The sequence below is a fragment of the Methylobacterium hispanicum genome, from assembly GCF_022179285.1.
Classification (GTDB): domain Bacteria; phylum Pseudomonadota; class Alphaproteobacteria; order Rhizobiales; family Beijerinckiaceae; genus Methylobacterium; species Methylobacterium hispanicum.
Map to the genome: position 1 here is coordinate 111,740 of NZ_BPQO01000001.1, position 55,376 is coordinate 167,115.

Annotated in this window: 52 protein-coding genes and 1 pseudogene (2 of these 53 running past the window's edge); 24 read left to right on the forward strand and 29 right to left on the reverse strand. The window is 72.4% G+C overall.

The features are described 5' to 3' along the window. Positions 1-974, forward strand: the 3' portion of a protein-coding gene (locus MFF56_RS00515; protein ID WP_238229301.1) for a gamma-glutamyltransferase family protein. The gene continues 625 nt to the left of window position 1, outside the view; the window shows 974 of its 1,599 coding nt (coding positions 626-1,599); the start codon falls outside the window, past its left edge; it ends in the stop codon at positions 972-974. Between the two features lie 310 nt (positions 975-1,284). Here the strand turns inward: MFF56_RS00515 and MFF56_RS00520 are convergent, their stop codons facing one another. Next, positions 1,285-1,941, reverse strand: a complete 657-nt coding sequence (locus MFF56_RS00520) for a pyridoxine/pyridoxamine 5'-phosphate oxidase (RefSeq protein WP_156453690.1) — start codon at positions 1,939-1,941, stop codon at positions 1,285-1,287. A gap of 328 nt (positions 1,942-2,269) precedes the next feature. On the opposite strand from MFF56_RS00520, the gene adh reads away from it, so the two are divergent. After that, entirely contained in the window at positions 2,270-3,793 is a 1,524-nt protein-coding gene (adh, locus tag MFF56_RS00525; RefSeq protein WP_066922012.1) for an aldehyde dehydrogenase, read from the forward strand. A gap of 394 nt (positions 3,794-4,187) precedes the next feature. Here adh and MFF56_RS00530 read toward each other — a convergent pair whose 3' ends face one another. Continuing rightward, positions 4,188-4,451, reverse strand: a complete 264-nt coding sequence (locus tag MFF56_RS00530) for a hypothetical protein (protein WP_156453708.1) — start codon at positions 4,449-4,451, stop codon at positions 4,188-4,190. Between the two features lie 120 nt (positions 4,452-4,571). Between MFF56_RS00530 and MFF56_RS00535 the strand changes: the two genes are divergently transcribed. Continuing rightward, a complete protein-coding gene (locus MFF56_RS00535; RefSeq protein ID WP_066922217.1) occupies positions 4,572-4,997 on the forward strand; it encodes a DUF779 domain-containing protein in 426 nt (141 codons plus the stop codon). A gap of 5 nt (positions 4,998-5,002) precedes the next feature. Here the strand turns inward: MFF56_RS00535 and MFF56_RS00540 are convergent, their stop codons facing one another. From MFF56_RS00540 to gap, 6 genes are all read right to left on the reverse strand, one after another. Next, entirely contained in the window at positions 5,003-6,037 is a 1,035-nt protein-coding gene (locus tag MFF56_RS00540; RefSeq protein ID WP_066922215.1) for a tetratricopeptide repeat protein, read from the reverse strand. Beyond that, positions 6,034-6,672 carry a thiamine phosphate synthase gene (locus MFF56_RS00545; RefSeq protein ID WP_066922212.1) on the reverse strand — a complete coding sequence of 213 codons (639 nt, stop codon included), beginning with the start codon at positions 6,670-6,672 and terminating at the stop codon, positions 6,034-6,036. Before MFF56_RS00545 ends, MFF56_RS00540 begins: the two co-directional genes overlap by 4 nt. Positions 6,673-6,677: 5 nt before the next feature. Then, positions 6,678-7,751 (reverse strand): class II fructose-bisphosphate aldolase, encoded by a 1,074-nt coding sequence (gene fba, locus MFF56_RS00550; protein ID WP_238229302.1) that lies wholly within the window; start codon positions 7,749-7,751, stop codon positions 6,678-6,680. A 342-nt stretch (positions 7,752-8,093) separates the two neighbouring features. Beyond that, entirely contained in the window at positions 8,094-9,296 is a 1,203-nt protein-coding gene (locus MFF56_RS00555; RefSeq protein WP_238229303.1) for a phosphoglycerate kinase, read from the reverse strand. Between the two features lie 25 nt (positions 9,297-9,321). Further along, the gene (locus MFF56_RS00560) at positions 9,322-9,828 is read right to left on the reverse strand and encodes a hypothetical protein (protein WP_238229304.1); all 507 of its coding nucleotides are present in this window, start codon (positions 9,826-9,828) and stop codon (positions 9,322-9,324) included. A gap of 116 nt (positions 9,829-9,944) precedes the next feature. Next, positions 9,945-10,952 (reverse strand): type I glyceraldehyde-3-phosphate dehydrogenase, encoded by a 1,008-nt coding sequence (gene gap / locus MFF56_RS00565; RefSeq protein ID WP_066918686.1) that lies wholly within the window; start codon positions 10,950-10,952, stop codon positions 9,945-9,947. Between the two features lie 517 nt (positions 10,953-11,469). Here gap and MFF56_RS00570 point away from each other — a divergent pair. From MFF56_RS00570 to MFF56_RS00580, 3 genes are all read left to right on the forward strand, one after another. Next, the gene (locus tag MFF56_RS00570; protein WP_308445256.1) at positions 11,470-11,847 is read left to right on the forward strand and encodes a DUF4164 family protein; all 378 of its coding nucleotides are present in this window, start codon (positions 11,470-11,472) and stop codon (positions 11,845-11,847) included. Then, entirely contained in the window at positions 11,847-12,221 is a 375-nt protein-coding gene (locus tag MFF56_RS00575) for a cell division protein ZapA (protein ID WP_066925034.1), read from the forward strand. Before MFF56_RS00570 ends, MFF56_RS00575 begins: the two co-directional genes overlap by 1 nt. A 576-nt stretch (positions 12,222-12,797) precedes the next feature. Continuing rightward, a complete protein-coding gene (locus MFF56_RS00580; RefSeq protein WP_238229357.1) occupies positions 12,798-14,033 on the forward strand; it encodes an MFS transporter in 1,236 nt (411 codons plus the stop codon). Between the two features lie 9 nt (positions 14,034-14,042). Here the strand turns inward: MFF56_RS00580 and MFF56_RS00585 are convergent, their stop codons facing one another. Together MFF56_RS00585 and MFF56_RS00590 are read right to left on the reverse strand one after the other, a co-directional pair. Further along, the gene (locus MFF56_RS00585; RefSeq protein ID WP_238229305.1) at positions 14,043-15,422 is read right to left on the reverse strand and encodes a sensor histidine kinase; all 1,380 of its coding nucleotides are present in this window, start codon (positions 15,420-15,422) and stop codon (positions 14,043-14,045) included. Next, positions 15,419-16,087, reverse strand: a complete 669-nt coding sequence (locus tag MFF56_RS00590) for a response regulator transcription factor (RefSeq protein ID WP_066924863.1) — start codon at positions 16,085-16,087, stop codon at positions 15,419-15,421. Before MFF56_RS00590 ends, MFF56_RS00585 begins: the two co-directional genes overlap by 4 nt. A gap of 145 nt (positions 16,088-16,232) precedes the next feature. Between MFF56_RS00590 and MFF56_RS00595 the strand changes: the two genes are divergently transcribed. The 4 genes from MFF56_RS00595 (at position 16,233) to MFF56_RS00610 (ending at position 20,702) form a co-directional block, all read left to right on the forward strand. Further along, a complete protein-coding gene (locus MFF56_RS00595) occupies positions 16,233-16,898 on the forward strand; it encodes a DNA-binding protein (protein WP_156453881.1) in 666 nt (221 codons plus the stop codon). Positions 16,899-17,278: 380 nt separating this feature from the next. Further along, complete coding sequence (locus tag MFF56_RS00600; protein WP_066924865.1) at positions 17,279-18,394, forward strand: metallophosphoesterase; 1,116 nt, start codon at positions 17,279-17,281, stop codon at positions 18,392-18,394. A 66-nt stretch (positions 18,395-18,460) separates the two neighbouring features. Further along, positions 18,461-19,729, forward strand: a complete 1,269-nt coding sequence (locus MFF56_RS00605) for an arsenic transporter (protein WP_066924867.1) — start codon at positions 18,461-18,463, stop codon at positions 19,727-19,729. A 34-nt stretch (positions 19,730-19,763) separates the two neighbouring features. After that, positions 19,764-20,702 carry a DMT family transporter gene (locus MFF56_RS00610; protein ID WP_066924868.1) on the forward strand — a complete coding sequence of 313 codons (939 nt, stop codon included), beginning with the start codon at positions 19,764-19,766 and terminating at the stop codon, positions 20,700-20,702. An 11-nt stretch (positions 20,703-20,713) separates the two neighbouring features. Here the strand turns inward: MFF56_RS00610 and MFF56_RS00615 are convergent, their stop codons facing one another. The 11 genes from MFF56_RS00615 to MFF56_RS00665 form a co-directional block, all read right to left on the reverse strand. Next, complete coding sequence (locus MFF56_RS00615; protein WP_197430679.1) at positions 20,714-21,022, reverse strand: Rieske (2Fe-2S) protein; 309 nt, start codon at positions 21,020-21,022, stop codon at positions 20,714-20,716. A gap of 1 nt (position 21,023) precedes the next feature. After that, positions 21,024-21,728 carry an ABC transporter ATP-binding protein gene (locus tag MFF56_RS00620; protein WP_066924870.1) on the reverse strand — a complete coding sequence of 235 codons (705 nt, stop codon included), beginning with the start codon at positions 21,726-21,728 and terminating at the stop codon, positions 21,024-21,026. Then, positions 21,721-22,563: an ABC transporter ATP-binding protein gene (locus MFF56_RS00625; RefSeq protein ID WP_066924872.1), complete on the reverse strand. Its 843-nt coding sequence runs from the start codon at positions 22,561-22,563 to the stop codon at positions 21,721-21,723. Before MFF56_RS00625 ends, MFF56_RS00620 begins: the two co-directional genes overlap by 8 nt. Beyond that, entirely contained in the window at positions 22,560-23,594 is a 1,035-nt protein-coding gene (locus MFF56_RS00630) for a branched-chain amino acid ABC transporter permease (protein ID WP_066924874.1), read from the reverse strand. The genes MFF56_RS00625 and MFF56_RS00630 overlap by 4 nt, the downstream gene beginning before the upstream one ends. Next, the gene (locus tag MFF56_RS00635) at positions 23,591-24,463 is read right to left on the reverse strand and encodes a branched-chain amino acid ABC transporter permease (RefSeq protein ID WP_066924876.1); all 873 of its coding nucleotides are present in this window, start codon (positions 24,461-24,463) and stop codon (positions 23,591-23,593) included. The genes MFF56_RS00630 and MFF56_RS00635 overlap by 4 nt, the downstream gene beginning before the upstream one ends. Positions 24,464-24,532: 69 nt before the next feature. Then, entirely contained in the window at positions 24,533-25,681 is a 1,149-nt protein-coding gene (locus MFF56_RS00640; protein WP_066924878.1) for an ABC transporter substrate-binding protein, read from the reverse strand. Positions 25,682-25,715: 34 nt separating this feature from the next. After that, on the reverse strand, positions 25,716-26,933 hold the full coding sequence (locus MFF56_RS00645) for a xanthine dehydrogenase family Fe-S subunit (RefSeq protein ID WP_066924880.1): 1,218 nt from the start codon (positions 26,931-26,933) through the stop codon (positions 25,716-25,718). After that, positions 26,930-27,796 (reverse strand): FAD binding domain-containing protein, encoded by an 867-nt coding sequence (locus MFF56_RS00650; protein WP_066924882.1) that lies wholly within the window; start codon positions 27,794-27,796, stop codon positions 26,930-26,932. Before MFF56_RS00650 ends, MFF56_RS00645 begins: the two co-directional genes overlap by 4 nt. Next, positions 27,793-30,153, reverse strand: coding sequence for a xanthine dehydrogenase family protein molybdopterin-binding subunit (locus MFF56_RS00655; RefSeq protein ID WP_238229306.1), 2,361 nt, complete (start codon positions 30,151-30,153; stop codon positions 27,793-27,795). The genes MFF56_RS00650 and MFF56_RS00655 overlap by 4 nt, the downstream gene beginning before the upstream one ends. Then, a complete protein-coding gene (locus tag MFF56_RS00660; protein ID WP_082773379.1) occupies positions 30,150-31,016 on the reverse strand; it encodes an alpha/beta hydrolase in 867 nt (288 codons plus the stop codon). The genes MFF56_RS00655 and MFF56_RS00660 overlap by 4 nt, the downstream gene beginning before the upstream one ends. A 22-nt stretch (positions 31,017-31,038) precedes the next feature. Next, positions 31,039-32,349, reverse strand: a complete 1,311-nt coding sequence (locus MFF56_RS00665; protein WP_238229307.1) for an amidohydrolase/deacetylase family metallohydrolase — start codon at positions 32,347-32,349, stop codon at positions 31,039-31,041. 119 nt (positions 32,350-32,468) lie between these two features. Here MFF56_RS00665 and MFF56_RS00670 point away from each other — a divergent pair, with 119 nt between their 5' ends. Continuing rightward, entirely contained in the window at positions 32,469-32,987 is a 519-nt protein-coding gene (locus MFF56_RS00670; protein WP_373324011.1) for a MarR family winged helix-turn-helix transcriptional regulator, read from the forward strand. 43 nt (positions 32,988-33,030) lie between these two features. Here the strand turns inward: MFF56_RS00670 and MFF56_RS00675 are convergent, their stop codons facing one another. Beyond that, entirely contained in the window at positions 33,031-36,900 is a 3,870-nt protein-coding gene (locus MFF56_RS00675) for a PAS domain S-box protein (RefSeq protein WP_238229308.1), read from the reverse strand. Positions 36,901-37,199: 299 nt separating this feature from the next. Here MFF56_RS00675 and MFF56_RS00680 point away from each other — a divergent pair, with 299 nt between their 5' ends. From MFF56_RS00680 to MFF56_RS00715, 8 genes are all read left to right on the forward strand, one after another. Beyond that, on the forward strand, positions 37,200-37,925 hold the full coding sequence (locus MFF56_RS00680) for a LuxR C-terminal-related transcriptional regulator (RefSeq protein WP_082772866.1): 726 nt from the start codon (positions 37,200-37,202) through the stop codon (positions 37,923-37,925). Between the two features lie 87 nt (positions 37,926-38,012). Further along, the gene (locus tag MFF56_RS00685) at positions 38,013-38,369 is read left to right on the forward strand and encodes a hypothetical protein (RefSeq protein ID WP_156453514.1); all 357 of its coding nucleotides are present in this window, start codon (positions 38,013-38,015) and stop codon (positions 38,367-38,369) included. 325 nt (positions 38,370-38,694) lie between these two features. Further along, positions 38,695-39,699: a Crp/Fnr family transcriptional regulator gene (locus tag MFF56_RS00690; protein WP_066919103.1), complete on the forward strand. Its 1,005-nt coding sequence runs from the start codon at positions 38,695-38,697 to the stop codon at positions 39,697-39,699. A gap of 12 nt (positions 39,700-39,711) precedes the next feature. Continuing rightward, the gene (locus tag MFF56_RS00695; protein WP_066919101.1) at positions 39,712-39,936 is read left to right on the forward strand and encodes a hypothetical protein; all 225 of its coding nucleotides are present in this window, start codon (positions 39,712-39,714) and stop codon (positions 39,934-39,936) included. Between the two features lie 366 nt (positions 39,937-40,302). Beyond that, positions 40,303-40,971, forward strand: a complete 669-nt coding sequence (locus MFF56_RS00700; protein ID WP_156453513.1) for a TadE/TadG family type IV pilus assembly protein — start codon at positions 40,303-40,305, stop codon at positions 40,969-40,971. Position 40,972: 1 nt separating this feature from the next. Further along, on the forward strand, positions 40,973-41,590 hold the full coding sequence (locus MFF56_RS00705; RefSeq protein WP_066919099.1) for a TadE/TadG family type IV pilus assembly protein: 618 nt from the start codon (positions 40,973-40,975) through the stop codon (positions 41,588-41,590). Then, positions 41,575-42,894, forward strand: coding sequence for a TadE/TadG family type IV pilus assembly protein (locus MFF56_RS00710; protein ID WP_082772865.1), 1,320 nt, complete (start codon positions 41,575-41,577; stop codon positions 42,892-42,894). The genes MFF56_RS00705 and MFF56_RS00710 overlap by 16 nt, the downstream gene beginning before the upstream one ends. Positions 42,895-43,346: 452 nt before the next feature. Next, entirely contained in the window at positions 43,347-43,532 is a 186-nt protein-coding gene (locus MFF56_RS00715) for a hypothetical protein (protein ID WP_066919097.1), read from the forward strand. Positions 43,533-43,562: 30 nt separating this feature from the next. Here the strand turns inward: MFF56_RS00715 and MFF56_RS00720 are convergent. Both MFF56_RS00720 and MFF56_RS00725 read right to left on the reverse strand, forming a co-directional pair. After that, positions 43,563-44,293, reverse strand: a pseudogene (locus MFF56_RS00720) (VWA domain-containing protein). Continuing rightward, entirely contained in the window at positions 44,290-44,658 is a 369-nt protein-coding gene (locus tag MFF56_RS00725; protein WP_066919095.1) for a DUF5682 family protein, read from the reverse strand. The pseudogene MFF56_RS00720 and the gene MFF56_RS00725 overlap by 4 nt, the downstream one beginning before the upstream one ends. A 1,530-nt stretch (positions 44,659-46,188) precedes the next feature. Between MFF56_RS00725 and oxc the strand changes: the two genes are divergently transcribed. From oxc to MFF56_RS00740, 3 genes are all read left to right on the forward strand, one after another. Next, positions 46,189-47,997, forward strand: a complete 1,809-nt coding sequence (gene oxc / locus MFF56_RS00730) for an oxalyl-CoA decarboxylase (protein ID WP_082772864.1) — start codon at positions 46,189-46,191, stop codon at positions 47,995-47,997. 86 nt (positions 47,998-48,083) lie between these two features. Further along, positions 48,084-48,791 (forward strand): alpha/beta hydrolase, encoded by a 708-nt coding sequence (locus MFF56_RS00735; RefSeq protein ID WP_066919093.1) that lies wholly within the window; start codon positions 48,084-48,086, stop codon positions 48,789-48,791. A gap of 146 nt (positions 48,792-48,937) precedes the next feature. Further along, positions 48,938-49,399, forward strand: a complete 462-nt coding sequence (locus tag MFF56_RS00740) for a hypothetical protein (RefSeq protein ID WP_066919109.1) — start codon at positions 48,938-48,940, stop codon at positions 49,397-49,399. A 346-nt stretch (positions 49,400-49,745) separates the two neighbouring features. Here the strand turns inward: MFF56_RS00740 and frc are convergent, their stop codons facing one another. Together frc and MFF56_RS00750 are read right to left on the reverse strand one after the other, a co-directional pair. After that, a complete protein-coding gene (frc, locus tag MFF56_RS00745; RefSeq protein WP_238229309.1) occupies positions 49,746-50,996 on the reverse strand; it encodes a formyl-CoA transferase in 1,251 nt (416 codons plus the stop codon). 132 nt (positions 50,997-51,128) lie between these two features. Next, positions 51,129-51,557 (reverse strand): PAS domain-containing protein, encoded by a 429-nt coding sequence (locus MFF56_RS00750; protein ID WP_066921001.1) that lies wholly within the window; start codon positions 51,555-51,557, stop codon positions 51,129-51,131. A 409-nt stretch (positions 51,558-51,966) separates the two neighbouring features. Between MFF56_RS00750 and MFF56_RS00755 the strand changes: the two genes are divergently transcribed. Together MFF56_RS00755 and MFF56_RS00760 are read left to right on the forward strand one after the other, a co-directional pair. Then, a complete protein-coding gene (locus MFF56_RS00755; protein ID WP_066921003.1) occupies positions 51,967-52,440 on the forward strand; it encodes an OsmC family protein in 474 nt (157 codons plus the stop codon). A gap of 13 nt (positions 52,441-52,453) precedes the next feature. Continuing rightward, positions 52,454-52,819 carry a YybH family protein gene (locus MFF56_RS00760; RefSeq protein WP_066921005.1) on the forward strand — a complete coding sequence of 122 codons (366 nt, stop codon included), beginning with the start codon at positions 52,454-52,456 and terminating at the stop codon, positions 52,817-52,819. An 85-nt stretch (positions 52,820-52,904) separates the two neighbouring features. Here the strand turns inward: MFF56_RS00760 and MFF56_RS00765 are convergent, their stop codons facing one another. The 3 genes in view from MFF56_RS00765 to MFF56_RS00775 are tightly spaced (at most 38 nt apart) and all read right to left on the reverse strand, a layout consistent with a single transcriptional unit that may run on beyond the window. Then, a complete protein-coding gene (locus MFF56_RS00765) occupies positions 52,905-53,732 on the reverse strand; it encodes an alpha/beta hydrolase (RefSeq protein ID WP_066921007.1) in 828 nt (275 codons plus the stop codon). 38 nt (positions 53,733-53,770) lie between these two features. After that, complete coding sequence (locus MFF56_RS00770; protein WP_238229310.1) at positions 53,771-54,706, reverse strand: acyltransferase domain-containing protein; 936 nt, start codon at positions 54,704-54,706, stop codon at positions 53,771-53,773. Then, positions 54,703-55,376, reverse strand: the 3' portion of a protein-coding gene (locus MFF56_RS00775) for a triphosphoribosyl-dephospho-CoA synthase (protein ID WP_238229358.1). Its footprint extends 127 nt past the window's final position; the window shows 674 of its 801 coding nt (coding positions 128-801); the start codon falls outside the window, past its right edge; it ends in the stop codon at positions 54,703-54,705. The genes MFF56_RS00770 and MFF56_RS00775 overlap by 4 nt, the downstream gene beginning before the upstream one ends.

Sequence of the window (55,376 nt, forward strand, 5' to 3'; positions counted from 1 at the left end):
TCGGCCGCGAGATCGCCGCCGACCTCGCGCGGCTCGGCGCGCCGGTCACGCGGGCGGACCTCGAGGGCTTCGCGGCCGTCGAGCGCGCGCCGCTCGCGCTCCGGCGGCGGGACGCCACGCTCTACAACGTCCCGCCCCCCGCCCAGGGGCTCGCCGCGCTGATGATCCTCGGCATCCTCGACCGGCTGGACATCCGCGGGGCGCAGGGCCCGGCGCACCATCACGGGCTGATCGAGGCCACGAAGCGGGCCTTCGCGGTGCGCGACCGGGTGGTCACGGACGTCGCGCACCTGCGCCACGACCCGGCCGCCTTCCTCACGCCCGAGCGCCTCGCCCAAGAGGCCGCGCGGATCGACATGCGGCGCGCGGCCTCCGTGCCGCTGCCCGCGTCCGGTGAGGGCGACACGGTCTGGATGGGGGCGATCGACGGGGAGGGCCTCGCCGTCTCCTACACCCAGTCGGTCCACGGGGCGTACGGCTCCGGCACGGTGCTGCCCGCAACCGGCCTCTGCTGGCAGAACCGCGGCACGGCGTTCTCCCTCGACGCGGGCGCGGTGAACCCTCTGGAGCCCGGCCGGCGCCCGTTCCACACCCTGATCCCGGCGCTGGCCGCCTTCGACGACGGCCGGGTGATGAGCTACGGCAGCACGGGCGACGACGGGCAGCCGCAGGTCCAGGCCCAGATTTTTTCACGATACGCCGATGACGGGATGTCGGTGGCGGACGCCGTCGATGCGCCGCGCCTCCTCTACGGCCGCACCTGGGGGGCGCCCGCGCCCAGCGTGAGGGTGGAGGACCGCCTCGACCCGGGCTGCATCGCGGCGCTGCGCCGCCTCGGCCACGCGGTCAAGGAGCTGGGCTTCCCCGACACCGACGCGCTGGGCCATGCCGGCATGCTGGTGCGCCACCCCCGCGACGGGCGCATCGCGGCCGCGCACGATCCGCGCTCGGACGGAGGGGCGCTGGGGCTGTAGCGGGAGCAGCACTTCCCGGGCATACGTCTCAGGCGGCCCCCTCAGCGTCCTCCCTCCCCCCTCTGCGGAGGAGGGAGAGCGGCGCGGTAGGATCGGGAGCGGCGCGAAGACACCACCCCTTGCGGCCCCGCGTGATCGGGCTGGGGATCGTCCCCCTCCGATCCCGGATGGAAACTCCCGATGGCCGACGGCATCACCCAGGCCGCCTACTGGAACGGCGAGGTCGGCCAACTGGCTGGTCGCGGCCGGTTGAGCCTCCCGCGTCAGATGCCGCGCGCAGCCGACTCAAGGCCGCAGGGAGGCTCTCGGATCACGGCCATAGCCGCTCGCGTTGCCAAGCCTGACTGTCCATCGCTCTACGGTAGCGCAACCGCGTATGCCGACGATCCCCGTCAGCCTGCCAGAACTCGACTTCGGTTGGCTGGACCGCGTAGACAGTCCAGCCGGTCGATACGATGAATGGGTCTCCCTCGATCAGATGGCGTTGCTCGGCCAGGGCGATATCCAACGCCTCATCACCTTCGAGGACGTCGCTCTGACGAGCGAGTAGCGCGCTCGCTCGCGATCCAATCGGACGTGCCAGGAAATCAGCTTCGCAGATCTCGCGGCTCAGTTCGCTGACCTGTCCACGGAGCCGAACCTGGCGGCCGAGTGGCTGCCAGTAGAAGATGAGTGCGGCCTGCGGGCAGAGGGCGATCTGACGGCCCTTGGGGCTGAGCTTCGTACTCGCGAAGTGCCATCCATCGGCATCCACGTTCTTGAGGATCAGGACGCGCGCATCGGGGCAGCCTTCCGCGTCCACGGTGGAGAGCGTCATGGCGTGCGCCTCCGGTATCCCATGGGTGATCGCATCCTGCAGCCACACCCCGAACAGGCTGGCCGGCTCGTCCGGAGCAGCACCAGTATCGAAATCGCGATAGGGGCCTGCGAGGGACTTCAAACCTCGAAGCTGCTCCTTGAGTGACATGGACCTGCTCCGCGTCGGCGCCCTCGACTGATCTCGCATGGCAACGCCACGCACCGCAATTGCGCGCTGCCGGGAGATCGAACGATCCTTCCGGGCGACTCTGCCGGCCGGACAGGCTCGCCGGCTTATGCCTCGCCACCCACTCGGATCCGCGCTAGCATCTACCCCGACGCACCGAGCCGCCGCGCCCCGCCCTGGGGCGCCCTGGCCAAAAGTCCAACTTGATTCGCGAGCCCCGCTGCCGTTGGCTGCGGGTGCGCAGCCGAGCAGAAGCCGACGCGCCACAGGCCACCAAAAGGCCGGGCCGCCGCACGGAGGAGACCCCACCATGAACAAGCCGGAATTCCTGGCCGACGCCAAGACCAAGGCGCCCTTCTCGGCGCGCTACGACAACTTCATCGGCGGGCAGTGGGTCGCGCCCGCGGCCGGCCGCTACTTCGAGAACACCTCGCCGATCACCGGCAAGGTCGTGTGCGAGGTCGCCCGCTCGGACGCGCAGGACATCGAGCGCGCGCTCGACGCCGCCCACGCCGCCAAGGAAGCCTGGGGCCGCACCGCGCCGGCCGAGCGCGCCCGCATCCTCCTCAAGATCGCCGACCGGATGGAGGAGAACCTCGACCTGATCGCGCTCGCCGAGACCTGGGACAATGGCAAGCCGATCCGCGAGACGACGCACGCCGACATCCCGCTCGCCATCGACCACTGGCGCTACTTCGCCGGCTGCGTGCGGGCGCAGGAGGGCTCGATCTCCGAGATCGACCACGACACGGTGGCCTACCACTTCCACGAGCCGCTCGGCGTCGTCGGCCAGATCATCCCGTGGAATTTTCCGATCCTGATGGCCGTGTGGAAGCTGGCCCCGGCGCTGGCTGCCGGCAACTGCGTCGTCATCAAGCCCGCCGAGCAGACCCCCGCCTCGCTGCTGGTGCTGATGGAGGTGATCGGCGACCTGCTGCCGCCGGGCGTGGTGAACGTGGTCAACGGCTTCGGCCTCGAGGCCGGCAAGCCGCTCGCCTCGAGCCCGCGGATCGCCAAGATCGCCTTCACGGGTGAGACGACCACCGGCCGTCTCATCATGCAGTACGCCTCGCAGAACCTGATCCCGGTGACGCTGGAGCTCGGCGGCAAGTCGCCGAACATCTTCTTCGGCGACGTCGCCAACGAGGACGACGACTTCCTCGACAAGGCGCTCGAAGGCTTCACCATGTTCGCCCTCAACCAGGGCGAGGTCTGCACCTGCCCGAGCCGCGCGCTGGTGCACGAGTCGATCTACGACCGCTTCATGGAGCGCGCGATCAAGCGCGTCGAGGCGATCACGCAGGGCTCGCCCCTCGACCCCGCCACCATGATCGGCGCCCAGGCCTCCTCGGAGCAGCTCGAGAAGATCCTCAGCTACGTCGATATCGGCAAGCAGGAAGGCGCCCAGTGCCTCACGGGCGGCGAGCGCAACGTGAAGGAGGGCGAGTTCGCGGGCGGCTACTACATGAAGCCGACCGTGTTCCGCGGCCACAACAAGATGCGCATCTTCCAGGAGGAGATCTTCGGGCCCGTCCTCTCGGTCACGACCTTCAAGGACGACGCCGAGGCGCTCTCCATCGCCAACGACACGCTCTACGGCCTCGGCGCCGGCGTCTGGACCCGCGACGGGACCCGCGCCTACCGCTTCGGCCGGGCGATCCAGGCCGGCCGCGTCTGGACGAACTGCTACCACGCCTACCCGGCCCACGCGGCCTTCGGCGGCTACAAGCAGTCCGGCATCGGCCGCGAGACCCACAAGATGATGCTCGACCACTACCAGCAGACCAAGAACATGCTGGTCAGCTACTCGGCGAAGAAGCTCGGCTTCTTCTGAGACGCGCTCCTCTCGAGAGGAACCTTGCCCCGGCCGCGAGGCCGGGGTTTTTTCGTATCGGGCGGGCAGCCCCGTGCTCTCCCTCCCCCCTCTGCGAGGGAGAGAGAGCGCGGAGGGTGTCATACCGTTTCCGGTTGAAGAGCTCGGTCTGAGGCATCGTCTCAGGACGAAGCGCGGGTCCCCTCTCCCAGAGGGAGAGGGACAGGGTGAGGGGTATGAGGTGGCAGGGATGAGCACGCGATCGACGCGCGTTCGGCACCGCGCCTTCTCCGGCAGCCTCATACCCCTCACCCCAACCCTCTCCCTATGGGAGAGGGGGCGCGGCGCGGTCCACCTCACACGGCCGAACCATTCAACCGGAAACGGTGTCAGTCGGCTTCGTGAATCCGCCCCCTCAGCGCGGGGAGGCCGGGCTGCCGGCGGGCAGGCCGGTGTTGGCGGGCGGCGCCCCCGGCGGGAGCGCGCCGGGACCGCCGGTGGTGTTGACCCCGCCGCCGGGCGGCCCATCGAAGCCGACGACGCCGGAGGGCGTGCCGGGCGCCGGGCCGGCGCCGACGCTGCCCGCGCCGGCCCCCGGATCGACGCCGGGCGGCGGGGCGGCCGCGGCGGGCAGCGCCAGACCGATGAGCAGGGCGGCGAGGAGGGAGCGGGCGGGCATGACGGTCCTGAGGCTGGCGGCGGAATAGCGCCGGGCCAACGCACCGACATCCGAAAGGTCCCGCTGTGGCCGGACGATTCGCGCCCCAGATAGCCACCATACCGAACGGGAGGACGACCCATGAGCGAGGCGACAGGCATCGAGACCACCACCGCCGAACAGGCCGACGCGGCCGGCACGCCGCTCCGGGTGACCGCGACGCCCGCGGCGCTCGCGCTGATCGAGGAACTCAGGGCCGACCACGGCCCGGTGATGTTCCACCAGTCGGGCGGCTGCTGCGACGGATCCTCGCCGATGTGCTATCCGGTCGGCGACTTCATGATCGGCGACGGCGACGTGCATCTCGGGCAGGTCGGCGGCGCGGACTTCTACATCTCCCGCACGCAGTTCGCGGTCTGGAAGCACACCCACATCATCCTCGACGTGGTGCCGGGGCGCGGCGGCATGTTCTCGCTGGAGAACGGCCGCGAGAAGCGCTTCCACATCCGCTCGCGCCTGTTCACGGAAGCCGAGAACCGGGCGCTCGACGGAGCGTGCAAGCTGTAGGCGGCTCAGCGCGCCTCGTTGCGCGCGCTCGCCTGGGCCTCGGCGCGCCGCTTCTCGTCGGTCGTGAGGCCAGACAGCGTCTGGTCGAGCCAGGCATCCGACAGCCCCTGCTGGGCCGCCAGCAGGTTCCAGGTCGCGGCTTCCAGCAGGTTCTTCTGCAGGCCGCGGCCGACCGCGTAGAGCCGGGCGACGCGGTTCTGCGCGATGGCGTTGCCGCGCTGGGCCGCGTGCAGGAAGTAGCGGGCGGCGCGCGCCTCGTCCTTCGGCACGCCGTTGCCGTTGAACAGCAGGATCGCGAACTCGACCTCGCCGGCCAGGTCCCCGTTGTCGGCCGCGCGGCGGAACCACTCGGCGGCCTGGGAGGGATCCTTCGGCACGCCGCGGCCCTGCAGGTAGAGCACGCCGAGCCCGTGCTGGGCCGGGCCGATCTCGTTCTCGGCGGCCTTGCGCAGCAGGGTCGCGGCGCGGGCCTCGTCCTCGGGCTTGGCCGCCCCGATCAGGATCAGCGCGAGGTTGTAGGCGGCCGTCGGCGAGCCCTTCTCGGCGGCGCTCTCCAGCCAGCGCCGGCCGGCCTTGAGGTCCTTCTGGACGCCGCGCCCGTCCATCGACATCAGCCCGAGCGAGGACATCGCGGCGGAATCGTTCAGGGCGGCGGCGAGCCGATACCACTCGGCCGCCTTCACGGGGTCCTGGCGGACGCCGAGGCCCTGGTTGTAGAGCTCGCCCAGCAGCGTCATCGCGGCGGCGTCCCGACGGTCGGCCTCGATGCGCTTCGTCGCCTCCCGGAAGGCGGTGACGTACTGGCCCTTCTGGTAGGCGCCGTAGGCGAAATCGGGCTGGCCGCCCCCGCGCGGCAGGGCGCCGCCCGTGTAGTTCGGCGTGTAGGGGCTCGGCAACTCGCGCATCGGCGGCTTCCCCGCCTGGTCCTTGGCCGGCTGCTCCGTGGCCTTCGGCGTCAGGGCCGGGCTCGGAGCGGGCGTCTGCGCCGCCAGGGCGGCGCCCGGGACGAGCGCGGCGAGAACGAGCGCGAGCCGCCTCATGCCGCGCCTCCCAGCGCCTCCTGCGCACGGGCGACCGCCGCCGGGTCGGCGAGCCAGAGCGCGCTCTCCAGGCCGACGAACTCGGCCCCCGTGGCGGCGGCGTCCGCGATCTCCGCCTCCGTGCAGGCGACGGCGATGCAGGGCGTCTCGAAGATCTCGGCCCACCACGCGGCGCGCTCGCGCACGCCCTCGGGGTCGGGCGCCGCCCCGTCCGGGTAGAGGCCGCCGAACATCAGGTAGTCGGCCCCGCCCTCGCCCGCATCCATCGCGGCGTGGCGCGTCTCGAAGCCGCCGGTGCCGAGGATGCGGCCCTCGCGCAGGCGCTCGCGCAGGTCCTTGAGGCCCGCCGGCTTGTCGACGTGGACGCCGTCCGCGCCGCCGCGGGTGGCGACGCTGACGAGATCGCCCGCGAAGCCGGGGCAGGCGACGACGAGCGCGGCCTCGTGCGCCTGCACCGCGGGCGCCGCGCGCTTGACGAGCGCGGTCAGCGCCCGCTCGTCGGCGGGCGCCAGCCGCAGGATCACCGCGGCGACGTCGCCGGCCGCGCAGGCCGCCTCGATGGCGGGCAGGAGCCCGTCGAGGTCGCTGGCCGCGGTTCCGTGCGGGGTGAGCAGGGCGAGGCGTTGCTGGCTCATGCGGGTCAGGCAGCCGCCTCGATCTTCGGGTCGAGCGAGCCGCTGGCGTAGCGCTTGGCCATCTCGGCGACCGAGATCGGGCGGATCTTCGAGCCCTGGCCGGCGGTGTTGAACTCCTCGAAGCGCTGGCGGCAGAGCTTCGTCATCGCCTCCATGGCGGGCTTCAGGTACTTGCGCGGGTCGAACTCGGCCGGGTTCTCGGTGAGGATCTTCCGGATCTGGCCGGTCATCGCCATGCGGTTGTCGGTGTCGATGTTGATTTTGCGCACGCCGTGCTTGATGCCGCGCTGGATCTCCTCGACCGGCACGCCCCAGGTCGGCTTCATCTGGCCGCCGTACTGGTTGATGATGTCCTGCAGGTCCTGCGGCACGGAAGAAGAGCCGTGCATGACGAGGTGGGTCGTCGGCAGGCGGCGGTGGATCTCCTCGATCACGTTCATGGCGAGCACGTCGCCGTCGGGCTGGCGGGTGAACTTGTAGGCGCCGTGGCTGGTGCCCATGGCGACCGCGAGCGCGTCGACCTTGGTGGCGGCCACGAACTTCACCGCCTCGTCCGGGTCGGTCAGGAGCTGGTCGTGGGACAGCACGCCCTCGGCGCCGTGGCCGTCCTCGGCCTCGCCCTCGCCGCTCTCCAGCGAGCCCAGCACGCCGAGCTCGCCCTCGACCGAGACGCCGGCCCAGTGGGCCATCTTGGTGACGTTGCGGGTGATCTCGACGTTGTAATTGTAGTCGGCCGGGGTCTTGCCGTCGGCTTTCAGCGACCCGTCCATCATCACCGAGGTGAAGCCGTACTGGATCGCGGTGGCGCAGGTGGCTTCGTTGTTGCCGTGGTCGAGATGCATGCAGACGGGGATGTGCGGGTAGATCTCGACGAGGCCGTCGATGAGTTTCGCCAGCACCACGTCGTTGGCGTAGGCGCGCGCGCCCCGGCTCGCCTGGAGGATGACGGGGGAGTCGGTGGCGTCGGCCGCCGCCATGATGGCGAGCCCCTGCTCCATGTTGTTCAGGTTGAACGCGGGCACGCCGTAGCCGTACTCGGCGGCGTGGTCGAGGAGCTGCCGGAGGGTGATGCGTGCCATGGTTCGATCCTCGTCCGATGCGGCCTTGAGCCGGTCTGTCCCGTGCGGGCCTATATAGGTGCCGCCGCGCCGCGAGCCCGCGCGCAGCTGTGAAAAACTTGGGCGTATCTGCAAGCGATCGCTCGCTCACACCGTCTTGGCGGCCGCCGAACAGATGTCCCGCCCGAACCACCACGCGCCCCCTCTCCCGTGCGGGAGAGGGTTGGGGTGAGGGATGAGAACTGTCCGGAGAGGGCTGGCCATGGCCGCGGAAACAGAACGCCTCTTCAGGCACGCTCCGGGCCCCTCACCCTGTCCCTCTCCCGCACGGGAGAGGGGACCCGCGCCCGATCCGGAGATGTCTCAGCCCTTGGCCCGCAGCGCCTCGACACCCGGCAGTTCCTTGCCCTCCAGCCATTCGAGGAAGGCGCCGCCCGCCGTCGAGACGTAGGAGAAGGCCTCGCCCGCCCCCGCATGGTTGAGGGCCGCGACCGTGTCGCCGCCGCCCGCCACCGAGACGAGCTGCCCGGCCTTCGTGCGCTCGGCCGCGTGGCGGGCCGCCGCGACGGTGGCGGCGTCGAAGGGGGTCAGCTCGAAGGCGCCGAGCGGGCCGTTCCAGACGAGCGTCGCCGCCTCGTCGATCGCCGCGTCGATCTCGGCGACCGAGGCCGGGCCGGCGTCGAGGATCATCGCGTCCTCGGGCACCGCGTCGACCGACACCGTCTCGCTGGCGGCGTTGGCCTTGAACTCCCGCGCGATCACCGCGTCGACCGGCAGGATCACCCGGCAGTCGGCGGCCTCCGCCGCCCCGAGGATCCGGGTCGCGGTCTCGGCCAGATCCCGCTCGCAGAGCGACGTGCCGACGGCCTTTCCTTGCGCGTGCAGGAAGGTGTTGGCCATGCCGCCGCCGATCACCAGCATGTCGACCTTGGCGACGAGGTTCTGCAAGAGGTCGATCTTCGAGGAGACCTTGGCGCCGCCCACAATCGCGATGACCGGGCGCTTCGGCGCCTCCAGGCCCTTGGTGAGCGCGTCGAGTTCGGCCTGCATCAGCCGGCCGGCGAAGGCCGGGAGCTTATGGGCGAGCCCCTCCGTCGAGGCGTGCGCCCGGTGGGCCGCCGAGAAGGCCTCGTTGACGTAGACGTCGCCGTTCTCGGCGAGCGCCGCCACGAAGGCCGGGTCGTTCTTCTCCTCGCCCGCGTGGTAGCGGGTGTTCTCGAGGAGCAGCACGTCGCCGTCCTTCAGGGCCGCGACCGCCGCCGCCGCCGCCTCGCCCACGCAGTCGTCCGCGAAGGCGACCGGGCGGCCGAGCGCCTCGGCGATCGCCGGCACCACCGGCTCCAGCGAATCCTTGGGCTCGCGCTTGCCCTTCGGCCGGCCGAAATGGGCGAGCAGGATCACCCGCCCGCCCCCGTCGGCGATCTCCCGGATGGTCGGCACCACGCGCTCGATGCGGGTCGCGTCGGTGACGCGCCCGCTCTCCATCGGCACGTTCACGTCGACGCGCAGGAGGACGCGCTTGCCCTTGAGGGATCCGGCGTCGTCGAGGGTGCGGAAGGCGGTCATGCGGGCTCGCGTCTGGAAGGTGAGATTACTGCGCGGTAGTCGGGGCGGCGCGCGGCGGCAGCAGGGAATCGAGGTTGAGGCGCTGCACCGCGACCATCAGCACCACGGTGAGCACCGCGGTGATGATGGCGGTGAGCACGAGTGCGCCGGTGCCCGGCAGGCGCCGGGTGCGGTCGGTGAGGCCGCGGACCTCGTTGCGGAGCGCCGCGAGGTCGGACTGGCGCGCGGCCTCGTTCATCCGGGTCGCGGCGTTCTCCATCTTGTCCTCGACGCGCGACAGCAGCGCCTCGGAGCGGGCGTACTTGTCCTCGATGCGCGCGCACTTGTCCTCGATCCGGGCGAGCTGGTCGTAGACCTGACCCGTCACCTGACCCGTCACTTGGCCCGTGGGCGTCGCGGCGGAAGACGGGGCGGGCGGGACGGTCGCCGGGACGGGCGCCGGCTTCGGCGGCGGCGCGCCTTGCGGGGCGGCGGGGCTCGTCGGCGGGATGAGGCCCGATTCGGGCGACTTGGTCGGCGCGGCGTCGGTCATCGGGGGCATCCTGCGTGATCGGAAGGCGAGAACGAGGGCCGTCGGCCATCCCGCGCGGGATGGCCCGGAAGTGCCGCCGCCCGCGCCCCGGTTGGGGGGCGCGGGCGGCGTGGACGTCAGATCAGCTTGGCGAGCGCCACGGCCGTGTCGGCCATGCGGTTCGAGAAGCCCCACTCGTTGTCGTACCAGGACAGGATGCGCACGAAGGTGCCGTCCATGACCTTGGTCTGGTCGAGGTGGAAGGTCGAAGAGTGGGGATCGTGGTTGAAGTCGATCGAGACGTTCGGCCGGTCGGTGACGCCGAGCACGCCCTTGAGCGGGCCGGCGGCCGCCGCCTTGATCGCCTCGTTGATCTCCTCGACCGTCGTGGCGCGCTTGGCCGTGAAGACGAGATCGACCGCCGAGACGTTCGGGGTCGGCACGCGGATCGCGGTGCCGTCGAGCCGGCCCTTCAGCTCCGGCAGGACGAGGCCCACCGCCTTGGCGGCGCCCGTCGAGGTCGGGATCATGGACAGGGCGGCCGCGCGCGCCCGGTACAGATCCTTGTGCATCTGGTCGAGCGAGGGCTGGTCGTTGGTGTAGGAGTGGATCGTCGTCATGAAGCCGCGCTCGATGCCGACCAGCTCGTTGAGCACCTTGGCGACCGGGGCGAGGCAGTTCGTGGTGCACGAGGCGTTCGAGATCACGAGGTGATCCGAGGTCAGCTTGTCGTGGTTCACGCCGTAGACGACCGTGAGGTCGGCGCCGTCGGCGGGCGCCGACACGATGACGCGCTTGGCGCCCGCGTCGAGGTGCGCCTTGGCCTTGTCCCGCGAGGTGAAGATGCCGGTGCACTCGAGCGCGATGTCGACGCCGAGGTCGCGGTGGGGCAGCTCGGCCGGGTTGCGCACGGCCGTGACCTTGATGCGCTTGCCGTCCACGACGAGGAAGTCGCCGTCCACCGCGACCTCGCCCGGGTAGCGGCCGTGGACCGAGTCGTAGCGCAGCAGGTGCGCGTTGGTCTCGACGGGGCCGAGATCGTTGATCGCCACGACCTCGATGTCCTGGCGGCCGGCCTCGTGGATCGCGCGCAGCACGTTGCGGCCGATGCGGCCGAACCCGTTGATGGCAACCTTCACCGTCACGGCGTGACTCCTTCCTGATCGGGGGCGCCGCGCCTTGGGCGTCCGAATTCTGCGTTGAGAGGGCGGCGTCCGCGCCGGCCTTCCGCGTGCGGGACCGCTCTAGGAGCGTCCGGGCTGAACCGGGGATGAACCGTGACCGTGGCGGCTTGAGCGTGCCGCGAACCTGTCTCGTCCAACCGCACCGGGCCGCCCGGGATCGTCCGATCCGCGAACGGCGCGCGCGTAGGCCAAAAGACCGGCCAAAGGACTGTCACAGGTCGATATTCCGGCACGTTGCGGCCCGCGGCCGCGGGCCCGGCGGGGCACGCGGCGGCTGTCTAACATGGCCCCCCCACCTGTCAAACGCACCGGCGTGACAATCAGGGGTTACCCCCCGGCTTACCCGCGCTCCCGGTGGGTTCCCCGCGGGATAGCGGGGCGAACCGCGGGCGCCGGACTGGAAATCCGCGCCGGCTTTGGGGAAAACCGGATTCCAGCCCGCCCGCGGGCGAGGCCGGCACCGGAAGCTCGACGCCCCATGAACGCTGCGACCGACGCTGCGACGAACGCTGCGACCTCCCCGCCGGCCGCTCCGGCCGAACCCGCCGTGGCCGACGCGCTCGCCCGCCTCGGCACCGCGCTCGCCCGGCTGGAGGCCGTGGTGGCGCGCCGCGTCGAGGCGGCCGCGGCGCCCGACGACCGCGACACCGAGCTCGCCCTGATGGAGCAGGACCGGGCCCGGCTCGCCGCCGCGCTCGATGCCGCGACCGCCCGCCTCGCCGCGGTCGAGGCCGCGGCCGAGGCGGCCGGGCGGCGCGTCGACCGGGCGATCGGCGCGGTCGAGGACGCGCTGGGCAGGGGCGCGTCGGGACCGGGCGCGCCGGGACGGGACGCGCAGCCCGAGGAGGCGCGCTGATGCCTCAGGTCCAGGTCACGATCGACGGCAAGAGCTACCGCATGGCCTGCGGGCCCGGCGAGGAGCCCCACCTCACCGCGCTGGCCGAGGGGCTGGGCCGGCGCGTGGCCGAGATGCGCCAATCCTTCGGCGAGATCGGCGACATGCGCCTGCAGGTGATGGCCGCGCTCACCATCGCGGACGAGCTGGCCGAGGCCCGGCGCCGGCTGGCGGCGGCGGAGGCCGAGACCGCCGCGCTCCGGGCCGAGACCGAGCGCCTCGCCGAGGCCCGCGCTCTCGAATCCGGGCAGCTCGCCGCGGGGGTGAGCGAGGCGGCGGAGCGGATCGAGCGTATGGTCCAGGCGCTGGCGGGCTCGGAGCCGCGGGAGGGCTGATACCGTTTCCGGCTGATCGGTTCGGCCGTGTGGGGTGAACCGCGCCGTGCCCCCTCTCCCATAGGGCAGGGCGATCGCATATGCCGAGCGAGCCTAGCCCCGGTCAGGCGCGGGTCCCCTCTCCCATAGGGAGAGGTCTGCTTTCGCAGAAAGCCGGGTGAGGGGTATGAGGCTTCAGAGTGAGGCGCTGAACTGAACGCGCGTCGACCGCGTGCTCAGGTCTGCGGCGTCATACCCCTCACCCCAACCCTCTCCCTATGGGAGAGGGGGCGCGGCGCGGTTCCAGTGGCGATCTCGGAGACGACCCCCGCCATATGCGATCGCCCTGCCCATAGGGAGAGGGGACCCGCGCTTCGTCCTGAGGCGATGCGTAGACCGGACCCATCGACCGGAAACGGTATGAGCGGCGGGATCTGGTCGTGGCGCGCCCGCCCAGCGATGGCCGGGGCCGGCGACCGTCGCGGTCGACAGCGCGGCGGAATCCGTGCATCGGGTCGGCCTCTTCCCCCCGGCGCCGCGTACCCGCCGACGGCCCGAGCAGGCGGCGGCGCGCCAACCTGCGGAGCTTCCTTGACCGTGCCAGGCGACCCTTCCGCGCCCGCCGCCCTGCGGCCCGGGACGCCGCCGGTCCCGACGCTGGCGGGCAATGCGGCGCTCGGCGTCACGCAGATCATCCTGTGGGGCGGCACCTTCTTCCTGATCGCGGTGGTCGCCGGCCCCATCGTCGCGTCCACCGGATGGCCGCAGGGCATCGTCGTCGGCGCCCTCTCGCTGGCGATCTTCGTGTCCGGGCTGCCCGCGCCGCTCGTCGGGCGCCTGATCCGGCGCCACGGGGGCCGGCCGGTGCTGGTGGCGGGTTCCCTGCTCGTCGCGGCGGGCCTCGCGCTGATGGCCGCCGCGACGAGCCTGCCGATCTTCCTGCTCGCCTGGGCCGTCGCCGGGATCGGCATGTCCGCGAGCCTGTTCGACCCGCTCTTCGCGGCGATCGGCCAGGCCTACGGGACCGCGGCGCGCGGTGCGATGACCCAGATCGCGATCGCGTCGGGCTTCGCGGTCTCGCTCTGCTGGCCGGCCACGAGCTTTCTGGTCGAGCGGATCGGATGGCGCGGGGCCTGCCTGACCTACGCGGTGCTGGCGGCCGTCGTGGTCGCGCCGCTCTACGCCTGGGCCGTGCCCCGCGCGGCGCGGGCGGGCGTGCCCGAGGCCGCGACGGGCGCCGATCCGGCGGCCGGGCCGCCCGCGCCCGCGCGCCTGCCCGGCGAGCACCTCCTCGCCGCGACGTTCACGACGGCCGCCATGATCATGACGGCGGTCTCGGTGCAGCTCCCGCTGCTGCTGCAGGCGCTCGGCATCCTGGGGGGCACGGCGGTGGCGCTGACGACGCTGATCGGCCCGTCCCAGGTCGGCGTGCGGGTGATCGAGCTGGCCTTCGGCCGCCGCGCCCACCCGGTCTGGTCGCTCCTGATGTCGAGCGCGAGCGTCGGGCTCGGCCTGCTGCTCCTGGCGACGCTGCCCGCCGCCGCGTGGCTCGCGATGATCCTGTACGGGGCCGGCAACGGCATGCGCACCGTGGTGCGGGGCACGCTGCCCTACGCGCTCTACGGGCAGCGCGACTACGCGGCGGCGATGGGCCGCCTCGCCCGCCTGCCGCTTCTCGGGCAGGCGGTGACGCCGCTCGCCTGCGGCTACCTCGCGGAGTGGTTCGGGCCCGTGACGCTCCTGCACCTGATGCTCGCGGTCGCCCTGGTCAATCTCGGCCTGTCCCTGCTCGTCGTCCGCCACGCCCTGCGCCCCGCGGCCGGCACGGCCTGACCGGGAGGCTCAGGCCGGCAGGGCGATCTCGACCGCGAGGCCGCCGAGGTCCGAGGTCCCGAGCGTGAGGGATCCGCCGTAGAAGGCGGCGAGTTCCAGGGCGATCGGCAGGCCGAAGCCGTGGCCGGGCTGGCTCTCGTCGAGGCGGGCCCCGCGCCGCAGGATCGTCTCCCGCGCGGGCGGCGGCAGGCCCGGCCCGTCGTCCGCGATGCTCACGAGGACCGCCGTATCCGTGCGCCGCGCCGCGACGCGGACGCGGCCCCGGCACCACTGGCAGGCGTTGTCGACGAGGTTGCCCAGCATCTCGTCGAGGTCCTGCGGGTCGCAGGCCACGCCGAGGCCGTCCGGGACATCGATCGCGAACGCGATGGCCTTGTCCGCATGGATGCGCAGGAGGGCCAGCCGGAGGTCGGCGAGGTGCGCGGCGAGGTCGGCCCGCGCCCGCACGGGGCCGCCGGCGGCGGCTGCCCGGGCGCGGCGGAGATGGTGGCGGATGCGCTGGTCCATGCCCGCGACGAGCCGCGCGAGCCCGCGGTCGCGCTCGGAGCCGGCCTCGGCCAGCGCCAGCGAGAGGGTGGCGAGCGGCGTCTTGAGACCGTGGGCGAGGTTGGCGACGTGGGCCCGCGCGTGGTCCAGATGCGCCGCGTTCCGGTCGAGCAGGGCGTTCACCTCGGCCACCAGGGGGCGCACCTCGGCGGGCTGCCGGTCCGGGAGCCGGTCCAGGGTCCCGGCGCGGATGCCGGCGATCTGGTCGCGCAGGCCGCGCAGCGGGCGCAGGCCGAGCCGGACCTGGACGAGCACGCCCGCGAACAGGAACAGGCCGATCACGCCGAGGCAGAGGGCCAGCGTGCGCAGGGCTTCCAGCACGGGCCCGCGCAGGGCCGCGGCCGGCGCGGAGGCGACGAGGACGGTCGGCGGATCCTCGCCCGTGCCGGGAACGGTCAGCACGCGCAGGATCAGGCTCTCGCCCCAGGGGCCGAGGCCGTCGGCGGGCACGAAGGCCTCCGCCCTCGCGCGCCGGGCCGGCAGGTCCGGGACGGGGAGGACCTGTCCCGCGAGCGAGGCCGAGCCGAGCCGGTCGCCGCCGCGGCTGACCTGCCAGTACCAGCCGGAGCGGGGCCGGTCGAAGGGCGGCCCGTCGCGCTCGCGACCGAGCGAGAGGCCACCGCCGGGCGCCGGGCGCAGGTCCGAGACCAGGGCGAGGATGCGGTCGTCGAGGCGGCCGTCGACCTGGCCGCGCACGAAGCGGTGCAGAATGAAGCCGACCGAGAGGGTGGCGGCCAGGAGCGCGATGCCCAGGACCGCGCCCGCCGCCAGCAGCAGGCGCCGCTGGAGCGAGCCCGGCGGGCCGAGCAGGCCGCCCCGCGCCGCTGCCCCGGACTCGCTCACGCGGCGGATCCGGACATCAGGCGGTAGCCGAGGCCGCGGACGGTCTCGATGGTGGCGGGCGCGATCTTCCGGCGCAGGCGCGTGATGATCACCTCCACCGAGTTCGAATCCACCTCGGCGTCGCCGTCGTAGACCCGCTCGATCAGCTCGGTGCGCGGCACCACCGCCTCCTTGCGCAGGATCAGGCAGCCCAGCACCCGCCATTCGAGGCCCGTCAGCCGCAGCGGCAGCCCGTGATGCTCGAAGCTGCCGAGCCCCGGGTCGTAGACGAGCGGCCCGCAGGCGATCCGGGGCGCGCCGTGGGCCTGGGCGCGGCGCACCAGGGCGCGCAGGCGCATGACCAGCTCCTCAACCCGGAAGGGCTTGACGAGGTAGTCGTCGGCGCCGGCTTTGAAGCCCGTGACCTTGTCGCTCCAGCCGTCCCGGGCGGTCAGGACGAGCACCGGCATCGTGCGCCCGGCCGCGCGCCAGTCCTGCAGCACCGAGACCCCGTCGCGGCCCGGCAGGCCGAGGTCGAGCACGACCGCGTCGTAGGTCTCGGTCTCGCCCAGATGCCCGGCATCGATGCCGTCGCGCGCCCGGTCGAGGGCGAAGCCCTCCGCGCGCAGCGCCCTCGCCAGTTCCCCGGCCAGCGCGTCGTCGTCCTCGGCCAGCAGGATCTTCATCGCGGTCCGGTCTTCCGAAAGGCGCCGCCCCTAGCGGCCGCCGTTTAACCGAACCTGAACGGCGCGGTTCAGGATAGGTTTCGGGCCCCGTCCTAGAAGTCCGCCGACCCGAGAGGGACACCGGACACGAGGACATCCGATCACCATGAGCCAGAACACGATCATCGCCGCCGCGCCGGAGCAGCCCCGCAAGCCGGAGCGTCCACGGGGCGGGCGCAACCGCCGCGGCCTCGTCGTCGGCGCCATCGCCGCGCCGCTGGCGCTCGGCGCCGCGGGCCTGTCCCTGGCCCAGTCCGGGCAGACGGTCGCGCCGACGCCGGTCGCCCCGACCGCCATCTCCGCCCTCGCGCCCTCGGGCGCGATCGCCGCCCGGGGCGAGGTCGCCGAGATCTTCGGCAACAAGTTCGTCCTGCAGGACGGGACCGGCCGGGCCCTGGTCGAGACCGGCCGCGCGGGCGAGGCGGCCCCCCTGGTCGCCAAGGGCGAGACGGTGACCGTCCAGGGCCGCTTCGAGAAGGGCTTCCTGCACGCCCGGGTGATCACGCGGGCCGACGGCAAGGCGGTCGAGCTCGGCCGGCCCGGCGGTCCTCCCGGCCCCGGCCTCGACTGGGCGCGGGACAAGGTCGGCCTCGGCCCGAAGCCGGACCTGCCCGCGCTCACCGCCGCGGTCGAGCGAGCGGGCTACGGCGACGTCCGGGTGACGGGGCGCGGGCCGCGCCATCTCGAGGTCGCCGCCAAGGCGGCGGACGGCACGGAGCGCCTGCTCCACGTCGATTTCGACGGGCGCATCCGCGAGCGGCCGCTGCTCTGACCCGGATCCGCGACGCGGCCGGCGGACCGGGGCGACCGGCCCGCCGGGGATCCTCGGCCCCCGTACAGTGCTGGCGTCGGCGGTGGCCGTACACCGCCGGCGCTCTAGAGACCATCGCGGCCTTGTGATGGACTATTCCGGAACGTGGCCGCCACGAAGAACTTGAGCGCCCGCCGACTATAGAGCTGCCGTGTCTGGGCGGAACGGGTCGAACACGAGAGGGGGACCTTCTCCATGCTGGACCGACGCCCGCGCGGCGGCTCCCCGGAGCGCGCCGTGGTCCGATCCATGGCCCGTCTCATGTCCCGATCCATGGCCCGATCCATCGTCCAAGCCACCCTGTACCGTGCGGTTCGGCACGCGCGCGGCGTCGCGCGGCCATGAGCGCGCATGACGGCATCCTCGTCTTCGCCCATGTCGGCGACCTGCACCTGACCGTGCCGGACGCCGCGAACGCGCGCGACTACCGCGCCATCCTCGACCAGATCGGCGCGGCCGAGGGGCTCGATTTCGTCTTCCTGCCCGGCGACAACGCCGACGACGGCCGGCCGGACCAGTACGCGCTCGTGCGCGCGGGCCTCGACGGGCTGCGCCGGCCCGTCCACGTCATCACCGGCGACCACGACATGGAGGGCGGCGGGCTCGATGCCTTCTACGCCGGCCTCGGCGTGCCGCGCCTGCCCTACGCCGTCACGGTCTCGGGCTCGCGCTGCCTGTTCCTCGACATGTGCGGCCCGGGCTCGGGCGGGCCGGACTTCCGGCTCGGCTCGGACCAGATCGCCTGGCTCGAGCGCGAGCTGGCAGCGGCCGAGGCGGCGGGGCGGCCCTGCGCGCTGTTCATGCACAGCTACCCGGCCGACCTGACGGCCGACGACGAGAGGTCCCGCGTCGCCGACCTGATCCATCGCGGGCCGGTCCGCCTCGTCGAGATGGGCCATACCCACTACAACGAACTCGCCAACGACGGCCGCACGGTCTACGCGGCCTGCCGCTCCACCGGCCAGATCGAGGAGGGCCCGGTCGGCTACGCGGTCGCCGCCCTCGACCGCGGCGCGGTCGCGTGGCGCTTCAAGGAGCTCGGCCGATCCTGGCCCTTCGTGCTGATCACCGCGCCCGCCGACCGGCGGCTCGCCCACGCCGACGATCCGGCCCGCGCGGGCGACGCGGAGATCCGCGCCGTCGTGCTCGGGGCGGCCGGGATCGCCCGATGCGAATGCAGCCTCGACGGCGGCCCCTGGCAGCCGATGGCGCGCGGCGCGGGCGAGCGGCTCTACCGCGTTCGCCTCGACGGGGCGGCCGGCGCCCGGCGCATCGCGGTGCGGGCGTGGGACGCGGAGGGCGGCCGCGACGAGGACGCGGTCGAGCCGGCCCGCGCGGGCGCCTCGCCCCCGGTCTCGAAGGGCGTCGGCAGCGACGCGGACGCCCTCGGATCCTGGCCGGAGAAGGGCCTGCTCGGAACCCAGCTCGGCCCGAACCGGAACGGGCGACACTGGTGAGCCCCCACCCGCTCCCGGCCGCCTGACACCCACCGAACCATACCCTGAGAAGGAAGCCCGACGCCGATGGGCGCGCTCACCCTGACCCCGAACGTCGCGACCTGGAGCATCGCCGCGCTGGCGACCCTCGGGGTGATCCTGCGCCCCTTCGCCTGGCCGGAGGCGATCTGGGCCTCCCTGGGCGCCGTGCTCCTCGTCGTGCTCGGCCTGATGCCGTGGTCCGTCGCCCTGGAGGGCGTGGCCAAGGGAACCGACGTCTACCTGTTCCTCGTCGGCATGATGCTGCTCTCGGAGGTCGCCCGGAAGGAGGGGCTGTTCGACTGGCTCGCGGCCCACGCGGTGCGGGCCGCGCGGGGCTCGGCGACGCGGCTGTTCACGCTCGTCTATCTCGTCGGCACGGTGGTGACGGTGTTCCTCTCCAACGACGCCTGCGCGGTGGTGCTGACGCCGGCCGTGTTCGCCGCCACCAAGGCCGCCGGGGTGAAGCAGCCGCTGCCCTACCTCTTCGTCTGCGCCTTCATCGCCAACGCGGCGAGCTTCGTGCTGCCGATCTCGAACCCGGCCAACCTCGTCGTCTTCGCCGAGCACATGCCGCCGCTGGGACGCTGGCTCGCCACCTTCACCCTGCCCTCCCTCCTCGCCATCGTGGCGACCTACGTCGTCCTGCGCCTGACCCAGAACGGCGCGCTCAGGGCCGAGACGGTCGCGACCGACGTCGAGACCCCGGCGCTCGGACGCGGCGGCACGATCGCGGCCGTGGGCATCCTCGCCACCGGCGCGGCCCTGATCGGCGCCTCGGCCGCCGGGATCGAGCTCGGCCTGCCGACCTTCGTCGCCGGCCTCGTCACCACGCTCGTCGTCGTCGCGGTCAACCGCGGCGGCCTCGTGGAGGTCGCCCGGGACGTCTCGTGGAGCGTGCTGCCGCTGGTGGCCGGGCTGTTCGTCCTGGTCGAGGCCCTGGAGAAGACCGGCGTGCTGGGGATGCTCGCCGCAATGCTGAGGCGCGCCGCCGAGGCCGATCCCGCCGCGACCGCCTGGGCGGGGGGCGCCCTCGTCGCCTTCGGCTCGAACCTCGTCAACAACCTGCCGGCGGGCCTCCTGGCGGGCGCGGCGGTGCAGGCCGCCCACGCCCCCGAGACGGTCGCGGGCGCCATCCTGATCGGCGTCGATCTGGGCCCCAACCTCTCGGTGACGGGCTCGCTCGCCACGATCCTCTGGCTCACGGCAATCCGGCGCGAGGGCGAGGACGTCTCGGCCTGGAGCTTCCTCAAGCTCGGGCTTCTGGTGATGCCGCCGGCCCTCGCCCTGGCGCTCGGCGCCCTGATCCTCGCCTGATCCCAGCCACCGCCGATCCGGAGACCTGCCCCCCGTGACCGCCGCCCTGCTCTACCCCTTCATCATCGTGGCCGGCGCGCTCCAGGCGCTCGGCAATTCCATGAACGCGCAGCTGCGCGGGCACTTGGTCAACCCGTTCCTGGCGGCCTCCGTCTCGTTCCTGCCGATCGTCTTCGTCTTCGCGACGCTGTTCCTGGTGATGCCGACGCCGCTGCCGGGCCTGGACAGCCTCGCGGCCATGCCCTGGTACGCGCCGCTGGGCGGGGTGGCGGGCGCGGTCGCGGTGTTCGGCGGCCTCGCCTTCGTCGACAAGGTCGGCGCGGGCCCCTTCAACGGCCTGACGCTCACGGCCAACATCCTGACCTCGCTGGCGCTGGACTCGTTCGGCCTGTTCGGGCTGCCCGCGGCCGGGTTCAAGCCGCTGCCCTGGCTCGGCGGCCTGCTCATGGCGGTCGGCGTGACCTTCATCGCCCGGGTCACGCCCGACAAGGGCACGGATTCGGGAGGGACGGACGCGGGTCACGGCCTCAACCCGCGGCTGCTCTACCCCTTCATCGTCGTGGCGGGCGCGCTCCAGGCGATCGGCGTGGTCTGGAACGCCCAGCTGCGCGGCGCCCTGGTCAACCCCTGGCTCGCGGCCCTGGTCTCGTTCCTGCCGGTGGTGTTCGTGTTCGTGCTGGTCTTCCTGCTGCGCCCGAGGCCGCTGCCGCAGCGGACCGACATCGAGGGGGTGCGCTGGTGGATGCCGCTGGCCGGCCTCACCGGCGCGGTCGCGGTGTTCGCGGGCCTGCTCTTCGTGGACAAGGTCGGGGCGGGCGCCTTCAACGGCCTGCTGATCACCGCCAACCTCCTGACCTCGGTGGCGCTCGACCATTTCGGCTGGCTCGGCATGAAGCAGGTGCGGGCCGGCGCGGCGCGCCTCGGCGGGGCCGCCCTGATGGTGGCCGGGATCGTCCTGATCTCGCTGTTCTGACGGCGCAGGCCCTAGTCCAGCCCGAGCCAGAGCCCGTCGGGCGCCTCCTCGACGGGGAACAGGCGCAGGGGCCGGAAGGACCAGCCCGGGGAGACCGACCCGTCCCGCAGGTCGAAGGAGGCGCGGTGCCGGGGGCAGCGGAGCCGCCCGCGGACGCAGTGCCCGAGGGCGAGGTCGGCGCCCTCGTGCGGGCAGGCCCGTTCGGCGGCGACGATCCGCCCGGCGTCGCGCACGAGGATCAGGTGGTGCCCGCCCGCGAGGACCGGCACCGGGCCTCCGGCCTCCAGGAGGTCCGCCGGGCCGATGCGGATCCGCGCCACCTCAGCCCCCGAGATAGGCCTCCCGCACGTGCGGGTCGGCGATGAGGGCGTGGCCCCTTCCCGCCAGCACGGTGCGCCCGGTCTCGAGCAGGTAGGCGTAGTCGCACAGTTCGAGGGCCGCGAAGGCGTTCTGCTCGACGAGCAGCACGGTGGTGCCCGCATCGCAGATCGCGCGGATCACCGCGAACATCCGCTCGACGATGTTCGGGGCGAGGCCGAGCGAGGGCTCGTCGAAGAGCACGAGCTTCGGACGGCCCATCAGGGCGCGGCCGATCGCCAGCATCTGCTGCTCGCCGCCCGACAGCGTGCCGGCGGCCTGGTCGCGGCGCTCGGCGAGGCGCGGGAACTCCCCGTAGATCCGCTCGAGGTCCGCCGCGATGCCCGCCCGGTCGCGCCGCAGGTAGGCGCCCATGGCGAGGTTTTCGGACACGCTCATCTGCGGGAAGACGCGCCGCCCCTCCGGGCAATGGGCGATGCCCTCGGCCAGGATGGCGCGGGGCTCGACCCCCGCGATGTCGCGTCCCCGGAACCGGATCGTGCCGGAGCGGGCCGGGACCAGCCCCGAGATGGCGCGCAGCGTCGTGGACTTGCCGGCCCCGTTCGCGCCGACGAGTGCCACGAGCTGGCCTTCCCGCACCTCGATCGTGAGCCCCTTCAGGGCGGTGACGTGGCCGTAGCCGCAGACGAGGTCGCGGATCTCAAGCATGGGCCGCCTCGCTCACTGAACCTTGCGCCTCGCAACCTTGAGCCTCGGCGGCGGCGCGCCGGGCGGCGCTGCCCTGGCCGAGATAGGCCTCGATCACCGCCGGGTCGCTGCGGATGGCGGCGGGCGGGCCCTCGGCGATCAGGCGGCCGTAGTTCAGCACGACGATCCGGTCGGAGACCTCCATCACCATCGGCATGTCGTGCTCGACGAGCAGGACCGTGATGCCGCGCTCGCGGATCTGCCGGATCAGGCGCACGAAGACCCGGGTCTCCGAGGCGTTCATGCCCGAGACCGGCTCGTCGAGGAGCAGCATGGCGGGCTCGGTGGCGAGCGCCAGCGCCACCCCGACGAGGCGCTGCTCGCCGTAGGCGAGCGCACCCGCCCGCTCCTGCGCGCGGGCGGAGAGGCCGACCCAGTCGATGAGCGCCGCCGCGCGCTCGCGCAGCGCCCGCTCGCTCGCGCCCGCCCGTCCGAGGAGCGCGTCGAGGAGCGGCGCGCGGCTCATCCGGCCGCCCTGCCGGTGCAGGCCGATCATCACGTTGTCGAACACCGTGTCGTCCGCGAAGACGCTGGTGCGCTGGAAGGTGCGGGCGAGCCCCAGGCGCGTGATCTCGTGGGGCTGGAGGCCCTTGAGGCTCGTGCCGCGGAAGCGCACCTCGCCCTGGCTGGGCTTGAGGAAGCCCGTCATCACGTTGAAGGCGGTGGTCTTGCCGGCCCCGTTCGGGCCGATCAGGCTGACGATCTCGCCGGGCTGGACGTCGAAATGCAGGTCGGCGATGGCGACGAGGCCGCCGAAGCGCACGCCGGCATGATCGACCGAGAGGATCGGGCTCATCGCTGCACCACCGGGCTGGGTTCGAGGACGGGCGCCGGCCGGGCGGGCCGGCGCCGGACGAGGTCGGCCAGCCCCGGCACGATGCCGCGCGGCATCACGAACAGGATCACGATGAGGACGAGCCCGTAGACGATCCACTGGGCCTCGGGCGCCATCACGGGGCGGAGCGCGACCGGCAGGAGGCCGAAGATCAGGCCGCCGACGACCGGGCCCATCAGGGTACCCTTGCCGCCCGCCACCACCATGATGACCATGCTGACCGTGGTGGTGAAGGCGAAGACGTCGGGATCGATGATGCGCAGGTAATGGGCGTAGAGGCTGCCCGCCGCGCCCGCCATCGCGGCCGAGATCACCGCCGCCACGGTGAGCGTGCGGGTGGCGTTGATGCCGACCGAGAGCGCGAGCGACTCGTTCTCCTTGAGCCCCCGCATCGCCCGCCCGAACCGCGAGCCGACGAGGCGCGCGACGACGAGCCAGCAGAGCGTGCCGACGGCGAGCACGAGGTAGTAGTTCTGCAGCTTCGTCCTGAGCGTCCACGTGCCGATGCCGGGCAGGCCCAGCGTGATCGCCGGGATCCCGGTGAGCGCGAGCGGTCCCTGCGTCAGCTCCACCCAATTGAGGGCGACCAAGCGCACGACCTCCGCGAAGGAGATCGTGACGATGACGAAGTAGGCGCCCCGCACCCGGAAGGAGAGGCGGCCGATCAGCCAGCCGCAGGCACCGGCCGCGAGGGTCGCGAGCCCGAAGCCCACGGCCGCCGGCCAGGGCTCGTGCACGATGCGGTAGCCGAAGCCGAGATCCACCTCGAAGCCGAGGCTCGTCAGCGCGCTCACGTAGGCGCCGATGCCGAAGAAGGCGATGTGGCCGAGGCTGAGCTGCCCGGTGAAGCCGAGGAGCAGGTTCAGGCTGAGGGCGCCGATCGTCAGGATGCCCGTCACGATCAGCGCGTTGAGGAGGTAGGGGCTGGGGCCGAGCGCCAGCGGCAGAGCGACGAGGGCCGCGAGCAGCGCGAGGGGGAGGAGCCGGCTCATCCGATGCGCTCCGCCTTCGCGAACAGGCCGGTCGGCTTGTAGAGCAGCACCGCGATGATGATCAGGAAGCCCATCGCGTCCCGGTAGCCGGAGGAGACGTAGCCGGCGCCGAGTTCCTCGGCGAGCGCCAGGATGAAGCCGCCGATGGCCGCCCCCGTGACGTTGCCGAGGCCGCCGAGGATGACGATCGCGAAGGCCTTCAGCTCGGCCAGGCCCCCCATCTGCGGGTAGACGACGTAGACCGGGCCGAGGAGCGCGCCGGCGGCGGCCGCCAGGGCTGAGCCCATCGCGAAGGTCGCGGTGTAGATCCGCCGCACGTTGACGCCCATCAGCGCCGCCGTGTCGGCGTCCTGGAAGGCGGCGCGCATGGCGAGGCCGAGCTTCGTCCGGTTGATCAGCGCGTAGGCGAGCCCGATGAGGGCCAGCGCCGCGCCCAGCACGAACAGGCGCAGCCACGAGACCGAGACCGGGCCGATCTGCAGCGGCGCCTCCGGGAAGGGCGAGGGGATCGCCTTGGCAACGCCGCCGAAGATCCAGAGCGTGCCCGACTGGAGCGCGATGCCGGCCCCGATCATCACCAGCATGGTGGTGTCGATGTCCTGGCCCCGGAACGGGCGCAGGAGCAGGATCTCGATCGCCGCCCCGAACAGGAGACCGCCGAGGATCGCCACCGGCAGCGCCAGGAAGAAGTTCAGCCCGAGCGCCGCGACGGCGAGGTACATCAGGTAGGCGCCGACCGTGTAGAGGGCGCCGTGCGTGAAGTTCACGACGTTCATGATCCCGAAGATCAGGGTCAGCCCGATCCCGAGGAGCGCGTAGGTGCCCCCGAGGATCGCTGTGTTGACGAGGTGCTGGATCAATTGGTCCATGGGCGGCCCTCCCGATGGCGAGCGTGCGGTGGGTGTGCCGGGCCGGCCCGGAGGCCGGCCCGGGCGGCCTCAGAGCGTCGGCACGACGACGCGGCCGTCCTTGATCTCGATGAGGTAGACGTCGGGTTTGCTCTGGCCGCTCTCCCGGCCGGCGGGGCCGGACTTGGCGAAGCGGATCGGGCCGTTGAGCCCGGTGAAGTCCACCGACCAGAACGCCTTGGCGATCGCGGCGGGCTCAGGCTTCCCGGCCCGCTCGATGGCGTGGGCGATCGCCCGGATGCCGTCGTAGCCGCGAAAACTCTCGGTGACGCCGGCGAACTCGTAGCCGCGCCGCTTCCACTCCGCGATGAAGGTCTCGGTCGCCTTCGGGTCCGGGGTCTTCTCGGGGATCCAGGGCAGGAAGGTGGTGAGATGCATCGTGCCGTCGGCGGCCGAGCCCGCCTGCGCGATGATCTGGTCCGGGTTCTGGGAGCCGCCCGTGGTGATGACGCGCTTCTTGAGGCCGAGCGCGGCCATCTGCTTGAACAGGAGCACGAGCTGGTCGACGGCGCTCGTCACCATGATGGTGTCGCTGTCGGAGGCCTTCAGCTTGGCGAGCTGGGCGCTCATGTCCTGCGCGCCCTGGTCCATGATCTCGACGAGGCCGACCTGGACGCCCTTGTCCTTCAGCATCTTGCCGAAATCGGTCGCGGCGCCGCGGCCGAAATCGTTGTTGAGCACCAGGAAGTCGACCTTCTTCATCCCGAGCTTGGCGACCATCGGCGCGAAGGTCTCGGCCTCCAGCGCCGAGGGCGGCGAGATGCGGAAGACGAACGGGTTGCCCGAGGTGGTGATCTTGCCCGACGAGGAGGTCTCGACCAGCATCGGCACCTCGTAGTCGGCGAGCTTGGGCATCACCGCCAGCGTCAGGCTGGAGCCCCAGGCCCCCATCAGCACCGGGGTCTTGTCGCTGGTGATCAGCTTCTCGGCGACGGCCGCGGCCTCGGTCGGGTTGCTCTTGTTGTCCTCGACCACGAGCTCGATCTTCTTCCCCAATACCCCGCCGCGGGCGTTGATCTCGTCGGCGGCGATCCGGGCGCCGTTGACCACGTACGTGCCGGAGGCCGCGAAGGGCCCGGTCAGGGGCTCGTTGACGCCGATGCGGATCGCGTCCGCCCGCGCGCCCGTGGCGGCGAGCGCCAGCAGGATCGCGGTGGTGAGGGTGAACCGGCCGGTCATTCTCGGGTCTCCTGGGGGGCTGGGATCGGAAGGATCAGGCGCGGCCGCGCCACGCCGCGAGGCGGGCGCGGACGAGTGCGGCGAGCAGGCGCAAGGGGTTGAGGCCGGCCGCCGCCGGGGCGGCGGCGCCCGAGAGGCGGGCGTCGAGGTTGCGGGCGAGATCGGCCGTGATGCGGCCGGCGAGGTCGCGCACGAGGCCGGGGCGGCCGAACTGCGCCAGCGGCCCGGTCAGCGTGTAGCCGACGTCGAGCAGGACCCGGGCCGTGCCGGGGGCCTCGCCCGGGCCGACGCGGTAGCGGATCTGCCCTTCCGTGGCCGAGCGCCCGCCCGCATCGGCGCCCGCGCCGCGCACCGTGCCGCTCAAGCGTTCCGGATCGTGCGCGATGCGGGCGCGGCCCCGGAAGGTCGCCCCGATCGGGCCGATCCGGACCTGCAGGCCGCCCTCGACCTCGTCCGCGGCGGGCCGCCCGGTGAGGACGGCGCCCGGCAGGCAGGCGGCCACCGCCTCGATGTCGCCGAAGAGCGCGAAGACGGCCTCCGGCGGGTGGGCGAGGTCGATCGTCTGGGTGAAGCTGTGGGCCGGCGTGAAGGCGGCGCCGAGATCGCTGACGGAAGCGGGCGCGGCGGCGGGCGCCTTCGCGGGAACGGGGACGGGCCGTGCGACGGGCGTCGCGTCCGCCGCGCCGATCCGCGCGCCGACCGGGCCGAGGGCGCGCTCGGCCCCGCTCACGGGCCCGATGCCGCGGGCGCGCCGCTCCGCGATCACGCTCGTCACCGCCCGCACGATGCCCGCGTAGCCGGTGCAGCGGCAGAGATTGCCCGAGAGGCCGACGCGGATGCGGCGCTCGTCGGCCTCGGGCAGCCGCAGGACGAGGTCGCGCGCGGCCACCAGCATGCCGGGCGTGCAGTAGCCGCACTGAAGGGCGTGCTCGCGGTTGAAGGCCGCGCGGAGGTCCGCCGCGATCGCGTCGCCGTCCAGACCCTCGACCGTGGTGATTGCGGCCCCCGCGCAGGCCCCCGCGAAGGTGAGGCAGGCGCGGGCCGGCTCGCCGTCGATGAGCACCGTGCAGGCGCCGCAGACGCCGTGCTCGCAGCCGAGATGCGTGCCGGTGAGGTCGAGGCGCTCGCGCAGCACGTCGCCCAGATGGCTGCGCGGCTCGGCCTCGACCCGGCGGGCCACGCCGTTGACGGTCAGGGCGAGGGCCAGGGTGCCAGGGGTGCGGACCGGTGGGTCGGCCAGGGCGGCGCTCATGCGGCCTCCGGAAGCGACTGGGGAGAAGGCTCGGCCGCCTGCGCAACCGCGCGGGCGAGCACCGTGACGTGGACGTGGCGCGCGACCGCGTCGGCCATGCCGGCCGCGTGCAGGGCGGCGTCGGCAGCCCCCGGGTCGAACCGCTCGGCGAAGTCGGGGCCGATACGGCCGCCGAAGAGCGGGCTCGCGTCGGCGAAGAGGAGCGGCGGCCCCTCGACGGCGCCGATCACCGCGCGCCCGCGGCCCGTGCCGGGCTCGATCAGCACCGCCCCGATGGCGTGGGCGAACTCGCCGATCTTGGCGCAGTGCTTGACGTAGCCCCAGGCCGCACCCGCGGGCCGCGCGGGGACCCGGACCGCGACCAGGATCTCGCCGGGCCGCAGCGCGACGTCGAGCGCGCCGGTGACGAAGGCCTCCAGCGGCAGCGTCCGGAGCCCGTCGCGCCCCGCGATCTCGACCGCGGCGCCGAGCGCGGTGAGCGCGCTCACCCAGTCGGCGGCTGGATCCGCGTGGGCGAGGCTGCCCCCGACCGTGCCGCGGTTGCGCACCGGCCGGTAGGCGATGGCCGACGCGACCCGCCGCAGGGCGCCGCCGGTATTGTCGGGCACGCGGCCGTCCTCGATGTCGGCGTGCGTCACGCAGGCGCCGAGCACGAGGGTGCCGGCCTCGAGCCTGGCCTGCCGGAGTTCGGGCACGCCGGTGATGTCGAGGACGAGGTCCGGCTCGACGAGGCGCAGATTGAGCATCGGCCCGAGCGACTGGCCGCCCGCCATCAGCTTCACGGAGCCGGGGGCCGTCGCGAGGCGGTCGAGGAGCGCGGGCAGGCTCGCCGGGCGCTCCCAGGCGAAGGGGGCGGGCTTCATGCGGCTTGCCTCGCGCGGGCCGGAGCGGATCTCGCCTTGGCGGCGAGCACCGCCTCCACGATCCGGTGGGGGGTGACGGGGCTGTGCAGCATCTCGACGCCGAGGGTCCTGAGCGCGTCGTTGATCGCGTTGGCGAGCGCGGCCGGCGGCGCGATGGCCCCGCCCTCGCCGATGCCCTTCTGGCCGAAGCGCGTGTAGGGCGAGGGGGTCTCCATGTGGTCGATGCGGGCCATCGGCACCTCGGCGGGGCCGGGCAGCAGGTAGTCCGCGAAGGTGGAGGCGAGCGGCTGGCCGCGGGCGTCGAAGCGCATCTCCTCGAAGAGCGCGGTGCCGATCCCTTGCGCGAGGCCGCCGTAGATCTGGCCGTCCACGACCAGCGGGTTCACCAGCGTGCCGCCGTCCTCGACGATCGCGTAGTCGAGGATCTCGACCGCCCCGAGATCGGGATCGACCGCGACGACGGCCGCGTGCGCCGCGTACGAGAAGGTGCCGGAATCGCGCTGCGGCTTGTAGCCGGCGGTGACCTCGAGCCCGCCCGGATCGGTGTCGGGGGCGAGATCCTGCGGGCGCCGGTACCAGGTGCGGGCGATCGTCGCGAGCGGCACGTCGCCGTTCGGCCCGACCACGTGGCCCCCTTCGAAGCGGCACGCCTCCACCTTCGCCTGGAGCAGGTGGGCGCCGATCCTGACGGCGCGGTCGCGCAGTTCCTCGCAGGCGGCGGCGACCGCGCCGCCCGCCATCACCATCACGCGCGAGCCCCAGGAGCCGGTCGAGTAGGGGGTCATCGCGGTGTCGCCGTGGACGAGCCGGGTGCGCGCCACCGGCACGCCCAGGATCTCGTGGGCGACCTGGGCGAGCGTCGTCTCCAGGCCCTGGCCGTGCGAATGGGCGCCGATCCGGAGTTCGAGCCCGCCGTCCGGGGTCAGCCGGGCGGAGGCCTGCTCGTGGCCCGGCACCATCGGGATGCCCCAGCCGGAATAGACCGAGGTTCCGTGCGCCGCCTGCTCGCAGTAGATCGACAGGCCGAGGCCGATGCGGCGCCCGTCCGCCTCGCCACGCTCCTGGCGGGCCCGCACCGCCGCGACGTCGATGGCCTTGAGCGCCCGGGCCAGCGCCTCCGGGTAGTCGCCGCTGTCGAAGTGCTTCCGGGTGATGTTCTCGAACGGCATCTGCCCGGGCCGCACGAGGTTCTTCTCGCGCACGATTTCGGGCGCGATGCCCGCCTCGCGGGCGACCGCGTCGAGCACGAGTTCGAGGGCGAAGCAGACGCCGGTGCGGGCCACCCCGCGGTAGGGCAGGATCGGGCACTTGTTGGTGGCGACCGACCACGTGCGGCAGCGGTAGGCGGGGAAGTCGTAGGGCCCCGGCAGGATGCTCGCCACCTGCGCGGCCTCCAGGCAGGCCGAGAACGGGTAGGCCGAGTAGGCGCCGGAATCGACGGTCGCCTCGCAGTCGATGCCCCGCAGGGTGCCGTCGCGCTCCGCGTAGGCGGTGATGCGGTAATGGTGCTCGCGGCAATTGGCGTTGGCGGTGAGGTGCTCGCGCCGGTCCTCCAGCCAGCGCACCGGGTGGCCGCAGCGCAGCGCCAGCCAGCAGAGCGCCACGTCCTCGGCGAGCAGGATCGCCTTGTAGCCGAAGCCGCCGCCGACATCGGGCGAGACGATGCGGATGCGGCCCTGCTCGATCTGCAGGCACTCGGACAGGCCGTTGCGCACGATGTGCGGCATCTGGCTCGCGGTGTGGACCACGATCTGGTCGAGGCGGTGGTCGAGCTGGACCACGGTGCCGCGGCCCTCGATCGGCGCCATGCATTGCCGCCCCGTCGAGATGGTGCGGCTGACCCGGATCGGCGCGTCGAGGGCTGCCGCGATGTTCACGTCGACCAGCGTTTCCAGGAAGACGTTGTCGCCCCAGTGCTCGTGGACCAGGGCGGAGCCGGGCTCGCGCGCCGCCAGCATGTCGTGGACGGCCGGCAGCTCCTCCAGGTCGAGCACGACCGCGGCGGCGATGTCCTCGGCCTCGGCGCGGGTGGGCGCCACGCACATCGCCACCAGCTCGCCGACCTGCCGGACCTTGTCCGTCGCCAGCACCGGCTGCTCCGAGACCTTGAAGCCGGGCAGTCCCGAGACCGCGCGGATCGGCAGGACGCCGTCGAGGTCGGCGGCGGTGAAGACGCGGTCGCGATAGGCCTCCGGCACGTGGATCGCCCGGATGCGGGCATGCGCCAGGGGGCTGCGCACGAAGGCCACGTCCTGCATCCCGGGCAGGCGGATGTCGCCGACGTACTGGCCGCGCCCGCGCATCAGGCGGTCGTCCTCCTTGCGGGGCAGCGGCGCCCCGACGCCCTCCTGGCTCATCGGACGCCTCCGAGCAGATCCTGCGCCGCGCGCACCAGCAGGCCGTCCGCGCGCAGGAATTCGTTGAGGATCGAGAAGTGGTCGGCGCCGGGCACCGGCAGCAGCGCGCCCGGCGCGTGGTGGGCGGCGCGCAGGGCGTGGAGGTTGCGCGCGTCGTGGACGAGGGCCGGCAGCTCCCGGCTGCCGTAGGCGATCGTCAGGGGCTTCTCCACGACCGGCAGGCGCAGGGGCGAGAGGGTCGCGATCTCGTCGTCGGAGAGTTGCAGCTTGTCGTTCAGGTAGGTGTCGCGGATCGGTGCGAGGTCGTAGACGCCGGAGAGCGCGAGGCCCGCGGCGACCGCCGGGTGGCCGAGATGCAGCGCGGCGAGCTGCGCGCCGGCCGACCAGCCGGCGAGCACGACCGGGCCGCCGACCCCGTGCTCTGGCCCGTGGCGGCCGAGCCAGTCGAGGCTCGCGCCGATCTCGGCGACGATGTCGGCGAGGCGCGCCTCCGGCGCGAGGCTGTAGCCCGGCATCGCCACCGACCAGCCGGCCTCGTTCAGGCCTTGCGCGAAGCAGGCGAAGTCGGCCCGCGCGTTGCGCTGCCAGTAGCCGCCATGGACGAAGACGAGGCAGGGCGCGGCGGCGCCCGCCGGGTAAAGGTCGAGGGCGGTGCGCTCGGCACCCGCATACGGGATGTCGAGGGCGGCCGGGTGCGCCGCCCGGTAGGCGGCCGACGCCGCGTTGCGCGCCGCCACCTGCGCGGCGCTGTCGGGCACGCCCGCGTTGTTGTCGTAGCACCGGCCGCGGGCCGGGGCGTCCAGCTCCGCCCAGCGGCGGCGCGGATCCGGCGGCGTCGGGTCGTCGAGGACGAAGGCGGGCATGGACACCTCGGGCACGAGCATGTCAGGCCGCGACCGCCTGGGGCAGGATCGGCGAGTCGGCCTCGAAGCGCCGGCCCGCCCGCAGGCAGAAGGCGGGGCGGAGCAGCCGCTCGGCCACGACCTTGGTGTCCTCGTTGTCGCGCAGCAGGAAGCGGCCGCGGTCGTCGTGCAGCACCGAGACGTCGGCCACGCGCCCGACCGCGAGGGCGCCGAGGCTGTCGCTCATGCGCAGCATCTCGGCCGGATGGGAGGTCACCATCGGCACCACCTCCTCCAACGGGATGCCGAGCGCCATCATCGAGCTCATCGCCTGGGTGAGGCTGAAGCGGGCTTGGCCGAGGAAGGGGTGGTTCTCGTCGTCGTGGTGCTCGTCCGGGGTGCCGGCGGGCTTCGGGGCCTCGGGCACCTCGGTGTTGTAGCCGTGCATGTCGGCGCCGAGCGTGTAGGGGATGACGCCGGCCGGCAGCGAGGCGCGGGCCACCCGGTAGGAGAAGTGGCTGCCGTGGCCGACATCGACCTTGAGGCCCGCATCCATCGCCCGCCGGATGATGTGGTGGACCTCGCCCGCCTCGTTGATGAAGCCGCCGGGATGCCGGGTGAAGGGATGGGCCAGCACGTCGCCGGGGCGCAGCAGCGGGATCACCCGCTCGACGATGGTGTCGGCGTCCTCGCCGTTGGCGCCCGATTCCGGCAGGCCCCAGAGCTGGCCGAAATGCACGTAGAGCGGCAGGTCCGCCCGCCGGCTGATCTCGGCGGCCATCTCCATCACCTTGATGCCCCAGCGGGCGAAGCCGCCGATCTCGGCGTGCCCCTTGATGCCGCGCACGAGGTCGCGGTTCTCGACCGCCGACTTCACGGTGGCGTCGATGTCGACGCCGTCCGGGCTGTAGAGGTTCGGGTAGAAATGGCCCTCCAGGCCGCCCACGAGATAGGCCGACAGGAAGGCCAGCACCCGCGTCTCGGCCCGCTCGGCGATGAAGTGGCGGAAACCCGGGAGCGTCATGCAGCTCGGGCCGCCCTGGTCGATCACCGTGGTGACGCCCGAGCGCACGCCGACCATGTCGGGGTTCAGGCCGAAGCGGCCGGTGACGTACTGGTAGACGTGCCCGTGGGTGTCGATCATGCCCGGCAGCACCAGCTTGCCGGAGACGTCGACGACCTCGGCCGCCGCGGAGGGCAGGATGGTCTCCTCGACCGCGGCGATGCGCCCGTCCCGCACCGCCACGTCGCGGATGCCGTCGATGCCCGAGGCGGGGCAGATCACGCGCCCGCCGCGCAGGACCAGATCGTAGCGGCGCGGGTCTTGGCGCAGATCATAGGGAGCGTTGTCCATCTCTCGACCTCGTGATCCCGGCCGACGCGGGCCGGCCTCGTTCTTGCCAAATGCGAAGCATGCTTCGTATCGGCATCCTGCATGTGGCGTGCCAAGGATGGAAGGATTATTTGAGCGTGATGATGGACGAGGGCCTGGATGTCGTTTCAACGCAGGCGCCGCTGGCGGAGGCGCCGGCGGCACCGCAGCTCTGGCCGCTCTCCGAGCGCCCCGGCTTCCTCGCGCGCCGGATGCACCAGATCCACGTCAGCCTGTTCTCAGAGCGTTGTGCCGCTTTCGGCGTCACGCCGCTGCAGTACAGCCTGCTCTCGCTGCTGCGCGACCTGCGGGAAGCCGACCAGACCACGCTGGCGAACGCGGTCGCCCTCGACCGGACGACGACGACGGGCGCCCTCAAGCGTCTGGCTGCCCGCGGATTGGTCAGCCGCTCGACCTCGCCGACGGATCGCCGCGCGCAGATCTGCCGCTTGACGGAAGAGGGCGCGGCGCTGCACGGCGCGATGGAGCCGGCCGCGCGCGCCGCGCACGCCCTGACGGTGGCGGGCCTGACGCCCGCGGAGCGCGAGCGTCTTACCGAACTCCTGGGCCGCGTCATCGCCGGCCACGATCACCGGAGGGGGCAGGCCGAGATCGCGTAGCGCGACGCCGGGTCGCGACGCCCCGCCCCGCTGTCGGGCGACCTCACGCCGAGTTCGTGCGCACGGAGCAGGCCTCGGGCGCCCGCTCCAGCTCCCGGAGCATGGATTCGGCGGATCGCGCCGCGCGGTCGGCCAGCCGCCGCACCCGCGCGAGGACGGCGAGGAAGCCGTCGAGCCCGTCGGCCGCCGACGACGCCTCGTCGAGCGCCTCGAGGTCGCGGCAGGCGGCGGCGAGGTCGCAGAAGCCCATCATGGCCGCGGCGGAGGAGAGCGCGTGCGCGCGGTGGCGCAGCCGTGCGCGCACCTCCTCGACGGCGGGATCCCCGTCGAAGCCGACATCGAGTTCGCAGACGAGGTGGCGCAGGACCTCGCGCAGGCGCGACGGCGCGAGGAGGCGGCGCACCGCGCTGCGGGCGGCCGCGTCGCGCTCGGCCGCCGCGGGCGCCGGCCCGGCCGGCAGCCAGCGCTCGATGGTCCCGCAGAGCGTGTCGCGGTCGAAGGGCTTGCCGACATGGTCGTCCATGCCCGCCTCGTGGAAGGCCGCGACCTGGTCCGGGAGCACGTTGGCGGTCATGGCGATGACGGGCAGCCGCGCCGCCGCGCCGGGCAGGCTCCGGATCAGGCGCGTGGCCGTCATCCCGTCCATGCCGGGCATCTGCACGTCCATCAGCACGAGGTCGAAGCCCCCCGCCCGGACCGCCTCGACGGCCGCCTGCCCGTCCGCCACGGCAACGACGGCGTGCCCGGCCCCCTCGAGCACGGCGCGGGCAAGCTCCCGGTTGATCGGCGAGTCGTCGACGAGCAGGAGCCGGCCGGCGCACCGCGCCACCGGGGCCGAGGCGACGGCGGGCACGGATTCCGGCGCCGAGGCCCGCGGCATGCGGACGGTGAACCAGAACGTCGAGCCGCACCCGTCGACGGAGGAGACCCCGATCTCGCCGCCCATCAGCCTGACGAGGTGCCGGCAGATCGCGAGCCCGAGCCCGGTGCCGCCGTAATCCCGCTGGATCGAGCCGTCGACCTGGCTGAAGCGCTGGAACAGCCAGCTCTGCTTCTCCTGCGGGATGCCGATGCCGGTGTCGATGACGCGGAAGTGCAGGCGCTCGTCGCCCGCGATCCCGACCTCGGGCGCGATGTCGAGGGTGATGGAACCCGCGCCGGTGAACTTCACCGCGTTGTTGAGCAGGTTGAACAGCACCTGCCTGAGGCGGTTCTCGTCCCCCAGCAGCCAGCGCGGAAGGGCCGGGTCCATCCGCAGCCGCAGGTCGAGGCCCTTGGCGTCGGCCTGTCCCCTGACGATCAGGACGCAGGTCTCGACCAGGGCCGGCAGGGCGAAGGGGCGCTCGACCAGCGCGACGGCGCCGGCCTCGACCTTCGAGAAGTCGAGGATGTCGTTGACGACGGTCAGGAGCGCGCTGCCCGACGACCGGACGAGCTCGGCCTGACGGCGGTTGCCCGGGTCGAGGCGGCCCGAGGCCAGCATGAGGTCGGTGAAGCCGATGACGGCGTTGAGCGGGGTTCGGATCTCGTGGCTCATCGCGGCCAGGAAGTCCGTCTTGGCCCGGTTCGCCCGCTCGGCCTCGGCGCGGGCCGCCTCGGCCACGGCCTTCGCCTCGGCGAGCGCGATCTCCGCCTCCTTGCGGGCGGAGATGTCGAGGGTCAGGCCGATGACCCGCCTCGAGCGTCCCCCGACGTCCGTCTCGACCCGGCCGATCGCCGCGATCCAGCGCATGCCGCCCTCCCGCAGCGGGATGCGGAACTCGGTGGTGTAGCTCCCGCCGCTCTCGACGGCCCGCTCCAGGTCGGCGAGGACCTGGGGCACGTCGTCGGGATGGGCGAGGCGCGTCCACTCGCGCGCGACGTCGATCTCGATCCCCCGCTCCGGCAGGCCGTGCTGGCGGGCGCATTCCGCGGAGAGGCGCACGCGGCCGGTGGCGACCTCGTAGCTCCAGGTCCCGGCCTGGGCCGCCCGCATCTCGGCCTCGTGCCGGTGGCGCTCGCTGAGGTCCATGGCGATGCCGAGGAAGCCGAGTTCCTGCCCGTCCTCCGCCCGCAGGATGCTGACGTTGAGCAGCACCGGTAGGCGCTCACCGCCCCTGGTCAGGTAGGTCCAGGCGTCGGAATTGGGCTGGCCGAGCCGCGCCCTGGCGACGAAGACCTCGAAGCCCGGCTCGATCGTCCGTCCGAGTTCCAGCGACAGGCGCCGCGCCTGCTGCGCGACCTCGACCGGATCGTGGAAGAGGGCCGGGCTCGCCCGGCCGACCAGCGCGTCGGCGGCGTAGCCCAGCATCCGCTCGGCGGCCGGGTTGAACAGGGTGATCGTGCCCTGCATGTCCGTCGCGATGACGGCGTAGCCCGCATGGTCGAGGACGGCCCTCTGGAGCGCCGAGCCGGCCTTCAGCGCCGCGGTCCGCTCGGCCACCTGCCGCTCCAGGGAGGCGTTGGCCGCACGGATGCGCTCCTCGCTCTCGACCTGGCGCGTGATGTCCCGGATGACGGTGGCGACGCCGGAGACCGTGCCGTCCGGCGCCCGGATGGGCGAGGCGCTGACCTGGACCGGCACGAGGCCGCCGTCCTTGCGTGCGCGGACCGTGCAGTAGGGCGCGACCGCCCTGCCCTGCCGGATCCGGACCAGGGCTTCCGCCTCCTCGCGCAGGAGATGGCCCGGGACCACCAGATCCTCCGCCCGCCGCCCGATCGCTTCCTCGGCCGTGTAGCCGAACAGCTGTTCGGCCGCCGGGTTGTAGTCGGTGATCACGCCCTCGAGCGTCTTGCCCACGATGGCGTCCTGGGCACTCTCGACGATGGCGGCGAGGCGCCCCGTCTCGATGGCGGCGAGCACGTCGCGGCGCCGCCCGGCGAGGTGGAGATAGATCAGGCCCGCGACCAGCAGCGCGCCGACGAAGACGATGACGGCGACGGTGACCGGCCGCGCGCGGTTCAGCCCCGCCAGGAACGGCGGCCGCGCGGCCACTTCGACCTCCCAGGTCCGGCCATGGATCGCCAGGCGCCGGGTGGCGACGAGGCCGCCGGCGGGCGCCGCCGCCTGACCGCTGTAGAAGCGTACGACCGCCTCGGGCGAGACGTCCCGGATGGCGACGTCGAACTCGTCGCCGTCGATGTCGAGGCCGGCCAGGACCTCGTCGATGATGAGCGGCGCGTAGGTCCATCCCACGGTCGCGGCGCGGCGCTCGTCCGGGGTGCCGGCGGGGGCATCGAGACGCGTGACGGGCAGGTAGAGCAGGAAGCCCCGCTCCTTCAGCCCCGTCGCCTGCACGAGCGTGATCGGGGCCGTCATGGTCGCGGCGCCCGTCTCCATGGCTTGGCGCGCGGCCGCGCGCCGGTACGCCTCGGAGGCGACGTCGAGGCCGAGGGCCTCCCCGTTGCGGGCCACCGGCTCGACGTACTGGATCACCCAGCGCTCGCCGTCGTGGGGTTGGAGCTGGCGGATCTGGAAGTCGGGGGCGCCGTCGCGCCGCGCGGCCATCGTGAACGCCGCCACCTCGGCGGCCGGCACGCGGCGGATGAACCCGAACCCGCGCGCGCCGGGAAACTCGCGGTCGACGTCCCGGGTCCGCGCGTAGTGGCCGAAGCCCGCCCGCGTGATGCCCGCATCTCCGGCCACCGCGACGGCACCGCGGGCGCCCTGGACGGCGTAGGCGTAGCGGGCCATGCGCCCCTCGACGAGGGAGGCCACGCGGGTCGCCGCGACCTGGAACCGCTCGGAGGCGACCCGGGCGTTCCAGGCCTGCATCCCCTGGGCGGCCCCGAGCGCGGCGAGGAGGCCGAGGACGACGACCGCGAGCGCCGCGACGCAAGGGGCCGGGCACGCCACCGTCCGCCCGTGGAACGTGACGCCCTTCGTCCCGGATGGCGCCTCCGGCACCCCGTCCCGCGATCCGAGCCACGCCATCCGCGATCATCCCCACCCGAAGATCGTCACGCGCTCGGATGCGCGGCCGGATGCGCGGCCGGATGCACGGCCTGTCGCACCCGTCGTCCGGACCGGGTCCCGCATCCCTGCCCGGCTCGCACATCGACGCGTGCACGGGAGCCTCCCGCTCCCGGCACCCGATCGCGCCTGATCCACACGAAAACGCTACGATACATGAGGCCTAGGCGACCAGTAGGCTTCACGGGCTTGTTTCGAGGCGCAATAGGCTACTTGGACTATCGTCGTTGCGGGGGCGCCGCGTTCGAGGACCGTCGAGGATGACCCGCATCACCGGCACGGCCGTCATCGCCGACGACGATCCGTTCTTCCGCATCGCCCTCGCCAGCATTCTGACGGGGCCCCTCGGGATCGCGGAGGTGCATCAGGTCGGCTCTCTCGACGAAGCGCTCGAGGCGCTGGCCGAGCGGCCGGACATCCGCGTCGCCCTGTTCGATCTCGCGATGCCGGGCATGGAGAGCGCCGCCAGCCTCTCGGCGGTGCGGGAGTGCTTCCCGGACGTGCTCACCGTCGTGGTGTCCGGTTCGACCGACCGCGAGGACGTCTTCCTCGCCCTGCGGACCGGGGCCCACGGCTTCGTGCCGAAGGGATCGTCCGTGGAGGCGCTGATCCAGGCGCTGCGCATGGTCTTCGACGGCTTCGTCTACGTGCCGTCCTTCGTGACGCAGGGGCCCGGCGCGGCCGCGCCCCTCGCGAGGGGCGGGACGAACCGGGGAGAGCCCGCCGGGGACCCGACGGCGTCGCTGACGCCGCGCCAGCGCCAGGTGCTCGACCTGATCGTCGCCGGACAATCGAACAAGGAGATCGCCCGGTCGCTCGCGCTGGGCGAGGGCACCGTGAAGATCCACGTCGCGGCCCTGCTCAAGGCGCTCGGCGTGCCGAACAGGTCGGCGGCCGCGGCCTGGGGCGGCGCCAACCTCGCCCGGCAGCGCGGCGCACTAGACCGTTGGGTCTATTCGAGAACCTCGAACCGCCCATCAGGCTGAGGTGACGGCCCCGGCGGGCCGTGGCCTAACGGGTTCGACCGATCCGAGCGCCGAGATGCCCCCGTTCCCGACCCGATGGCTGATCCGATGCCCGATCCGATGCCCGATTTCGACCCGGCGACGCACGGACAGGTGGCGATGCTCCTGGGCGCGGAGCGGGCCGAGGAGATGCTCGGCCTGCTCCGCGGGACGATGGCGACGCTCTCCCGGATGTCCCAGGCCGAGCTTGCGAGCCCGGACGGTCTGAGCCTCGTCCACCGGCTCAAGTCGGAAGCGGGCCTGATGGGATTCGGGCGCCTCTCGCGGGCCTGCGCGGTCGTCGATGCGGCGCGGGCGGGCGGCGCCGTCCCCCGCGCGGCCCTGGGCGAGCTCGGCGCGGCCATCGGCTGGGCCCTGCGCCTCGCCGACGCGCTGCAGGAGCGCAGGCCCTGTCCGGCCCCCTGACGCCCACCCGCGGATTGAACGGGGGCGGAGCGGGGGCACGGCGGGGCGATCACCGGGCAAAGCGCCGCGGCGTTCCCCGTCGGCCATCCCGCGCGGCGCGGCGTCGAGAAGGCCCAAGCGACGCCGCCATCGCTGCGCAGATCCGATATTGCACCGCGACCGACCAGGCCACATCCGCCGCATTCGATCCCGCCACAAGGAAGAATCAGGATAAATCCAAACAAGGACGACATAGATCCGATCCCAAAACACCGATTTTATCACCAAGACATAGTTTTCGATATTCCACACAGGGAGGAAGCAATCCGCCTCGGAGGAGCAAAGCATGCCGATGACGGTCAGCGCACCAATCGCCCGGCTCGTCGATCTGGAGGATTCGGACCAGGATGCGTTCTGCAGTACCATAAGGTCTCGGAGACGCATTTCCGCCCGCGACGACGTCTTCAAGGAGGGGTTCGCCAGCCGGTACATCAGCCTGATCCTCTCGGGCTGGGCCTACCGCTACAAGCAGCTCGAGGACGGGCGCCAGCAGATCCTCGGGTTTCTCTTGCCCGGCGACCTGACGGAAGCCTCGCCCGTCAACGGATACCTGCTCGATCACTCCGTCGGCGCCCTCACCGACCTCATCTGCGCGGACATCTCTCACGAAGCGCTCGCGACGGTCTGCCTGAGCCGGCCGGCGATCCAGAAGGCCCTGGCCGGAGAGGCGCTGGCGATGTCCTCCATCCAGCGCGAGTGGCTGATGAGCCTAGGCCAGCGCACGGGAACGGAGCGCCTCGGCCACCTGCTCTGCGAGTTGTACTGGCGCCTCGGCCGGATCGGCTCCGTCCAGGCCGAGACCTTCACGCTGCCGGCCACGCAGGGCGATCTCGCCGCCGCGCTCGGCCTCTCCACGGTGCATGTCTGCCGGAAGTTCGCCGAGCTTCGTGAACTCGGTCTGGTTCAGACGTCCTGGAAGAAGGTCCACATCTGCGATGTCGCCCAGTTGCAGGCCCTGAGCTGCTTCCGACCCGACTACCTCTACTTCAGCGAGGCTTTGACGGGCGGCCATGGCTGGGCAGCCCATGGACCGGGCAGGCCCCCGGCCCACGAGGACGACATCTTCAGCCGCTCGAACGTTCCGCGCTGCCGCCGCCTGAGGAGCGAGCTCGAAGCGGCGGACTTCTCGCTCCTCCGGGAACTCGGCAGGTCGGGAACCTCGCATTGCGGCGCCGGATACAGCGTCCCGGGCGCCATCCTGAAGGCGTACTGCCAATCCGCCCTGAACTGCAGGATGGCCGCCCTGTCCGGATGCTTCGGCCGAAACGAGGCGAGCACCATCAAGATATAGGCTTCGCGTCGGATGGACCCCAAGACGCGTCCCAGGCCCGAACTGGGCAGCCGGCTCCTCGAGGGCTACCACATCGTCGCATCGCGGGGCAACGCGGTCACCACGGACCTCGTATGCCTCGACGCCGAGACCGATCTCGACGCGCTCATCGAGGCCGACCTCGCCTGCCTGCTCGTACCCGGAGAGATCGTCGATCTCTATCACGGCGATCGGTTCGTCGGGCGCGTCAGGGGCTGACCGGACGACCCGCCCGAGGGAAGACACCTCCCGCGACCGGCCATCCCGCCGGATCGCGCGGCCATCGGGGAGCGGCGCCGGAACACGGGACGCCACGGGGAGGCGGCATCGGATTACAGGTCCCGGCCGGCGCGAAGATCCGCGCGGGCTGCCGAATGGATCCGATTGCTCATCAGAACAAAGGGCACCCCGGATCGCTCGCAGTACATCGCAGCACATAGGCGGCGACGTATAGAGTCCTATCGTGCAAGCAACGCCGCTTATCTGCGACGTGGCGGGCAACGGTTTCGAAACGTTCAACCTATAGATGTGCGTCCTCTCCCATACGTCCCCACGGGCGATGGAGCGGACGGACGCAGGCGGACGATGAGGACAGGCCCTCGGGCGACACGGATCGTTGCAGCGTGGACCGGGCGGCCGTTCGGCGACGCCTGCCGCACGGTTCTGGGTGCCCGATACCGCTTCGCCGCGTCCCGCAGCGGGGCGACGGCCGTCGAGTTCGGGCTCGTGGCCCTGCCGTTCCTGGCCCTGGCCGGCGCCTCCCTGGAGGCGGGCATCACCTATTTCGGCCAGGGCATCCTGCAGCAGGCCGTGACCGATGCGGGCCGTCAGATCTACACGGGACAGTTCCAGACGGCGAATGCGGGCGTCACCGACAAGGCGACGCTGATCAGCAACTTCCGCACCGCGATGTGCTTTCCGGGGGGACGTCCGCGGATCACCACGTTCTCCTGCGCGAACGTGAGGATCAGCATCACGAAGGCGGCGAGCTTCGGCGCGGCCTCGCCCGCCCAGCCCACCGTCACCGACCCGAGCACCGGCACCTCGGACTGGAACCCGACGTTCTCGAACTATGCCTGCGCACGGGCGAGCGACGTGATGGTGGTGCAGGCCGCCGTGGACGTGCCCGTGTTCTTTCCGCTGCTCGGGTCGGCCTACGCCGCCCTGCCCGGCCGGCGCCGGCTCCTCCAGGCGGCCACCGTGTTCCAGGTCGAGCCCTTCAACTCGTCCAGCGCCTGCCCGTCGGGCACCTAGCATGGCCGCCCCGCCATCGATCGCCCGCCGAGCGGGCAGCTTCCGGGACGATGCGCGCGGCGTGGCCGCCATCGAGTTCGCGCTGGTGCTGCCGCTCCTGGTCGCGCTCTATTTCGGCTTGACGGAGCTGGTGCGGGCCGTCGACACCGGCCGCAAGGTCACGCTCTACGCCCGCGCCATCGCCGACCTCTCGGGCCGGGCCACCAACGGCAGCCCCACGACGGGCGACATGGCCGCGATCCTCGGTGCGTCCGACGCGATCATGCGGCCCTACCCGACCGCGAGCCTGCAGGTCGCCATCCACGCCATGGGCGTCGAGACGATCTCCGGCAACCTGTACGGCGGCGTCTGCTCCAGCTACCCGCAGAACGCGCGGCCCGTGCTCACCATCAACGGAACCAACGGCCTGCCGGCGACGCCCGCGACGTTCAACTACGACGGCGCCCGCTACGTCCTGGCCGAGGTCAGCCTCCCTTACGCGCCGGTCATCGGCTCGAATCTCTACCGGTGGATCTTCGGGCCGCGCGGCCTCGTGTTCAGCCGGCAGATCTCGTGGGCCCAGCGTCTCGACAAGGGCGAGGTCGTCATGCCGGGAGGTTCGAAATGCCCGACCTACTGACGCCCTCGCCGCAGCGCGCCGGAGCGGGGCGCAGGCCGCGCGGCCAGGGGCTCCTCGCACGCCTCGCCCAGGCGCGCGGCGGGCAGGTCGCACTCACCTTCGCGCTGCTCGCCATGCCGATCCTCTTCGCGGCGGGCGCGGCCGTCGATTACGGCCGGCGCAACGCCGCCAAGGCCCAGCTGGACGCGGCCATCGACGCCGCGGTCCTCGGCATCATCGCGCGCAAGACGAACACGATCACCGCCGACATGCTGGACAGCGCCCGCGCGCAGTTCATGGCGGACGCGGCCAAGGTGCCGGGCGTCACCGTCACCTCTTTCGTTCCCGTCCCGATCCCCGGCGTCTCGCAGGTCGGCCTGAACGCCACGTACACGGCGACCGTGAGGACGACGCTCGGCAACCTGATGAAGGTGCCCACCATGGGCATCTCGGGCCAGTCCGGCAGCCTGCGCAACGTGGCCCAGTACATCGACTTCTACCTGCTGCTCGACAACTCCCCCTCGATGGGGCTCGCCGCCACGGCCGCCGACATCAGCAACATGAAGCGCGTGGCCGGCGGCTGCGCCTTCGCCTGCCACCTCCTCAACAGCAACGGAACCGAGAACACTAACGACAACTACAATATCGCCAAAAGGAACAATGTAAAGCTGCGCATCCAAGTCCTTCGGGACGCGGTCGCGAACCTCGTGGACTCGGCCAAATCGAGCATGAGCCTGATCCAGCAGTTCCGCATGGAGATGTGGACGTTCAGCGACATCCAGACGCGCCTGATCCAGCTGACGAACAACCTCGACCAAGTGAGGACCGCATCGGGCCAGATCGACCTCGCCTACTCCTATCAGGACCAGCGCGACAACCAGACGGCCTTCGAGCGCGCGATCGCCAAGATGACCGCCACCATCCCGGCGAGCGGCACGGGCGTGACCCCCCTGGATCCGATCCGGTTCCTGTTCTTCGTGACGGACGGCGTGCAGGACACGCCGATCGACGGCAAGATGAGCAATCAGAGCGCAGGGTTCAAGATCAACGGCAACCGCTTCATCAGCGCGATCAATCCCGACACTTGCCAGGCGATGAAGAACAAAAACATCAAGATCGGCGTCATCTATACCCAGTACCTACCTTTGTACGACAACGACTTCTACAACGCGTACGTCAAGCCGTTCGAGAACAAGATCGGCCCCCTGCTCAGCGACTGCGCCACGGACGGGCTGTATTTTTCCGTCACCACGAACGGAGACATCAACCAAGCCATGCAGCAGCTCTTCACCGCCGCCCTCTCGTCCGTCAGGATAACCAACTGAGCGGCGTCGCCCTGTCGCCCCGGGCCGCGCATCTCGCACGCGCCGCGGACCGGATGCCCGGTGCCGGGCGGGCGGCCGACGGGGCGGCGCGGCGGAAACGCCGGACGACGCGCGGTCCCGCGGCGGCCGTTACATTCCCCGATCCGCTGTCGTGCCGGAGTCGTTGCACGCGCGGCCCCGAGCGCGAATGATGGCGCGGTCGGTCCCCGGGCCTCGATCGATCCCCTCGACGAGCGTCCCCCGGGATCGGTGACGCACGTCCTCGCCCGCCCGGCCCAGGCCGCGGCGGGCCTTTTTCGGGCTCGCAGCCCCCGCCCGACGCGGTCGATCCATAGCCTCGGCACGCGCAGGGTGTGGAATCGGGGGATCCCCGGGCGCCGTCGTCGCGGGTGAGGAACCATCGGCGCGCCGTCCCTCTTGCCAACCCGTCAACTTCAGCAAGGGACGGCTTCATGGCCAAGGACGTGACGACCTACACCATCAAGGAGGCGCTCGCCGCGCGCGTCGACGACCATGTCGAGATCGCGGTCGAGACGCAGGACGGCACGAAGCTCAAGCTCAAGGCGACGCCCGACCAGCTCGACGCGCTGGTGGGAGACCTCGAAACCATTCTCGACGCGGACGACGCCGCGGCCTGATCGCCGCGCCGATCCTCGCCGGCGGCCGGGTCAACGGGCGCCGGCATCGGCCGGCACCGCCGCGATGCCGGCGCCGGCCGCCCAGGCGGCGAGGTCCTGCTTGCGGATCGCCGCCATCATCTCCGGGGAGCGGTCGGGCGTGCAGCCGAAGGCGGGCACGCCGAGCGCCGCGAGGCGGGCGGCGAGCCCCCGGTCGTAGGCGGGCACCCCCTCGTCGGAGAGCGCCAGCAGGGCCACCATCTGCACGCCCGAGGCGACGAGGCGCTGGGCTTGAGCCAGCAGCCCCGCCTCGACCCCGCCCTCGTAGAGGTCGGAGATCAGGACCAGGACCGTGTCCTCCGGTCGGGTGATGCGCTGGGCGCAGTAGCCGACCGCCCGGTTGATGTCCGTGCCGCCGCCGAGGAGCGCGCGCATGGAGATCAGGGTCGAGACGAGGCTCACGTCGGGCTGGACCGCCTCCAGCATCTCGGGCTCGGCCAGCATGCGCTTGAGGTCGAGCCGCTCGAAGGCGTCGCGCTGCATCACCTGCACCACCGAGGCCGGGAAGCTTCGCGGATGTCGCCGAGCCAGCGCGGCACCGAGGGAGCGGAGGCGCTCAAGGACCCCGTACGGTCGGAATCGTAGAGGGCGCCCATCGCCCGGTCGAGGCGCAGGTCGTGCTCGCGGAGGCGGACCTGCGTGCCGTCCGACGGCCCCCCGCCCAGGACGAGGCGCCAGCGGCGCAGGCGCTCGGCCTCGTCCGCGCAGTCGGTCTCGCTCATGCGGCGTCTCGGGTCGTGCGTGCCGGCTCGGGCCCGAGCAGGAGGCGCAGGATGGGCAGCACCTGCGCGGCCCGCGCCGCGTCGAAGAATTCGGGCCCGGCCGGCCCGGCGACGGGCGCGCCGCCCGGCCGGGCCAGCGCCTCGCCGATCATCCGGCGCTCGGGCGCGGCGATCGTCGCGACGGTGCGGCGCACCAGCGGCAGCAATTCGGTGAAGGTCTCGGGATCGAGGCCGGAGAGCCAGTCGTCCACCACGCCGAGCAGGCCCTCGCCGTGAATCAGCACCGTGCCGCTGTCCTCGAGGAAGCCCTCGATCCAGGCGGCGGCGGGCAGCGCCCCGGCGGCGCGCGGAAGACGGCGGCGCACTCAGCCGGCCCTCCGGTCGCGATCATGCCCCTCGACGTGCCCCTGCGCGGCCCCGCCGACCGCGCCGACGAGGCCGCGATCGCCGCCGCGGCGCGGGAGGCCGGAAGGGCGGCCGTCGCCGAGGACCGGCCGAGCCCGGGTGCTCCCGGGCGACACCGCGCTCGACGCGGTCGGGCGGGTTCCGGGAGGGCAGATCTGATGCCGCGCTTCGCCGACCGGGCCTCCGCGGCGGACGGGCCGATCGCGTTGTGGAATCCGCCTCCTGTTCGGGCGCGACCGGGTGAACGACGCCGCCCGCGTCGCGGGTCTGCACGCGTTCGGCGCGCGGCACGGCGCCAGCCCACCGTGGACCGGAGCCTGCGCCGCGTCGAGCGGCAGGCCTCGGCGGGGCCGTCGGCGGGTGTTGCGGGGGGGCGACAAGGCCGACCTTCATGCTTCGTTAACCACTTCGCGCCGTCGCAAACCGCCCCCCGGACCGCTATGGTGGGAGCAGAGACAAACGCCAGTCCGCCGCCATGACCACCGCCGCCGAAAACCTCCTGCTCCAGCATCGTGAAGTCGTGGCCGTGACGGTCACATCGGGGGCTTTCTTCGCGGCCCTGTTCTGCCTGACCTGGATCATCGCCTGATCCGGCCGCGGAGAGGCGGAGCGTTCGGGCTCCCCGGTTGCCTGTGGCGTGGGTCGCCTGCGGCCCGGGCTCTGCCCCGGGACTGAAGCCAAGTATCCGCACCAAGGATCCGCGCGATCCGGCTTCCGGCCGATCGCCTTGGTATGGTCCGTCCTCCGTCACCTCGGAGCCGCGAAGCGGAACCCGCGGTCCATGAACAAAGCCGCGCGTCGTCCCGATGCTTCGGTGTGCATGGATCCCGGCTTCGCTCGGCGAGCGCTCCGGCAAGCCCTCGGCAATGACGGCGGTGAAAGCCCGACAGGCCCCATCGACCGGAACCTGTAGGATATCCGCGGCGTGCCGTGCGGTCGCGCCGCTGCGCGGCTCTGTTCCCCGGTGCCCGAGACACGTAGGTCCGGGCGTGCGGGACACGGAGGACGCACCTCACCGGCCACGGCCGGCGATGGGCGGCGCGCGCCCGCACGGCTCGGGGCCCGTGACGCTCTTCACTCTCCGCGTGCAGGGAGAGAGCGGGCGCGCTGAGCGCAGCGAGGCCGATCCTTGAGCGTGCGGTTGCCGTGCCCTGCGCCGCCTTCCGCCCAGCTAGACGAAACCGCCGCTCTGTCACTCGGCCTCTGGCATGCCAATTGACACCCCGGGCGAATCGGCACAGTCTCGCCTGGTATACAGTAGACCAAAACGGAAGAAGATGGGTCTCGCGCCGCGGGATCCCGACCCGAGCGGCGTTGAGGCCGGCGGGCCGGATGTTCACTGCCGAACTCGGCCCCGTCAAGGCGGGCCGAGACCGTCGGCGGCGCGGCGCGACGCTTCACGAGCCCCGGCCGGCCCGGACGCCGACCGTGCCCGCCACCCGACCAGACCGCCCGAAGGCGGCGCCGCGGACGAGACGCAGGAGGAAACCATGGACCGCAACGCCCAAGATCCGAGCATTCGCGAGACGAGCGCCCAGGACCGGATCCCGCTCGACCGCGTCGAGGAGAAGGTCGATCACATCGAGAGCCCCGCCGCCGACGAGCCGGAACTCACCGACGGCTTCAACCTCGTCATCGACGCGCTGAAGCTCAACGGCATCGAGACCATCTACGGCGTTCCGGGCATCCCGATCACCGATCTCGGCCGCCTCGCGCAGGGCCGCGGCATGCGCGTCGTCTCCTTCCGCCACGAGCAGAACGCCGGCAACGCGGCGGCGATCGCGGGCTACCTCACCAAGAAGCCGGGCGTCTGCCTCACGGTCTCGGCCCCGGGCTTCCTCAACGGCCTGACGGCGCTGGCCAACGCCACCACCAACTGCTTCCCGATGATCCTGATCTCGGGCTCCTCCGAGCGCGAGATCGTCGACCTGCAGCAGGGCGACTACGAGGAGATGGACCAGCTCGCCGTCGCCAAGCCCCTCTGCAAGGCGGCCTTCCGCGTGCTGCACGCCTGCGACATCGGCATCGGCGTGGCGCGCGCCATCCGCGCGGCCTGCTCGGGCCGTCCGGGCGGCGTCTACCTCGACCTGCCCGCCAAGCTGTTCTCGCAGGTGATGGACGCCGCGGCCGGCGAGGCGTCGCTGGTCAAGGTGATCGATCCGGCCCCGGCCCAGCGCCCGGGCGAGGACGCGATCCGGCGGGCCCTCGACGTGCTCAAGACCGCTGAGCGCCCGCTCATCGTGCTCGGCAAGGGTGCGGCCTACGCCCAGGCCGACGAGGCAGTGCGCGCGCTCGTCGAGCAGAGCGGCATCCCCTACGTGCCGATGAGCATGGCCAAGGGCCTGCTGCCCGACACCCACCCGCTCTCGGCGGGCGCGGCGCGCTCCACGGCGCTCAAGGATTCCGACGTCGTCCTGCTGGTCGGCGCCCGCCTGAACTGGCTCCTGTCGCACGGCAAGGGCAAGACCTGGGGCGCGCCGGGCTCGAAGAAGTTCATCCAGATCGACATCGAGCCGAAGGAGATGGACTCGAACGTCGAGATCGTCGCGCCGGTGGTGGGCGACATCGGCTCCTGCGTGCAGGCGCTCCTCGACGGGATGGGCAAGGACTGGAAGGCGCCGCCCTCCGCGTGGCTCGACACGCTGAAGTCCAAGAAGGAGGCCAACGTCGCCAAGATGGAGCAGAAGCTCCGTCGCAACGTCGCCCCGATGGACTTCCACGGCGCGCTCGGCGCCCTCAAGACCGTCATCGCGGAGCGGCCCGACGCGATCCTCGTCAACGAGGGCGCCAACACCCTCGACCTCGCCCGCGGCGTCATCGACATGTACCAGCCGCGCAAGCGCCTGGACGTGGGCACCTGGGGCGTGATGGGCATCGGCATGGGCTTCGCGGTCGCGGCCGCCATCGAGACCGGCAAGCCGGTGCTGGCGGTCGAGGGCGACTCGGCCTTCGGCTTCTCCGGCATGGAGGTCGAGACGATCTGCCGGTACGACCTGCCGGTCTGCATCGTGGTCTTCAACAACAACGGCATCTACCGCGGCACCGACACGGACCCGACCGGGCGCGACCCCGGCACCACGGTCTTCGTGAAGGATTCCCGCTACGACCGGATGATGGAGGCCTTCGGGGGCGTCGGCGTGAACGTCACCACCCCGGACGAGCTGAAGCGGGCCGTGGATGCGGCGATGGACTCGGGCAAGCCGACGCTGATCAACGCGGTGATCGACCCGCAGGCGGGCAGCGAGAGCGGCAACATCGGCAACCTCAACCCGCAGAGCCAGCTCAAGAAGAAGGCCTGATGCGCCGCCTCCCCTGAGGCGAACGCCCCGCGCCGCGGCCCTCCCGGGGGCCGCGGCGTTTCTCGTTTACGGACCCGGAGTTCCCGATGCTCGACGGCCTCCCGCTCGATCCCGCCCTGGCGGGCCGCCTGAGCGCGCGCCCGCGCCTGCCCGACCGTGAGCCGCTGCCGCCGGGCCGCCACGCCCTCGGGCTGTTCCCGGAGCGCGACGCGGTGCTGGTGGTGCCGGAGGGGATCGACCCGCGGGCCCCCTCCCCGCTCGCGGTGCTCTTCCACGGCGGCGGCGGCAGCGCCGAGCGCATCCTGCCGATGCTGGAGGAGCACGCGCGCGCCCGCGGCTTCCTGCTGCTCGCGCCGCAATCCCTCTTCCCGACCTGGGACCTCGTGATCGCCGGCAACGGCCCGGACCGGGAGCGGCTCGACGAGGCCCTCGCCCACGTCTTCGCGCGCTACCTGATCGACCCGCGCCGCCTCGCCTTCGCGGGCCACTCGGACGGGGGCAGCTACGCCATGTCGATGGGCCTCACCAACGGCGATCTCGCGAGCCACGTCGTCGTCTCGTCGGCCGGCTTCCTGACGGTGCAGATGCAGGCGGGCAGCCCGCGCCTCTTCCTCTCGCACGGCACGCGGGACGAGCAGATCCCGATCGACCGCAGCGCCCGCAGGCACGCGCGCCTGCTTCGGGAGGCGGGCTATGACCTGACCTACGTGGAGTACGAGGGGCCGCACGCCTGGAACCCGGACGTGGTGACCCGCGCCGTGTCGTTCTTCCTGGACAATCCGGCAGAGGCCTGAGACCGGGACAGGTGCGGACTGACGGCGCCGGCGACCCCGCCGCGGCGTCGCCGCCTGCCCAGGATCACAACTCCATCAGCTCAGCCATGCAAGAGGCTGCTCGCGACCCGTTGCGGACCCACCATACCCATGGCTGAATGCCCTCCATGGTGGGCGAACAGGATGAAGCGATCTACCGTGAAGTGCCCGGCGGCGCGGAGCTTCTGCGTTGGTTCGGTCGCGTCCCGAGCTTTCACGACGCTGAGATTTTGAGCCTCGATCTTCGACGCAAAGGGCAGAGCACGCTTCGCCTTCATGGCTGGATCACGACGGACAAGGTCGGCGAGGGCGGCTTTCTCGTGCTCGAACGAAAGGCTATCGTGTCGTTTGCCCTTGATGGGATCATGGATCTGCAACTCGATGGCTTCAGCAAACAGAACGTCATCGGTGGGCTGATCCTGCGCTGTGCGCCTGACCGCCCCGAACGGCGGGGCTACCTTGCGCTCGATCCGTTGCCAGGAGACATCGAGATCGAGCTTGAGCCCTGCTACGGCTTGGATGGTCTGATCCGTGCGCGCTCCGTCTCCATCACCTTCCGACCGGGCGCGCCGGATGATGACGACGCCTAACGTCCGCTCACTACCGATTTCGTTGAAAAACTCGGGGCCGGTCCGAAGTAGTATCGCGCCCGGAGCCTGTCGGACAAAATCTTGCTGCCGCGCCCCTCAGGATACGTTGCGATCGTGGCATCGTCTGGTCGATAGAAGACATATATTCTCCTACGACCTATGTTGTGCAATACTTGGCGCGCCGCCTGGGAGTTTTTCAACGAAATCCACCCCGAGCGGCCCTTCGCACGGTCAATTGATCGGGAGACGGGGCAAAACGACGAGACGGCGCGCCCCGTCGGGGACGCGCCGTCTCTTGGAACCGGAGCCGTCGAGCCGCGCCGGGAGGGCGCGGCCCGGGCTGACGTCAGACCGCGCGCGCTTCCTGCAGCGCCTTGATCTGCTCGGGCGTGTAGCCGAGGTCCTGCAGCACCTCGCTGGTGTGCTCGCCCAAGAGCGGCGAGGCCTTCACCTCGACGTCCATGCCGGAGAACTTGATCGGGCTGCCGACGGTCAGGTACTTGCCGAGCTTCGGGTGGGGCACCTCGACGATCGTGCCGCTGGCGCGCAGCGACGGATCGTCGGCGATCTCCTTCATCGAGAGAACCGGCGCGCAGGGGATGTCGAACTTGCGCAGGATGTCGACCGCCTCGAACTTGGTCTTGTCGGCCAGCCAATCCTCGATGAAAGCGAAGATCTGGAAGATCTTGTCCTGGCGCGCGCGGGGCGTGTTGTAGGCCGGGTCGTCGATCCACTCGGGCTTGCCGAGCGCCTTGCAGATCGGGGCCCAGGCATGGCCCTGGATCGTGAAGTAGATGTAGGCGTTCGGGTCCGACTGCCAGCCCTTGCACTTGAGCACCCAGCCCGGCTGACCGCCGCCGCCCGCGTTGCCGCCGCGCGGCACCACGTCCGAGAACTCGCCGTGCGGGTACTGCGGGTACTCCTCGAGGTAGCCGAGCGCGTCGAGGCGCTGCTGGTCGCGCAGCTTCACGCGGCAGAGGTTGATCACCGAATCCTGCATCGAGACGGCGACCTTCTGGCCCTCGCCGGTCTTGTTCTTCTGATGGAGCGCCGTGAGGATGCCGATGGCCAGATGCATGCCGGTGTTCGAGTCGCCGAGCGCGGCGGCCGACACGGTGGGCGGGCCGTCCCAGAAGCCGGTGGTCGAGGCGGCGCCGCCCGCGCACTGCGCCACGTTCTCGTAGACCTTCAGGTCCTCGTAGTGGTGACCGTCCGAGAAGCCCTTCACCGAGGCGAGGATCATGCCGGAGTTCAGCTCCTGGATGCGGGCCCAGGAGAAGCCCATGCGGTCGAGCGCGCCGGGGCCGAAATTCTCGACCATGACGTCGGATTCGCGGATCAGCTTCTCGAGCACTTCCTTGCCCTGGGGCGTCTTGGTGTCGAGCGTCAGCGAGCGCTTGTTGGAGTTCAGCATCGTGAAGTAGAGCGCGTCGGCGTCGTCCACGTGGCGCAGCTGCGTGCGGGTGACGTCGCCGGCGCCCGGCCGCTCCACCTTGATCACGTCGGCCCCGAACCAGGCCAGGAGCTGCGTGCAGGCGGGACCCGCCTGGACGTGCGTGAAGTCGATGATCTTGATCCCCTCGAGCGGCTTGCTCATCTGAAGCGTCTCCCTAGCGATTGTATGTCGAGTGCTTGACGACGAAAGCTTAGATTTATCGAAGTCTTGGTGCTCCGAATCGTACCGGGCGGCTCCGTCCGCGTTCGTGTCGTGCCCTGTCAGGCCGGCCCCTCAGGCGGGGACCGGTTCGAGTTCCGCCAGGCGGCGACGGAGCTTGCGCTCCTCCTCCCAGCGGGCGGTGTCGTCGCGGATCACCGCGACGATGCCGGTCACCTCACCGTCGGCCTCCTTCATCAGGCCGACCGTGAAGGCGATGGAGAGCGGACGGCCGTCCCTGTGCAGGGCCGGCACGCGCAGCACCTCGCTGCCGTAGCGCGTCACGCCCGTCCGCATGGTCTCAGCGTAGCCGGTCCAGTGCCGGCGCCGGTGGCGCTCCGGGGTGATCAGGTCGAGCGTCTGACCGAGCGCCTCGGCCTCCGGGAACCCGAAGATCCGCTCCGCGGCCGGGCTCCAGACCGTGATGACGCCGTCGGCATCCGAGACGACGACCGCGTCCCCGGAAGCCGCCACGACCTGTGCGTAATCGACGTCGCGGCTCATTCCGCCTCCGCTGTCGCGTGCCTCTGTCGTGTGGGTCGGGCGCGTCTCCACGCCCGACCGAACCTCTCGCGTGCGGGCCGCAGCGGAGGCGCCAGCCGGGACCGCCGCCGGTGCGACGGTCCATGCCACGCCTCTCTCCGGGATGCGGGCCGCTCTCGGACCGGTGCGGAGCCGTTGCATCGCGCCGTCCAATTGGAATGTGGTATGCCAGAATGGTCCGGGCGGTCAAGGCAGGGCCGGCGGGACCGATGTAAGACTGACCGGGTTTTGTAATTCCGCCCGGAACGGCCGCGGTTACTTCACGAGATCTTGTCGCAATGCACCATGCGCGCGACGGCACCGCGCCGCCTTGCGGCAGGCGCTTCGTTGGTGGACTGTATCCCACAACATGCGAGGACGGGAAGCTGCCATGGAAGAAGGACCCGGCATCACGCTGCGTCAGGTCTCGGCCTACCGGTTCGAGCTGGATTTCGGGGCGGCGCTCCCGGCCCTGACGGTGGACGAGGCCGAGCCGGTCGGCCGCGGTGAAGGGCCCTGCCCGGAGCAGCTTCTGGTCGCGGGCGTCGCGAACTGCCTCTCGGCGAGCCTCGTCTTCGCGCTGGGCAAGTTCCGGCAGGAGGCCGGAGGATTGGAGACGCGGGCTCGCTGCCGGATCGCCCGCAACGCGGAAGGACGCCTGCGGATCGTGGGCATCGACGTCGCGATCACCCTCGGGACGGAGGCGCGCACCCTCGACCGGATCGACCGGGTGCTCGCGCAGTTCGAGCGCTTCTGCACCGTCTCCGAGAGCGTGAAGGCCGGCATCCCGGTCGCCGTCTCGGTCAGCGACCGGGAGGGAACACGCCTGCACGCGACGGGCTTCGGTGAAGACGCAGCCGATTGAGGGAGACACGACCATGCAGCAGGCAGGATCGGGCGCCGGGGCGCCGGAAGAGCTCGCGGGTTTGTTCAACCAGCGCGCCAACGCGGGCGACGTCGCGGGCCTCGTCGCGCTCTACGAGCCGGAGGCGGTGCTGGCGGCCGGCGACGTCGCGGCGACGGGCCACGCGGAGATCGAGCGCTTCTACACGGACCTGCTGGCGCGCCGCTCCGAGTTCCCGGCCGCGACCGTGCTCCCGCCGGTCCGCAACGGGGACCTGGCGCTGACCTTCGCCACCCTGCCGAACGGCGCCCTCTCGGTCGAGGTGGCGCGCTGCGGGCCGGACGGGCGCTGGCGCTGGGTGATCGACCAGCTCAAGGTGCGCCTGCCCAAGCCGGCCTGAGGCCCGGCATCCTCCGGGGCTCCGCCCCGGACCCGCCGACGGTCCCGACCTCGGTGATCCGGGACCTTCCGCACCTGAGCCGGCCTCAGGTCCGCGGCAGCGTGTGCAGCCAGTCGCGCAAGGGCACCATGGCCTCCTCCCGGCGCGGCTCCAGCATCAGCGCGTGGGCGAGGCGCGGCACGATGTGGGGGCGGCAGCCGTAATAGGCGCCCGTGCGCCAGACCTCGTCGGCCGGGATGAAGCGGTCGTCGGCCCCGCCCAGCACGAAGCTGCGGGGCGCCTGCCAGGGCAGCGGCGCGAAGGGCGGCCAGCCCTGCAGCTCGGGGCCGACCAGCCGGGACTCCTCGCCGACCCGCGCCACGAAGCGCCGGAAGCTCGCCGCATCCACGTCGTCCGAGAACAGGCCCGCGCGCAGGATCGCGGGGTCCGCGGCCCGCGCCCCGTGCAGGCTCATCGCCAGCACCGCGCGAAACAGGTCCGGCGTCAGGAGGCCCATGCGCAGGGCCGAGGGCGCGAGCCCCCAGGGGGGCACGGAGGCCAGCAGGGCCATGCCGAGCGGCCGGCCGCCGGCGCGGACCCAGTTCTGGACGACCGCGCCGCCGAGCGAGTGGCCGACCACCACGAGCGGGCCGCCGAGGCCGCGGGCGGCCCGGTCGAGGTCGTCCGTGTAGTCGGCGAGCCGCCACGTCGCGAGGCGGTCGCGGCCCCAGCTCTCGCCGTGCCCGCGCAGGCTGAGGGCGCAGGCCTCGAACCCGGCCTCGGCGAACCAGGGCAGCACGTGCGCGTCCCAGATCCAGGCGCCGACCGAGATGCCGTGCACGAACAGGAGCCGCGGCCGCCCGCCGTCACGCGCCGGCTTTCGGCGGATGATCTCCAGGGAGCGCTCCGAGTCCCCCACGCGCGCCGCGCTCATCCCCGGACCTGCACCCCGTCCCCAACGCCCGGCGGGCTTCAACCATGCCGGGGCGCGGCGATCCAGTCCCGCACGCCCCCGGCCGAGCGGAAATCAGCGAGCGCGTGCACGCGCGCCTCCGGCAGGGCGTCCCGCGCCATGGTGGCGAGCGCGTGGCCGGGGCCGAGTTCGAGCACCGCCTCGGCGCCGAACTCGCGGGCCGCGGTGAGGCAGGCCGCCCAGTCGATCGTCTCTGAGATCTGCCGCGCGAGCTTGTCGAGGCCCGCACGGGCGTCGAACACGGCCGATCCGTCGAGGCCGGCGACGAGACGCGGCGCGCCGGGCCCCGGCCGCTCCAGGGTCTCGGCCGCGAGGCCGTCCCGGAACCGCGCGCCCGCTGCGGCGAGCAGCGGCGTGTGCGAGGGGGTGCGGACATCGAGCAGCACGGCGCGCTGCGCCCCGGCCGCCAGCGTCTCGGCCCGGAGCGCGTCGAGGGCGTCGCGCGGGCCGCCGACCACGGCGCTGTCGGGCGCGTTGCGGATGGCGAGGTGGCAGCCGTGGCGCTCCGCCAGGGCCGCGACGCGGGCGAGCGCGACGCCGCGGATGCCGGCGAGCCCGAAGCCCGGGCCAGAGGCCGCATCCATCGCCTCGGCGCGGGCGGCGGCGAGCCGCAGAACCGCCTCGGGGGCAAGGCGGCCGGCGCATCCCCAGGCGGCGAGGTCGCCGACGCTGTAGCCGGCCACGATCGTGCGGGCGGGCAGGACCGGGGCGATCACCCGCCAGCCGGCGAGCCCCGCGACGCAGCAGAGGATCTGGCCGGTCCGGTTCCCGTGCAGGTCCGCGCCGGGCGTCCGGACGAGGTCGCGCGGGTCGGCGCCGCCGAGGAGCGGCCGGGCGGCCTCGAAGACCGCGCGCGCCTCCGGGGCGTCGCCCGTGAGCGCGAACATCTCCGGGCCCTGGCCGCCCTGGCCGGAGAGCAGCACCGCGAGCGTCACGGGCCCGTCTCCAGGGCATCCACGAAGAGGGTCATGGCGAGGAGGTCGGCCGCGCCGCCGGGGCTGAGCCGGCGGGCGACGAAGGCGCGGTGCAGCGCCGCCGCCCGCGCGAACCAATCGTCGCGCGCGACGCCGCCCGCGCGATCGAAGCGGGCGGCGGCATCCCGGGCGAAGCGGTAGCCGCCCTCCCCGCCGCGGTGGAGCAGGTTGGTGTCTTCGAGCGCCGCGACCAGCGCGAGGCAGCAGCCGACCCGGGCGGCGTTCGCATCGCTGGGGCGGAGAGCCCGCGCGCGCCGCAAGGCCGGCAGGCCGACCCGGTAGAGGGTCGGGAACCCGGCGGCCGCCTCGGCCGGCGCGCCGCCGATCCGGTGGCGACGCCGCGCGCGGGCGCCCGGCGCGTGCAGGAGTTCCGGCCCGCCGAGGATCCCCGCCGCGTGGCGCTCGCGCACGTGGGCGCCGAGCGCGCCCGCGGGCAGCGGGCCGGGCCCGAGCGCGCCCGCGGCGGCGGCGAGGAGGCCCAGGCCGAAGATCGCCCCCCGATGGGTGTTCACGCCGCCCGTCGCCGCTCGCATCGCGGCCTCCGCCTCGAGGCCGATACGGCGCAGCGCCGGCATGGCGAGCCCCGCCGCCCCGGCGCGGGCCAGCGCGGCGAAATGGGGTTCGAGGGCGG

Coding starts and splice junctions, on each gene's coding strand:
- MFF56_RS00520 (WP_156453690.1), bottom strand. CDS start 1,941: ATGTCACTCAAGGAGCAGCTTCGAGGTTTGAAGTCCCTCGCAGGCCCC.
- adh (WP_066922012.1), top strand. CDS start 2,270: ATGAACAAGCCGGAATTCCTGGCCGACGCCAAGACCAAGGCGCCCTTC.
- MFF56_RS00530 (WP_156453708.1), bottom strand. CDS start 4,451: ATGCCCGCCCGCTCCCTCCTCGCCGCCCTGCTCATCGGTCTGGCGCTG.
- MFF56_RS00535 (WP_066922217.1), top strand. CDS start 4,572: ATGAGCGAGGCGACAGGCATCGAGACCACCACCGCCGAACAGGCCGAC.
- MFF56_RS00540 (WP_066922215.1), bottom strand. CDS start 6,037: ATGAGGCGGCTCGCGCTCGTTCTCGCCGCGCTCGTCCCGGGCGCCGCC.
- MFF56_RS00545 (WP_066922212.1), bottom strand. CDS start 6,672: ATGAGCCAGCAACGCCTCGCCCTGCTCACCCCGCACGGAACCGCGGCC.
- fba (WP_238229302.1), bottom strand. CDS start 7,751: ATGGCACGCATCACCCTCCGGCAGCTCCTCGACCACGCCGCCGAGTAC.
- MFF56_RS00555 (WP_238229303.1), bottom strand. CDS start 9,296: ATGACCGCCTTCCGCACCCTCGACGACGCCGGATCCCTCAAGGGCAAG.
- MFF56_RS00560 (WP_238229304.1), bottom strand. CDS start 9,828: ATGACCGACGCCGCGCCGACCAAGTCGCCCGAATCGGGCCTCATCCCG.
- MFF56_RS00570 (WP_308445256.1), top strand. CDS start 11,470: ATGAACGCTGCGACCGACGCTGCGACGAACGCTGCGACCTCCCCGCCG.
- MFF56_RS00575 (WP_066925034.1), top strand. CDS start 11,847: ATGCCTCAGGTCCAGGTCACGATCGACGGCAAGAGCTACCGCATGGCC.
- MFF56_RS00590 (WP_066924863.1), bottom strand. CDS start 16,087: ATGAAGATCCTGCTGGCCGAGGACGACGACGCGCTGGCCGGGGAACTG.
- MFF56_RS00595 (WP_156453881.1), top strand. CDS start 16,233: ATGAGCCAGAACACGATCATCGCCGCCGCGCCGGAGCAGCCCCGCAAG.
- MFF56_RS00600 (WP_066924865.1), top strand. CDS start 17,279: ATGAGCGCGCATGACGGCATCCTCGTCTTCGCCCATGTCGGCGACCTG.
- MFF56_RS00605 (WP_066924867.1), top strand. CDS start 18,461: ATGGGCGCGCTCACCCTGACCCCGAACGTCGCGACCTGGAGCATCGCC.
- MFF56_RS00620 (WP_066924870.1), bottom strand. CDS start 21,728: ATGCTTGAGATCCGCGACCTCGTCTGCGGCTACGGCCACGTCACCGCC.
- MFF56_RS00625 (WP_066924872.1), bottom strand. CDS start 22,563: ATGAGCCCGATCCTCTCGGTCGATCATGCCGGCGTGCGCTTCGGCGGC.
- MFF56_RS00630 (WP_066924874.1), bottom strand. CDS start 23,594: ATGAGCCGGCTCCTCCCCCTCGCGCTGCTCGCGGCCCTCGTCGCTCTG.
- MFF56_RS00635 (WP_066924876.1), bottom strand. CDS start 24,463: ATGGACCAATTGATCCAGCACCTCGTCAACACAGCGATCCTCGGGGGC.
- MFF56_RS00640 (WP_066924878.1), bottom strand. CDS start 25,681: ATGACCGGCCGGTTCACCCTCACCACCGCGATCCTGCTGGCGCTCGCC.
- MFF56_RS00645 (WP_066924880.1), bottom strand. CDS start 26,933: ATGAGCGCCGCCCTGGCCGACCCACCGGTCCGCACCCCTGGCACCCTG.
- MFF56_RS00650 (WP_066924882.1), bottom strand. CDS start 27,796: ATGAAGCCCGCCCCCTTCGCCTGGGAGCGCCCGGCGAGCCTGCCCGCG.
- MFF56_RS00655 (WP_238229306.1), bottom strand. CDS start 30,153: ATGAGCCAGGAGGGCGTCGGGGCGCCGCTGCCCCGCAAGGAGGACGAC.
- MFF56_RS00660 (WP_082773379.1), bottom strand. CDS start 31,016: ATGCCCGCCTTCGTCCTCGACGACCCGACGCCGCCGGATCCGCGCCGC.
- MFF56_RS00665 (WP_238229307.1), bottom strand. CDS start 32,349: ATGGACAACGCTCCCTATGATCTGCGCCAAGACCCGCGCCGCTACGAT.
- MFF56_RS00670 (WP_373324011.1), top strand. CDS start 32,469: ATGATGGACGAGGGCCTGGATGTCGTTTCAACGCAGGCGCCGCTGGCG.
- MFF56_RS00675 (WP_238229308.1), bottom strand. CDS start 36,900: ATGGCGTGGCTCGGATCGCGGGACGGGGTGCCGGAGGCGCCATCCGGG.
- MFF56_RS00680 (WP_082772866.1), top strand. CDS start 37,200: ATGACCCGCATCACCGGCACGGCCGTCATCGCCGACGACGATCCGTTC.
- MFF56_RS00685 (WP_156453514.1), top strand. CDS start 38,013: ATGCCCGATCCGATGCCCGATTTCGACCCGGCGACGCACGGACAGGTG.
- MFF56_RS00690 (WP_066919103.1), top strand. CDS start 38,695: ATGCCGATGACGGTCAGCGCACCAATCGCCCGGCTCGTCGATCTGGAG.
- MFF56_RS00695 (WP_066919101.1), top strand. CDS start 39,712: ATGGACCCCAAGACGCGTCCCAGGCCCGAACTGGGCAGCCGGCTCCTC.
- MFF56_RS00700 (WP_156453513.1), top strand. CDS start 40,303: ATGAGGACAGGCCCTCGGGCGACACGGATCGTTGCAGCGTGGACCGGG.
- MFF56_RS00705 (WP_066919099.1), top strand. CDS start 40,973: ATGGCCGCCCCGCCATCGATCGCCCGCCGAGCGGGCAGCTTCCGGGAC.
- MFF56_RS00710 (WP_082772865.1), top strand. CDS start 41,575: ATGCCCGACCTACTGACGCCCTCGCCGCAGCGCGCCGGAGCGGGGCGC.
- MFF56_RS00715 (WP_066919097.1), top strand. CDS start 43,347: ATGGCCAAGGACGTGACGACCTACACCATCAAGGAGGCGCTCGCCGCG.
- oxc (WP_082772864.1), top strand. CDS start 46,189: ATGGACCGCAACGCCCAAGATCCGAGCATTCGCGAGACGAGCGCCCAG.
- MFF56_RS00735 (WP_066919093.1), top strand. CDS start 48,084: ATGCTCGACGGCCTCCCGCTCGATCCCGCCCTGGCGGGCCGCCTGAGC.
- MFF56_RS00740 (WP_066919109.1), top strand. CDS start 48,938: ATGGTGGGCGAACAGGATGAAGCGATCTACCGTGAAGTGCCCGGCGGC.
- frc (WP_238229309.1), bottom strand. CDS start 50,996: ATGAGCAAGCCGCTCGAGGGGATCAAGATCATCGACTTCACGCACGTC.
- MFF56_RS00750 (WP_066921001.1), bottom strand. CDS start 51,557: ATGAGCCGCGACGTCGATTACGCACAGGTCGTGGCGGCTTCCGGGGAC.
- MFF56_RS00755 (WP_066921003.1), top strand. CDS start 51,967: ATGGAAGAAGGACCCGGCATCACGCTGCGTCAGGTCTCGGCCTACCGG.
- MFF56_RS00760 (WP_066921005.1), top strand. CDS start 52,454: ATGCAGCAGGCAGGATCGGGCGCCGGGGCGCCGGAAGAGCTCGCGGGT.
- MFF56_RS00765 (WP_066921007.1), bottom strand. CDS start 53,732: ATGAGCGCGGCGCGCGTGGGGGACTCGGAGCGCTCCCTGGAGATCATC.